The organism is Micromonospora parva (genome assembly GCF_000718515.1).
Taxonomy (GTDB): Bacteria; Actinomycetota; Actinomycetes; order Mycobacteriales; family Micromonosporaceae; genus Micromonospora; species Micromonospora parva.
This window is the reverse complement of the sequence record NZ_JNZS01000010.1, coordinates 166854-221172: the sequence shown is the minus strand read 5'-3', so window position 1 is coordinate 221172 and position 54319 is coordinate 166854. Positions and strand designations below refer to the sequence as shown.

Annotated in this window: 59 protein-coding genes (2 of these 59 only partly in view); 22 read left to right on the top strand and 37 right to left on the bottom strand. The window is 73.4% G+C overall.

All coding sequences use genetic code 11. From position 1 onward, the window contains the following. The 3 genes from IF22_RS0116145 to IF22_RS0116135 form a co-directional block, all read right to left on the bottom strand. Positions 1-261, bottom strand: the 5' end (the start) of a protein-coding gene (locus tag IF22_RS0116145; RefSeq protein WP_030332782.1) for a sugar porter family MFS transporter. 1185 nt of this gene lie to the left of the window's left edge; the window shows 261 of its 1446 coding nt (coding positions 1-261); it begins with the start codon at positions 259-261; the stop codon falls past the left edge of the window. A 179-nt stretch (positions 262-440) separates the two neighbouring features. Further along, positions 441-1277: an undecaprenyl-diphosphate phosphatase gene (locus tag IF22_RS0116140; protein WP_030332781.1), complete on the bottom strand. Its 837-nt coding sequence runs from the start codon at positions 1275-1277 to the stop codon at positions 441-443. After that, positions 1274-2326: an LLM class F420-dependent oxidoreductase gene (locus IF22_RS0116135; protein ID WP_030332780.1), complete on the bottom strand. Its 1053-nt coding sequence runs from the start codon at positions 2324-2326 to the stop codon at positions 1274-1276. The genes IF22_RS0116140 and IF22_RS0116135 overlap by 4 nt, the downstream gene beginning before the upstream one ends. A 186-nt stretch (positions 2327-2512) precedes the next feature. Between IF22_RS0116135 and IF22_RS0116130 the strand changes: the two genes are divergently transcribed. After that, positions 2513-3484, top strand: a complete 972-nt coding sequence (locus tag IF22_RS0116130; RefSeq protein ID WP_030332779.1) for an aldo/keto reductase — start codon at positions 2513-2515, stop codon at positions 3482-3484. 92 nt (positions 3485-3576) lie between these two features. Here IF22_RS0116130 and IF22_RS0116125 read toward each other — a convergent pair whose 3' ends face one another. The 3 genes from IF22_RS0116125 to IF22_RS0116115 are packed head-to-tail and all read right to left on the bottom strand — an operon-like array spanning position 3577 to position 5887. After that, the gene (locus tag IF22_RS0116125) at positions 3577-4482 is read right to left on the bottom strand and encodes a hypothetical protein (RefSeq protein WP_030332777.1); all 906 of its coding nucleotides are present in this window, start codon (positions 4480-4482) and stop codon (positions 3577-3579) included. A gap of 14 nt (positions 4483-4496) precedes the next feature. After that, positions 4497-5558, bottom strand: coding sequence for a WXG100 family type VII secretion target (locus IF22_RS0116120; protein ID WP_030332776.1), 1062 nt, complete (start codon positions 5556-5558; stop codon positions 4497-4499). Beyond that, on the bottom strand, positions 5555-5887 hold the full coding sequence (locus IF22_RS0116115) for a hypothetical protein (protein ID WP_167337304.1): 333 nt from the start codon (positions 5885-5887) through the stop codon (positions 5555-5557). The genes IF22_RS0116120 and IF22_RS0116115 overlap by 4 nt, the downstream gene beginning before the upstream one ends. Positions 5888-5980: 93 nt before the next feature. Here IF22_RS0116115 and IF22_RS35415 point away from each other — a divergent pair, with 93 nt between their 5' ends. The 3 genes from IF22_RS35415 to IF22_RS0116100 all read left to right on the top strand — a co-directional run bounded on the left by IF22_RS35415 (position 5981) and on the right by IF22_RS0116100 (position 7728). Further along, positions 5981-6400: a YbaB/EbfC family nucleoid-associated protein gene (locus IF22_RS35415; RefSeq protein WP_030332772.1), complete on the top strand. Its 420-nt coding sequence runs from the start codon at positions 5981-5983 to the stop codon at positions 6398-6400. Continuing rightward, on the top strand, positions 6397-7347 hold the full coding sequence (locus IF22_RS0116105) for an SseB family protein (protein ID WP_030332770.1): 951 nt from the start codon (positions 6397-6399) through the stop codon (positions 7345-7347). Before IF22_RS35415 ends, IF22_RS0116105 begins: the two co-directional genes overlap by 4 nt. A 189-nt stretch (positions 7348-7536) precedes the next feature. Further along, positions 7537-7728, top strand: a complete 192-nt coding sequence (locus IF22_RS0116100) for a DUF5703 family protein (RefSeq protein ID WP_030332768.1) — start codon at positions 7537-7539, stop codon at positions 7726-7728. A gap of 51 nt (positions 7729-7779) precedes the next feature. Here the strand turns inward: IF22_RS0116100 and IF22_RS0116095 are convergent, their stop codons facing one another. Continuing rightward, complete coding sequence (locus IF22_RS0116095; protein ID WP_030332766.1) at positions 7780-8442, bottom strand: hypothetical protein; 663 nt, start codon at positions 8440-8442, stop codon at positions 7780-7782. A gap of 58 nt (positions 8443-8500) precedes the next feature. After that, positions 8501-9829 (bottom strand): M20/M25/M40 family metallo-hydrolase, encoded by a 1329-nt coding sequence (locus IF22_RS0116090; RefSeq protein WP_030332765.1) that lies wholly within the window; start codon positions 9827-9829, stop codon positions 8501-8503. A 148-nt stretch (positions 9830-9977) separates the two neighbouring features. On the opposite strand from IF22_RS0116090, the gene IF22_RS0116085 reads away from it, so the two are divergent. The 3 genes from IF22_RS0116085 to IF22_RS0116075 all read left to right on the top strand — a co-directional run bounded on the left by IF22_RS0116085 (position 9978) and on the right by IF22_RS0116075 (position 11960). Then, complete coding sequence (locus IF22_RS0116085; RefSeq protein ID WP_030332763.1) at positions 9978-10589, top strand: hemerythrin domain-containing protein; 612 nt, start codon at positions 9978-9980, stop codon at positions 10587-10589. Positions 10590-10673: 84 nt separating this feature from the next. Further along, positions 10674-11654, top strand: a complete 981-nt coding sequence (locus IF22_RS0116080; protein ID WP_030332761.1) for a LysR family transcriptional regulator — start codon at positions 10674-10676, stop codon at positions 11652-11654. A 60-nt stretch (positions 11655-11714) separates the two neighbouring features. Further along, positions 11715-11960 (top strand): hypothetical protein, encoded by a 246-nt coding sequence (locus IF22_RS0116075; protein ID WP_030332759.1) that lies wholly within the window; start codon positions 11715-11717, stop codon positions 11958-11960. Between the two features lie 58 nt (positions 11961-12018). Here IF22_RS0116075 and IF22_RS0116070 read toward each other — a convergent pair whose 3' ends face one another. From IF22_RS0116070 to IF22_RS0116060, 3 genes are read right to left on the bottom strand one after another with little or no spacing between them, the layout of a single operon-like run. Further along, entirely contained in the window at positions 12019-12369 is a 351-nt protein-coding gene (locus IF22_RS0116070) for a DUF3140 domain-containing protein (protein ID WP_030332757.1), read from the bottom strand. Then, positions 12369-12584, bottom strand: coding sequence for a hypothetical protein (locus IF22_RS0116065; RefSeq protein ID WP_030332755.1), 216 nt, complete (start codon positions 12582-12584; stop codon positions 12369-12371). The genes IF22_RS0116070 and IF22_RS0116065 overlap by 1 nt, the downstream gene beginning before the upstream one ends. Further along, positions 12581-15139, bottom strand: a complete 2559-nt coding sequence (locus IF22_RS0116060; RefSeq protein ID WP_030332753.1) for an ATP-dependent Clp protease ATP-binding subunit — start codon at positions 15137-15139, stop codon at positions 12581-12583. The genes IF22_RS0116065 and IF22_RS0116060 overlap by 4 nt, the downstream gene beginning before the upstream one ends. Before the next feature lie 140 nt (positions 15140-15279). On the opposite strand from IF22_RS0116060, the gene IF22_RS0116055 reads away from it, so the two are divergent. From IF22_RS0116055 to IF22_RS0116035, 5 genes are all read left to right on the top strand, one after another. Further along, on the top strand, positions 15280-15672 hold the full coding sequence (locus tag IF22_RS0116055; RefSeq protein ID WP_030332751.1) for a PIN domain-containing protein: 393 nt from the start codon (positions 15280-15282) through the stop codon (positions 15670-15672). 152 nt (positions 15673-15824) lie between these two features. Next, positions 15825-16085 carry a hypothetical protein gene (locus IF22_RS0116050; protein WP_030332749.1) on the top strand — a complete coding sequence of 87 codons (261 nt, stop codon included), beginning with the start codon at positions 15825-15827 and terminating at the stop codon, positions 16083-16085. Positions 16086-16091: 6 nt separating this feature from the next. After that, positions 16092-17228, top strand: coding sequence for a hypothetical protein (locus IF22_RS0116045; RefSeq protein ID WP_030332747.1), 1137 nt, complete (start codon positions 16092-16094; stop codon positions 17226-17228). Beyond that, positions 17221-19899 carry an FtsK/SpoIIIE domain-containing protein gene (locus IF22_RS0116040; protein WP_030332745.1) on the top strand — a complete coding sequence of 893 codons (2679 nt, stop codon included), beginning with the start codon at positions 17221-17223 and terminating at the stop codon, positions 19897-19899. The genes IF22_RS0116045 and IF22_RS0116040 overlap by 8 nt, the downstream gene beginning before the upstream one ends. Then, positions 19896-20558, top strand: a complete 663-nt coding sequence (locus IF22_RS0116035; protein WP_030332743.1) for a hypothetical protein — start codon at positions 19896-19898, stop codon at positions 20556-20558. Before IF22_RS0116040 ends, IF22_RS0116035 begins: the two co-directional genes overlap by 4 nt. A gap of 169 nt (positions 20559-20727) precedes the next feature. Here the strand turns inward: IF22_RS0116035 and IF22_RS0116030 are convergent, their stop codons facing one another. Together IF22_RS0116030 and IF22_RS0116025 are read right to left on the bottom strand one after the other, a co-directional pair. Next, positions 20728-22014 (bottom strand): cupin domain-containing protein, encoded by a 1287-nt coding sequence (locus tag IF22_RS0116030; protein WP_030332741.1) that lies wholly within the window; start codon positions 22012-22014, stop codon positions 20728-20730. Positions 22015-22023: 9 nt separating this feature from the next. Then, complete coding sequence (locus IF22_RS0116025; protein ID WP_030332739.1) at positions 22024-22329, bottom strand: hypothetical protein; 306 nt, start codon at positions 22327-22329, stop codon at positions 22024-22026. A gap of 157 nt (positions 22330-22486) precedes the next feature. On the opposite strand from IF22_RS0116025, the gene IF22_RS0116020 reads away from it, so the two are divergent. Further along, a complete protein-coding gene (locus tag IF22_RS0116020) occupies positions 22487-23266 on the top strand; it encodes a DUF72 domain-containing protein (RefSeq protein WP_209444563.1) in 780 nt (259 codons plus the stop codon). Between the two features lie 42 nt (positions 23267-23308). On the opposite strand, the gene IF22_RS0116015 is transcribed toward IF22_RS0116020, so the two are convergent. The 10 genes from IF22_RS0116015 to IF22_RS0115970 form a co-directional block, all read right to left on the bottom strand. Next, a complete protein-coding gene (locus IF22_RS0116015) occupies positions 23309-23737 on the bottom strand; it encodes a DUF2267 domain-containing protein (RefSeq protein ID WP_030332735.1) in 429 nt (142 codons plus the stop codon). Further along, positions 23730-23915, bottom strand: a complete 186-nt coding sequence (locus tag IF22_RS0116010) for a hypothetical protein (RefSeq protein ID WP_030332733.1) — start codon at positions 23913-23915, stop codon at positions 23730-23732. Before IF22_RS0116010 ends, IF22_RS0116015 begins: the two co-directional genes overlap by 8 nt. Positions 23916-24026: 111 nt before the next feature. Then, positions 24027-24899, bottom strand: a complete 873-nt coding sequence (locus IF22_RS0116005; RefSeq protein ID WP_030332731.1) for a DUF72 domain-containing protein — start codon at positions 24897-24899, stop codon at positions 24027-24029. A 48-nt stretch (positions 24900-24947) separates the two neighbouring features. Beyond that, complete coding sequence (locus tag IF22_RS0116000) at positions 24948-25346, bottom strand: TraR/DksA family transcriptional regulator (protein WP_030332729.1); 399 nt, start codon at positions 25344-25346, stop codon at positions 24948-24950. A gap of 163 nt (positions 25347-25509) precedes the next feature. Then, positions 25510-26172, bottom strand: coding sequence for a nucleoside/nucleotide kinase family protein (locus tag IF22_RS0115995; RefSeq protein ID WP_030332727.1), 663 nt, complete (start codon positions 26170-26172; stop codon positions 25510-25512). 41 nt (positions 26173-26213) lie between these two features. Next, positions 26214-26819 carry a winged helix-turn-helix domain-containing protein gene (locus IF22_RS0115990; RefSeq protein WP_030332725.1) on the bottom strand — a complete coding sequence of 202 codons (606 nt, stop codon included), beginning with the start codon at positions 26817-26819 and terminating at the stop codon, positions 26214-26216. Positions 26820-27066: 247 nt separating this feature from the next. Next, a complete protein-coding gene (locus IF22_RS0115985) occupies positions 27067-27543 on the bottom strand; it encodes a winged helix-turn-helix domain-containing protein (protein ID WP_030332723.1) in 477 nt (158 codons plus the stop codon). A gap of 121 nt (positions 27544-27664) precedes the next feature. Beyond that, positions 27665-28153: a rhodanese-like domain-containing protein gene (locus IF22_RS0115980; RefSeq protein ID WP_030332722.1), complete on the bottom strand. Its 489-nt coding sequence runs from the start codon at positions 28151-28153 to the stop codon at positions 27665-27667. A 41-nt stretch (positions 28154-28194) separates the two neighbouring features. Beyond that, positions 28195-28650, bottom strand: a complete 456-nt coding sequence (locus IF22_RS0115975; RefSeq protein ID WP_030332720.1) for a cysteine dioxygenase — start codon at positions 28648-28650, stop codon at positions 28195-28197. Positions 28651-28762: 112 nt separating this feature from the next. Then, positions 28763-29140, bottom strand: a complete 378-nt coding sequence (locus IF22_RS0115970) for a signal peptidase I (protein ID WP_030332718.1) — start codon at positions 29138-29140, stop codon at positions 28763-28765. Positions 29141-29249: 109 nt separating this feature from the next. Here IF22_RS0115970 and IF22_RS0115965 point away from each other — a divergent pair, with 109 nt between their 5' ends. Beyond that, the gene (locus IF22_RS0115965; RefSeq protein ID WP_247676451.1) at positions 29250-29597 is read left to right on the top strand and encodes an ankyrin repeat domain-containing protein; all 348 of its coding nucleotides are present in this window, start codon (positions 29250-29252) and stop codon (positions 29595-29597) included. A gap of 31 nt (positions 29598-29628) precedes the next feature. Beyond that, positions 29629-30579: a DUF3500 domain-containing protein gene (locus IF22_RS0115960; protein ID WP_030332715.1), complete on the top strand. Its 951-nt coding sequence runs from the start codon at positions 29629-29631 to the stop codon at positions 30577-30579. A 130-nt stretch (positions 30580-30709) separates the two neighbouring features. Here the strand turns inward: IF22_RS0115960 and IF22_RS0115955 are convergent, their stop codons facing one another. The 8 genes from IF22_RS0115955 to IF22_RS0115915 form a co-directional block, all read right to left on the bottom strand. After that, positions 30710-31468: a class I SAM-dependent methyltransferase gene (locus tag IF22_RS0115955; RefSeq protein WP_030332713.1), complete on the bottom strand. Its 759-nt coding sequence runs from the start codon at positions 31466-31468 to the stop codon at positions 30710-30712. 69 nt (positions 31469-31537) lie between these two features. After that, positions 31538-31732, bottom strand: a complete 195-nt coding sequence (locus tag IF22_RS0115950; RefSeq protein WP_030332711.1) for a helix-hairpin-helix domain-containing protein — start codon at positions 31730-31732, stop codon at positions 31538-31540. A 115-nt stretch (positions 31733-31847) separates the two neighbouring features. Beyond that, positions 31848-32333 (bottom strand): DUF2231 domain-containing protein, encoded by a 486-nt coding sequence (locus IF22_RS0115945; protein ID WP_030332709.1) that lies wholly within the window; start codon positions 32331-32333, stop codon positions 31848-31850. 451 nt (positions 32334-32784) lie between these two features. Continuing rightward, complete coding sequence (locus IF22_RS0115940; protein WP_030332708.1) at positions 32785-33525, bottom strand: GAF and ANTAR domain-containing protein; 741 nt, start codon at positions 33523-33525, stop codon at positions 32785-32787. Between the two features lie 180 nt (positions 33526-33705). After that, positions 33706-35997 carry an accessory Sec system translocase SecA2 gene (gene secA2 / locus IF22_RS0115935; protein WP_030332707.1) on the bottom strand — a complete coding sequence of 764 codons (2292 nt, stop codon included), beginning with the start codon at positions 35995-35997 and terminating at the stop codon, positions 33706-33708. Positions 35998-36072: 75 nt separating this feature from the next. After that, entirely contained in the window at positions 36073-37878 is a 1806-nt protein-coding gene (locus tag IF22_RS0115925) for an ABC transporter ATP-binding protein (RefSeq protein ID WP_081883851.1), read from the bottom strand. Positions 37879-37933: 55 nt separating this feature from the next. After that, positions 37934-39022: a zinc-dependent alcohol dehydrogenase gene (locus IF22_RS0115920; protein WP_030332703.1), complete on the bottom strand. Its 1089-nt coding sequence runs from the start codon at positions 39020-39022 to the stop codon at positions 37934-37936. After that, entirely contained in the window at positions 39015-40025 is a 1011-nt protein-coding gene (locus IF22_RS0115915; RefSeq protein WP_030332702.1) for a Gfo/Idh/MocA family protein, read from the bottom strand. The genes IF22_RS0115920 and IF22_RS0115915 overlap by 8 nt, the downstream gene beginning before the upstream one ends. Before the next feature lie 227 nt (positions 40026-40252). On the opposite strand from IF22_RS0115915, the gene IF22_RS0115910 reads away from it, so the two are divergent. The 5 genes from IF22_RS0115910 (at position 40253) to ctaD (ending at position 45912) form a co-directional block, all read left to right on the top strand. Next, a complete protein-coding gene (locus IF22_RS0115910; protein WP_245233650.1) occupies positions 40253-41236 on the top strand; it encodes a glucosyl-3-phosphoglycerate synthase in 984 nt (327 codons plus the stop codon). A gap of 23 nt (positions 41237-41259) precedes the next feature. Then, positions 41260-42399, top strand: coding sequence for a glycosyltransferase (locus IF22_RS0115905; RefSeq protein WP_036411646.1), 1140 nt, complete (start codon positions 41260-41262; stop codon positions 42397-42399). 100 nt (positions 42400-42499) lie between these two features. Then, positions 42500-42958 (top strand): DUF4383 domain-containing protein, encoded by a 459-nt coding sequence (locus tag IF22_RS0115900; RefSeq protein ID WP_030332696.1) that lies wholly within the window; start codon positions 42500-42502, stop codon positions 42956-42958. 108 nt (positions 42959-43066) lie between these two features. Next, positions 43067-43795 carry an ATP-binding protein gene (locus tag IF22_RS0115895; RefSeq protein ID WP_030332694.1) on the top strand — a complete coding sequence of 243 codons (729 nt, stop codon included), beginning with the start codon at positions 43067-43069 and terminating at the stop codon, positions 43793-43795. Between the two features lie 125 nt (positions 43796-43920). Further along, positions 43921-45912: an aa3-type cytochrome oxidase subunit I gene (gene ctaD / locus IF22_RS0115890; protein WP_030332691.1), complete on the top strand. Its 1992-nt coding sequence runs from the start codon at positions 43921-43923 to the stop codon at positions 45910-45912. A 96-nt stretch (positions 45913-46008) separates the two neighbouring features. On the opposite strand, the gene IF22_RS0115885 is transcribed toward ctaD, so the two are convergent. Together IF22_RS0115885 and IF22_RS0115880 are read right to left on the bottom strand one after the other, a co-directional pair. Next, positions 46009-47151, bottom strand: a complete 1143-nt coding sequence (locus IF22_RS0115885; protein WP_030332689.1) for a SigB/SigF/SigG family RNA polymerase sigma factor — start codon at positions 47149-47151, stop codon at positions 46009-46011. A gap of 222 nt (positions 47152-47373) precedes the next feature. After that, positions 47374-48816: a hypothetical protein gene (locus IF22_RS0115880; protein WP_374224342.1), complete on the bottom strand. Its 1443-nt coding sequence runs from the start codon at positions 48814-48816 to the stop codon at positions 47374-47376. A 145-nt stretch (positions 48817-48961) separates the two neighbouring features. Here IF22_RS0115880 and IF22_RS0115875 point away from each other — a divergent pair, with 145 nt between their 5' ends. Beyond that, entirely contained in the window at positions 48962-49192 is a 231-nt protein-coding gene (locus tag IF22_RS0115875) for a CDGSH iron-sulfur domain-containing protein (RefSeq protein WP_030332684.1), read from the top strand. Between the two features lie 176 nt (positions 49193-49368). On the opposite strand, the gene IF22_RS0115870 is transcribed toward IF22_RS0115875, so the two are convergent. Genes IF22_RS0115870 through IF22_RS0115860 form a run of 3 tightly spaced genes read right to left on the bottom strand, consistent with a single transcriptional unit; the run spans position 49369 to position 53387 of the window. Continuing rightward, a complete protein-coding gene (locus IF22_RS0115870; RefSeq protein ID WP_051708529.1) occupies positions 49369-50466 on the bottom strand; it encodes an iron-containing redox enzyme family protein in 1098 nt (365 codons plus the stop codon). Between the two features lie 49 nt (positions 50467-50515). Then, entirely contained in the window at positions 50516-52270 is a 1755-nt protein-coding gene (locus IF22_RS0115865; RefSeq protein WP_030332681.1) for a thiamine pyrophosphate-binding protein, read from the bottom strand. Beyond that, the gene (locus IF22_RS0115860) at positions 52263-53387 is read right to left on the bottom strand and encodes a baeRF2 domain-containing protein (RefSeq protein WP_030332679.1); all 1125 of its coding nucleotides are present in this window, start codon (positions 53385-53387) and stop codon (positions 52263-52265) included. Before IF22_RS0115860 ends, IF22_RS0115865 begins: the two co-directional genes overlap by 8 nt. 142 nt (positions 53388-53529) lie before the next feature. Here IF22_RS0115860 and IF22_RS0115855 point away from each other — a divergent pair, with 142 nt between their 5' ends. After that, positions 53530-54078 carry a hypothetical protein gene (locus IF22_RS0115855; protein ID WP_030332677.1) on the top strand — a complete coding sequence of 183 codons (549 nt, stop codon included), beginning with the start codon at positions 53530-53532 and terminating at the stop codon, positions 54076-54078. A 34-nt stretch (positions 54079-54112) separates the two neighbouring features. Here IF22_RS0115855 and IF22_RS0115850 read toward each other — a convergent pair whose 3' ends face one another. Beyond that, a protein-coding gene (locus IF22_RS0115850; RefSeq protein ID WP_030332675.1) for a DUF3817 domain-containing protein crosses the window boundary here: on the bottom strand, positions 54113-54319 show its 3' portion. Its footprint extends 132 nt past the window's final position; 207 of the gene's 339 nt are visible here — the last part of the coding sequence; its start codon lies beyond the right edge, outside the window — the gene reads right to left on this strand; the stop codon is at positions 54113-54115.

Here is a 54319-nt window from a genome sequence, read left to right as displayed (position 1 = left end):
TGCTCCCCGGCGGCCGATCCGGTCCGCGAGGTGACCACCGAGCAGCGCACCCACCAGCGCACCGGGGGTCACCCAGCTCGCCGCCACCTCGACGGCGAAGGTGTTCGCGTCGAAGGTCTGGCGGATGTCGCGCAGCGCCCCGCTGATGACGCCCTGGTCGTAGCCGAAGAACGCGCCGGAGAGCGCCACGATCGCGAGGACCGCGACGAGGTTGCGCCGTGGCGGCCGGTCCCGCCCGCGCTGCGCGCCGCTGGCGGTCACCGTCGCCCCTCTCCCGCGCGTCTGGGCCGGGACGTCATCCCCGACAGGGAAAGACTAGGTGCGTTCTACGACCATTCACCCCAAATGCAATGAAGTACGACAGCATCCGGTGGACGCCGCACACGCACCGGCCTCCGACCCCACTGCGGGGATCGGAGGCCGGTGCGGGCGCGGGCGGATCAGGTGGCGCTGATCGTGCCCGTCATCAGCAGCGCGAGGACCAGGGTGCCCAGCGCGACCCGGTACAGCACGAAGACGTACAGGGTGTGGTGGGCGACGTAACGCAGCAACCAGGCGATGGCCGCGTACCCGATGCCGAACGCGATGACGGTGGCCACGATCATCTGCGCGACCGACGGGGTGGACGTGCCCGGCGCGGACGGCTCGAAGACGTCACCGAGACTGAACACGCCGGACATCACCACCGCCGGGATGGCGAGCAGGAACGAGTACCGGGCCGCCGCCTCCCGGGTCAGGTTGAGCAGCAGACCGGCGGTCAACGTCCCGCCGGAACGGGACACCCCGGGGATCAACGCCATGGCCTGGGCGAAACCCATCACGACGCCGTCCTTCATCCGGAAGTTCTCCAACGTCCGGGTCTGCCGCCCCCAGTACTCGGCGAACGCCAGCACGAACGCGAACACGATCAGGGTGGTCGCCACCAACCACAGGTTGCGTCCAGCCGTCTTGATCTGATCCTTGAAGAGGAACCCGAACAGCCCGATCGGGATCGAGCCGACGATCACGTACCAGCCCATCCGGTAGTCGAGGCTGGAGCGCACCGACCTGTCCCGGATGCCCACCAGCCAGGTCCGGGTGATCCGCCAGATGTCCTTCGCGAAGTAGATCAACACGGCCGCTTCGGTGCCGAGCTGGGTGACCGCTGTGAACGACGCGCCCGCGTCACGGTCGAAGAAGATCGCCGAGGTGATCCGCAGATGCCCCGACGAGCTGACCGGCAGGAACTCGGTCAGTCCCTGGACGATGCCCAGGACGATGGCTTCGACCCAGGTCACTCGCCGACTCCCGAGAGGTCCAGAGCCTCGGCGACGGTACGCAGGGTCTGCACACCGCTGTCCCGGTCGGCGACGAACAGGGTCACCGACAGCGTGGTGACGCCGGCGGCGGCGTACTCCCGCATCCGCTCGGCGATGCGCTCCTTCGGGCCGAGCAGCGAGGTGCGGTCGATGAACTCCATCGGCACCGCGGCGGCGGCGTCGCGCTGCCGCTTGGCCAGGTACAGGTCCTGCACCTCGCGGGCGGCGTCACCGTAGCCCATCCGGGTGGCGAGCTGGTTGTAGAAGTTCTGCTGGCGGCTGCCCATCCCGCCCACGTAGAGCGCGGCGTACCAGCGCACCAGCTCGGCGCAGGACGCCACGTCGTCGCCGATCACCACGGGCACCGACGGCACCACGTCGAACCCGGCCAGCTCCTTGCCGACCTTGGCCCGCCCGGCGCGCACCGAGGCGAGCTGCTCCTCGGCGAACTCCGGGGCGTAGAACACGGCCAGCCAGCCGTCGGCGATCTCGCCGGCCAGCTCCAGGTTCTTCGGGCCGACCGCGGCCAGGTAGATCGGTATGTGCTCGCGGGGTGGGTGGAAGCCCAGCCGCAGCGCCTTACCGGGGCCGTCCGGCAGCGGCAGCGTGTAGTGCTCGCCGTCGTACGCCACCTCCTTGCGGGCGATGGCCAGCTTGACGATGTCGACGAACTCGCGGGTCCGGGCGAGCGGCTTGGCGAACCGCACACCGTGCCAGCCCTCCGACACCTGCGGGCCGGAGACGCCCAGGCCGAGCCGGAACCGGCCGCCGGAGAGCGCGTCGATGGTCGCGGCGGTCATCGCGGTGGCCGCCGGCGTACGGGCGGGGATCTGCATCACCGCGGCGCCGACGTCGATCCGTTCGGTCTGACCGGCCATCCACGCCAGCATGCTGGGCGAGTCGGAGCCGTACGCCTCCGCAGCCCACACCACCGAATAGCCCAGCCGGTCCGCCTCCTGGGCCAGCGCCAGGTGGTCGGCCGGTGTGCTCCACGCCGTCTGATATCCGAGACTGAGCCCGAGTCGCACTGGTCCTCCCCCATCCGTGGCACAGGTCGCACCAGGTTACGCAATGCCGATAACGGCCTCGATCACCGGCTCGACACCTTTGATCCCCCCTCCGTCGGGGCAGCCCGGGGCGGCGGAACCGGCAGAACCGGCAGAGATACGGGAGCGAGGATATCCGTGGCGGCAGGTTCGAAATAAGGTTCACCCATGCAACAGCGACCGCTCGGCCGAAGCGGGCTGGCGGTTTCGCGGCTCGCGCTCGGCACCATGACCTGGGGCCGGGACACCGACGCCGACGATGCGGCCGCCCAGCTGAAGAGTTACCTGGACGCCGGCGGCAACCTGATCGACACCGCCGACGTGTACGGCGACGGCGACGCCGAGTCGGTGATCGGCTCGCTGCTGGGCTCCCTCGTCCCCCGCGACGAGCTGCTGATCGCCACCAAGGCCGGGTTGCGCCCCGGCAGTGGCCGACGCCGCGACGGCTCCCGGGGGCACCTGCTGCGGACGTTGGACGCGTCGCTGCGCCGGCTCGGCACCGACCACGTCGACCTGTTCCAGGTGCACGGGTACGACCCGGACACCCCGCTGGAGGAGACCCTGGCCGCCCTGGACCACGCGGTGGCCAGCGGCAAGGTCCGCTACGTGGGGGTGTCGAACTTCTCCGGCTGGCAGACCGCGCGGGCCGCCGCCTGGCAGACCGCCTGGCCGGGGCGGGCGCCCGTGGTCGCGTCCCAGGTCGAATACTCGCTGCTGGAGCGGGGCGTGGAGCGGGAGGTCCTGCCCGCGTGCGACGCGCTCGGGCTCGGCGTGCTGCCCTGGTCACCGCTGGGCCGGGGGGTACTCACCGGCAAGTACCGGCACGGCCGGCCGGCCGACTCCCGGGCCGCGTCGCCGCACTTCGAACCATTCGTCGCCACGTACCTGGAGCCGCGCTGCTCCAGCATCGTGGAGGCGGTGGCGACCGCGGCCGGTGGGCTGGGGGTGTCGCCGCTGGAGGTGGCGTTGGCGTGGATCCGGGACCGGCCCGGCGTGACAGCGCCGATCCTCGGCGCCCGGACGGTGGGGCAGCTGCTCGGCGCGCTCCAGGTGGAACGGATCACACTGCCCGAGGAGATCACCACCGCGCTGGACGACGTCTCCGCGGTGCCGGTCGGCTACCCCGAACGCGACGGCTGACCGGCGCCCGACGCGCCGGAGAATCCCGGCTTCGCCTGCCCCCGGGTCACTCCTGACCCGCCGGCCGGGTCACCGTTGATCAGCGCGCCGGGTCACGGCGTCGGGCGGTTGCCGGGGAGGTCCTGGATCGCGGTCAGGAAACGCGACTGGTCGTCGCGCAGCGCCGGCTGGGTGAGCCGGATCCACGAGCCGTCGTCGAAGAAGACGGTGGAGGCGAGCTGCACGAGGCCGCTCGCTCCCCGCTCGGAGTCGACCCGGATCACCCGGTCGCGGCGCACACTCCACAGCACCCGCGGCTGACGCCGGTCGGGCCGGTCGGCGTCCGGGCGGGGGCCCATCCGCAGCAGGTGCAGGTGGGTGTCGGTCACCGCCAGCGGCGTGCCGCTGTAGCGTTCCAGGAACAGCAGCAGGCTGCCGGCGAGGGTGGCGAGGTCGCCGCTGAAGACGTACCGGCGGCGGTAGGCGATTTCGGCGAGCTGCTCGGCCAGCGGACGGTACTGGCTCAGCCGGAACAACGCCCGGAACGCCTCCTGCTCCTCGGTGAGCGGGATCGGCTCCCGCTGCACGGGTTGCTGCGGCAGGTTCGGCTCCGGCGCTGCCGACTCCGACACACCGGCGGCGAGGGCGCCGGCGCTGCCGGGCAGCATCAGCACACCAGCGGCCAGCCGCACCGGCGTGAGCACCGCGTCGACCCAGACCACCGGGTTGACGATGTTGAGCAGCCCGAACAGCACCTTCGGGTCGAGCGCCTCGGCCAGCTCCGCGCCGACGTCGTCGGCGAGCTGCCGACCGGCCTGGTGGGTCTGCGACATGCGCACCGGCCCCAGCCCCACGTACCGCAGCTCCTGGCCGGTCAGCAGCGGCGCCACCAGGGCGCGCTCCGGCTCGTCGCTGGTGCGGAACTCGTCGCGCAGCTCGCGGGCCTTGTCCCGGGCGGCCCGCGCGCCGCCGAGCACCGCGTCGGTGAACCGACCCAGCCGCCCGCGCTCCCCTGACATCACCCGTCGCCTCCCTAGCGGCCCGCCGGCTGGTCTGCCGGCGGCTGCCCGAAGACATTCTGGTCGATCCAGTCCGCGCCGCTCTGCACCGCCTGGTCGATCTGGTCGCCGACCTGCTCGCTGCCGGGAACGGAGAGCCCGCTGGTCAACGCGACAGTTCCCCAGGTGACACCGTGGACGACCGAGTTCGGCACGTTCCACGGCAGGTTGGTCGCCCAGTCCCGGGCGATCACCCGGGCGCCGTCGGCGACCCCGTGCGCCCGCAACGCGGCGGCCCGGTCGAGGGCGCCCATGTCGAACGGGGAACCGGACTTGCCCAGCTTGTAGGTGCCCTTGGTGGGGTCGAGGAACTTGTGGTGCCACTTGTCGAGCTTGCCGGCGGCGCGGCGCTTGTCGGCGTACTTCTTGCCGGTGCGCAGCGCCTTCTGCATGTCGACCAGCTTGTCCAGGTGCGTCCGCAGCTTGCGCAGGTACAGCAGGACCCGCTGGAGCAGGCGGATGACCTTCTGCAGGTGCACCGCGAGCGGCCGGATGACCTTCAGCATCCGGGTGACCACGATCAGGCCCCTGGTGACGGCCACGCCCACCCCGGCCGCCCAGGACGCGCCCATGGTGACCGGCGCCATCAGCAACGCCGTCACCAGCGTCACCAGCAGGAAGTTGACGAACTCCACGCAGAGGTCCACGAGCACGTCGTGCACGGTCTGCAGGCCGTCGGCGACACTGCGCAGGTACTCCGCGGTCGCGGCGAACTGCTCGGCGACGTCGAGGAGCTGCTGCTCCACATCGGCCAACCGCTGGCCGTAAGCCACACCGGCGGGTGAGCGCCACCCGACCTGCGCGGACTCCCGGGTGCCGCGGTGGCCCTGCGCCAGGTCGCGCACCTGGGTGGCCAGCGCGTCCCACTCGGCGGCCTTCGCGCGCAACACGGCGGGCTCACCGTCGACCAGGTCGACGAGCTGGATCAGCGGCCACGCCAGGGTCCGGCAGACACTGTCGACGGCGTCCTGCACACCGGAGAGCGCGCTGTCGAGACCGTTCCACAGCTGAACGGCGCTGCCAGCCGGGCCGCTCATCCGGGCAGTCCCGCCTGGATGGCCTTGAACCCGGCGTCCAGGTCCCGTTCGTTGACCTCGTACGCCTCGACCGTGTCGGCCAGCGCCTTCGCGACCCGGCCGAACGCGGCGTTCGCGGCGGCGAACAGCTCCTTGCCGCCGGTGACCTGCTCGGTGTACTTGTCGCGGAGCATGTCGCTGGCGAACGGCAGATGACCGAACGCGTCCGACGGCACGTCGCCGGCCGAGACGATCTGCCCCTCCAGCGCGGCGAGCGAGCTGGCGACCTGCTTGGCGGCTGTCTCCAGTCGACGGACCGCCAGCACGTCCACATCGATATCCGGTGCCATGCCGTTCCTCCCCCCATGAGTCGAGCGCACCGACGATACGATCTCCCGGCCGCCGGGCACCACCCGGTCGCACGATCCACGGGGAGGAATCTCATGACGGACCCGACGTCGGCGTTCGACGCGCTCGCCGGGCGGATCGCCGACATCGAGCGCCGGTTCGCCGGCCTCCGCGACGATCTGGCCGAGCTGTCCGGCACCGCCGCCGACGAGAGTGGACTGGTCTCGGCGACAGTCGACGCCACCGGCGCGCTGACCGGCCTCACCCTCGCGCCCGCCGCCCTGCGCGCCGGCACGGAGGGCGTGGCCGAACTGGTGCTGGAGGCGTACCGGCGGGCTCGCGAGGTCGCTTCCGCGCACGTCGACGAGCACACCGAGGGGTTGGACGTCGCGCTCGGCGCGGGGCTCGGCGACCTGTTCGGCACGCCGGGAGACTTCTCGGCGCTGGGCCGGCTGGAGGAGACGGTGGCCCGGCTCGGACGGCTGGACGACCGCCTGCCGGGTGCACCGGCGTGACGTCGCCGTCGCCGACCTGGCCGGAGATCGCCGCCCGGCTGCGGGACACCGTGGCCCGCTGCGACCGGGACACCGACCTGGAGCTCACCGCGGGTCCGCGCGGGATCCGGCTGCTGGTGCGCCGCCAGGTGGTACGGGTGGTCTGCCCCGGCCCCGACCACGCCCGCCTGGCCGCGCTCGGCTGGCACCGCCCGAGCGGGGACGAGGGCTGGTGGTACGAGGCGCCGCGCACCCCGGAGCAGCTGGAACGGCTCAGTGTCTTCGTGACCCGTACCGCCGCCGAGGTGCTGACCAACGAGCCCGGCGCGCTCTCCTGCCGGGCGGTGCCGCCGGCCGCCCGGCCAGGCCCGGCCACGCGATCGACGCCCGACCGGCCCGCACCGGTCGGGTCCGCACCGGTCGGGTCCGCACCGGTCCCTGTGATCCATTCCGAGCCGACACCGGCCGGGGCGACACCAGCCGGGGCGGCGCCAGCCGGGCCGACGCCAGCCGGGCCGACGCCAGCCGGGCCGACGCCAGCTGCGGCCACACCCGCCGGGGCGACACCCGCCGAGGCGGCACCCGCCGGGGTGGCGGAGCCGGCGGTGGTGGCGGTGCTCGCGGCGGCGGCCGACCGGCGTGACCTGCCCGGCTATCTCGCCGTGCTGGCCGGCGCCACGGTGTGCGTCCCGCTGGCCGGGGAACCGACGCCGGATGCCGACTTCCCGTGGGCGGTCATCGGCGACGCGACCGGCGCGCCGCTGCTGCCGGTCTTCACCTCGCCCGGGGCGCTCGCCGCGTTCACCGGCGACGGGGTGCCGTTCATCGCGCTGCCGTGCGTCGAGTTGTTCGAGGACTGGCCGGACCCGTCCTGGGGGCTGGCGGTCGACCCGGGCAGCACCCGGGCGGTAGCCCTGGCCGCGCCAGCCCTCACCGCTCTCCTGAGCGCCAACCTCCCCACGAACTAACGCCCCGAGGCCCTCTTCGGCGATCTTGCGCTTGCTGTCGTGGCACAGCGGGCTTCTCGCCCATTCCGGCAACCGGAACCGCTCGATCGGCGGGAGAGGGGCACGGGGCGGCACGAACCGCCCCGGGGGCGTCGTTGGTCACTCGGGAGGGGGTGGCGAACGGCCGCTGGGCTGGGCAGCATGGATGGCATGGACTACGAGTACGCGCCGCTGCGGCTGCCGCCGAACGTCGACCGGTTGACCGCCGCGGCGCAGTTGGCGATCCAGGCGGAGTTCTCCGGATGGGAGTTGGCCCGGGTGCGGCTGTACCGCGACGGCACGCGCCAGGTGGTGCTGCGCCGTCGGCGGATCAACCAGCCGCAGCCGGGCCTGTCGTACTGACGACCGGGCGGTGCCGCCCAGGGCCGGGTTCGGCCCCGGGCGGCACCCTGCCTAGTGCTGGTGCCCGGCGTGGTCGTGGTCGTCGTCGAGCTCCAGGAACGGGTGCTCGTCGAGCCGACCGACCAGCCGGTCGTCGGCCGCCGGCTGGAACGGGCCGACAGCGTCGTCGTCGTCGAACGACTCCAGGTCGACCGGGGTGCCGACCTCGCTGACCATGACCACCCCGTCGAGCGGTTCCAACTCGGGGACGTCCAACGCGCCGAGCGAGCCGTCACCGCTCTGCAGCAGTTCCAGCACCGCCTCGCCGACGCCCTCCACCGGAGCCGGCTCGTCGTCCTCCGGGGTGCCCTCGCGACGGGCCGCCTCGGCCGCCCGCAGCAGCGCGGAGACGCTCGGCACCCGGTAGTCGCGACGCTGACGAACCGAGATCACCCGGGGGTGCGGGTCGCTGGCCTCGGCGCCCTCGCCGCCGCCGAAACGCTCGTCGGCCTCGTCCGGGTCGATCGAGTCGACATCCCACGGCGTCACCTCGCCGAAGGCGTCGAGCAGCCGCTCGTCGTACGCGAAGGAGGCGTTGTTCAACGCCACGTACGCCTGCCAGACGTCGTCGTCGTCGACGCGGCCCTGCGCGGCGCGTACGGCGGCCAGGTGGTGGCGGGCCGCTTCGATCACCCGCTCGAGAGCGGCGTCCAGCTCACCATGCTGGTCGGTCATGTGGGGCAGTCCCTTCACGATGGGGAGATTGCGCGCCGGCGGACAGGGCCGGACACGACTAGCAGGTGCGGAGGAACCGGTCGAGAACCCGCACGCCGAACTGTAGTCCGTCCACCGGAACGCGCTCGTCGATGCCGTGGAACAACGCCGAGAAGTTCAGGTCGGCGGGCAGCCGGAGCGGGGCGAACCCGAAGCAGCGGATGCCGAGCTGCGAGAACGCCTTGGCGTCGGTGCCCCCGGAGAGCATGTACGGAACCGGCCGCGCCCCCGGGTCCTCCGCCCGCAGGGCCGCAGACATGGCCTCGACCAGGTCACCGTCGAAGGTGGTCTCCAGCGCCGGTTGCCGCTGGACGTACTCGATCGCGATGTCCGGGCCGACCAGCTCGCGCAGCTGCCGCTCCAGCAGCTCGGACTGGCCGGGAAGGCTGCGGCAGTCGATGGTGGCGGTGGCCCGGCCGGGGATGACGTTGTCCTTGTAGCCGGCGCTCAACCGGGTCGGGTTGGCGGTGTTGCGGATGGTCGCGCCGATGATGTTGGCGATCGGGCCGAGCTTGGCGATGGCCGTCTCCGGGTCGTCCGGGTCCAACTCGATGCCGAGCAGGTCGGAGACCTCGGTCAGGAAGGCCCGTACGGTGTCGGTGACCACCACCGGGAAGCGGTGCCGGCCGATCCGGGCGACCGCCTCGGCGAGCGCGGTGACGGCGTTGTCGTCGTGCACCATCGAGCCGTGCCCGGGGCGACCCTTGGCGTGCAGCCGCAGCCAGTCGATGCCCTTCTCGGCGGTCTCGATGAGATAGAGCCGCTGGTTGTCGTTGACCGAGTAGGAGAAGCCCCCGACCTCACCGATCGCCTCGGTGCAGCCGTCGAAGAGGTCGCGGTGGTTCTCCACCAGGAAGCGCGCGCCGTAGTCGCTGCCGGCCTCCTCGTCGGCGGTGTACGCGAGCACGATGTCGCGCGGGGGCCGTACGCCGGTGCGCTGCCAGTGGCGGACCACGGCGAGCACCATCGCGTCGAAGTCCTTCATGTCGATCGCGCCCCGGCCCCACAGGTAGCCGTCGCGCAGCTCGCCGGAGAACGGGCCCACCGACCACTCGTCGGCGTCGGCGGGCACCACGTCCAGGTGGCCGTGCACCAGCAGCGCGCCCCGGCTCGGGTCGGTGCCCGGGATGCGGGCCACCACGTTCGCCCGGCCCGGCGCGGACTCGTGCAGGACGGACTCCACGCCCACCTCGGCGAGCTTCTCCGCCACGTACTCGGCCGCGCGGCGCTCGCCGACGCTGGTGTCGTTGTCACCGGTGTTGGTGGTGTCGATGCGCAGCAGGTCGCGGCAGAGGTCCACGACCTCTGCGGTGGGGTCGGGTCGGGCGGAGGCGGCGTCGCTCGTCATCGCCTCTTCATACCAGCCCGAGCCGGTGGACAGGCCGGCGCGGGTGGACGCATCGACGGGTCGGTTTCGCCGTGGCCGCGTTCGGGTACCGCCGCCGACGACCGTACGTCCCTGCCGGAGCTTCCGCCCGCCAGTCGAGGAGGGCACCATGTCCGCTGTTCCCCTGCCGCCGCTGCCGCCCACGCCCGCACCCGAGGAGGGCTACCGGCCCGCCGGTAGCAGCATCGCCGACATCGTGGACCGGGAGCACCGGCAACTGCTGGCGCTGCTGGACCAGCTGGCCGGCCCGGACAGCACGCCACAGGAGGGGCTGGCGGTGCTCACCGCCGCACTGTCGCGGCACCTGTCCGCCGAGGAGCAGTACCTGTTGCCGGCGGTCCGGGCGGCGCTGCCGACGGCCACCGAGCGGGTGGACGCGGAGATCAACGCCGATGCGGCGCTGCTCGGCGCCCTGAAGGGGCTCACCGACGAGTCGCTGACGGAGGTCGCCGAACGGGTTCGCCGGCACGTCGACGGGGTGGGCGGGTTGATCACCGAGCTGCGCGCGGTGGCCACCGAGGAGGAGCTGATCCGGCTCGGCAACCGGCTGGAGATCGCCGAGGAGGCCGCGCCGACCCGACCGCACCCGGGCACGCCGGCCACCCCACCGTGGAACCGGATCGTGGAGCCGGCGGTCGGGGTGGTGGACAAGGTCCTCGACGCGGTGACCGGACGCCCGACGTACCTGGCGGACCTGCCGGAGGCACCGCGCGAGCAGTGATCGGCGACCACCGGCAATGCATTCATTATCACCGATCCGCTCGGGCTATTCCGCCAGCAGACCCCGTAGTCCTACCGTCACCCTATGAACCTGGAGCTGCGTCACCTGCGGGTGGTCTGCGCGATCGCGGAGACGGGAAGTGTGACGAAGGCGGCGTCGGCGCTCGGCCTGGCCCAGCCAGCGCTCACCGCCCAGCTTCAACGCATCGAGCGGACGCTGGGCGGCCCGCTGTTCGACCGGGACCGGCGTGGGGCCCGGCCCACCGCGCTCGGTGAGTTGGTGCTGGCCCGCGCCCGGGTGCTGCTGCCGGCGATGAAGGGGTTGCAGGACGAGGCCGCCCGGCTGGCCGGGGCGGGCGACGCGCCGCCGTGCTACCGCTTCGGCGGGGTGAACAGCCCGATCCTGGGCCGGCTGGTGCACCGGTTGGCCGCCGAGCAGCCGCCGGCCCAGATCACCACGTACGCGTCCTGGTCGGTCGACGAGTTGGCGCAGCTGGTGGCCGGCGGTCGACTGGACTTCGCGCTGGCCGGCGTGTGTGGCGACGCCAGCCCGTCGGCCGGGTTCGGGTTGAGCTGGCAGGAGGTGGCCGTCGACCCGGTGCTGGTGCTGCTGCCGGAGACCCATCCCCTCGCGGCGCAGGACGAGGTACGCCTGGCGGACCTGCGCCACGAGCAGTGGGTCGCCGCGCCGGGCGACGGCTGCTTCGCCGACTGCTTCGCCGCCGCCTGCGCCCGCGCCGGCTTCACCCCCCGCAAGGTGTACGAGACCGACATCCGCGGCTGCGTCGACCTGGTGGAGGCCGGCGTGGCGGTGGCCCTGTGCCAGGCGACATTCCGCCCGGTGAGCGGCCTGGTCACCCGACAACTCGCCGGGACGCCGCTGCGGTGGCGGCTGCTGCTCGGCTGGCATCCGGACTCCCCCGCCGCCCAGGGCGCGGAGCTGGTGCTGGAGACGGCGAAGGCGGCGTACGTCGACTCGTTGGCGCCGCATCCGGCGTACCTGGCCTGGCTGCCGCGCAACCCGGGGTTCGGCGTGCGGCAACCCACCGGGGTCCGACCGGGCTGAGCTGCCGGTATTCCCGGCCGCTGGCGGTGCGAACCGCCGTGGGCCGGGTATCTGGCGGACATGACCGACCTCTACCCGCCCGCCGACGACCGCGAACTGCTGCGCCAGGCGGCTGCCGCGCACACCGCCGCCACCCGTGCGGTGGAGGCGTTCCTGCGCCGCCTGCCGACGGTGCCCGACCCGGCCGACGTGACCGAGTACGCGAACCTGCTCACCCGGGAGGACCAGACCCGCGGTGACCGGGACGCCGCCGCCGACGCGGCGGGCCTGACCATCGGCAGCCTGGAGTCCGACAAGGGTCAGTAGCACCACCGCGACGGTGCCGTCCCCGGCTCGGGACGGCACCGTCGTGGGTGAGCTTCGTTCAGCGTTCGACGAGCGGGTCGTGCCCCAGGTCGAGCAGGGAGTGCCGCCAGGTGTCGTCGGCGTTGCCGCGCGAGGGCTTGGCGTCCATCAGCTCGCGGATGCGCTCGACCGCCTCCCGCATCACCTCGATGTCCTCCGGGGTGAGGTCCACCTTGCGCTTGTTGAGCACCTTGAGGATCTCCCGGCCCGGTTGGGGCAGGTCGAGGTTCGGGTTCGGGCCGAACGAGTCCTCCCCCGAGCCCCGGGTCAGCAGCCAGGTCCGCAGCTGCTCCGACGGGACGTTGACCTCGGCGTGGAAGTCCTCCCAGAGCACTTCCACCTCGGGGTCGAGCCGCGCTTCGCGTACCATCAGGTCTCCTCTTCGGGTGGCGGCCCGGACGTCTCCGGGTCGTCCTGGTCGGTCTTCGGATGCAGGCCCTCCGCGGGCACCCGTGTCCGGCGGGGATTGGCGGTGGGCGGCGCCAGGATCGGGTCGGGATGCTCGTCGTCCTCGTCCCGGGGTTTCGCGGCCTCCGCGGGCTCGTGCGGGTCCTCGTGGTCGTCCCTTCGCGCCGGCCCGCTCATCGCGGGTGGGTGGTCGTGGCGGCGGTGTACCCCCGCTCGCCCGCTGTCACGTCGAAGGTGAGCGCGCCGTCGCGGACGTCCACGGTGACCTTCTGCCCGGGCGAGATCGCCGACTCCAGCAGCATCCGGGACAGGTGGTTGTCCACCTCCCGCTGGATCACCCGGCGCAGCGGGCGGGCGCCGAACTCCGGCTGGTAGCCGTGCTCGGCGAGCCAGTCGATGCCGGCGGTGGTGAACTCCACCTGGAGGTCCTGGGCGTGCATGCGGCGGCGGGTCTCCTCCAGCAGCAGCGCGGTGATGTCGCGCAGCTGCTCGGCCTCCAGCCGGCGGAAGATGATGACCTCGTCGATGCGGTTCAGGAACTCCGGGCGGAAGTTCTCCTGCAGCCGGCGCATGAGCCGCTCCCGCAGCTCGTTGCTCTCCTGCTCGCTGCCCACGTCCCCGGTGCCGAAGCCGACCGAGCGTTGGGCGCCGGTGATCAGCTCGGAGCCGAGGTTGCTCGTCATGATCAGTACGGTGTTCTTGAAGTTCACGGTGCGACCCTGGCTGTCGGTGAGCCGCCCGTCGTCGAGCACCTGGAGCAGGATGTTGAACACGTCCGGGTGGGCCTTCTCGATCTCGTCGAGCAGCACCACCGCGTACGGGCGGCGACGCACCGCCTCGGTGAGCTGGCCGGCCTCCTCGTAGCCGACGTATCCGGGCGGCGCGCCGACCAGCCGACTGACCGTGTGCCGTTCCTGGAACTCGCTCATGTCCACCCGGACCATCCGGTCCGCCTCGCCGAACAACGCCTCGGCCAGCGCCCGCGCCAACTCGGTCTTGCCGACACCGGTCGGGCCGAGGAACAGGAAACTGCCCATCGGCCGCTCCGGGTCGGCCAGCCCGGCCCGGGAGCGGCGGACGGCCTCGGCGACCGCGGTGACCGCGTCGTCCTGACCGACGACCTTCTGGTGCAGGTGACCCTCCAGGCGCAGCAGCCGGTCGCGTTCCTCCTCGGTGAGCTGGCTGACCGGGATGCCGGTGGCCCGGGAGACCACCTCGGCGATCTCCTGCGGGCCCACCTCGGGCACCTGCGAGGAGGACATCCCGTCCTCGCCGTTGGCCTGGCGGATCTGCTGTTCCAGCTCGGCGATCCGGTCACGCAGCGCGGAGGCCCGCTCGTACTGCTCGTCGGTGACCGCCTGTTCCTTGTCCCGGCGTACCTCGTCGAGCTCCTGTTCCAGCTCCCGCACGTCGGACGCGGGGGTACGGGTGCGCAACCGCACCCGGGCGCCGGCCTGGTCGATCAGGTCGATCGCCTTGTCCGGCAGGAACCGGTCGGTGACGTACCGGTCGGACAGCTCGGCGGCGGCGACCAGCGCCTCGTCGGTGAAGCGCACCTGGTGGTGGGCCTCGTACCGGTCGCGCAGCCCCCGCAGGATGGCGATGGTGTCGTCGACGCTGGGCTCGGGCACCAGCACCGGCTGGAAGCGTCGGGCCAGGGCGGCGTCCTTCTCGATGCTCTTGCGGTACTCGTCCAGCGTCGTCGCGCCGATCACCCGCAACTCACCGCGGGCGAGGGCGGGTTTGAGCATGTTGGACGCGTCCATCCCGCCCTCGCTGCCGGCGCCGCCGGCACCGACCAGGGTGTGGATCTCGTCCATGAAGATGATCAGCTCGTCCCGGTGCGCCCGGATCTCGTCGATCACCTTCTTCAGCCGCTCCTCGAAGTCGCCCCGGTAGCGGGTGCCGGCGACCAGGCCGGCCAGGTCGAGTTGGACGACCCGCTTGCCGAGCAGGGTCTGCGGTACGTCGCCGTCGCAGATCCGTTCGGCCAGCCCCTCGACGATGGCGGTCTTGCCGACGCCGGCCTCGCCGATCAGCACCGGGTTGTTCTTGGTACGCCGGGACAGGATCTCCACCGCCTGCTCGATCTCGTCGGCGCGCCCGATCACCGGGTCGATCTGGTCGTTGCGGGCCAGGTCGGTGAGGTCCTGCCCGTACTGGTCCAGGGTGGGGGTGCCGCGGTCCGGCTTCGGCCCGGCCATCGGCCCGCGCTCGGCGTTGGCGGCCTGCAACGACTCGGGTTGGATCCGGCCGGCGGCCAGCATCCGCCCGGCGGGTGACTCCGGGTTGAGCGGCAGCGCCATCAGGATGTGCTCCGGGCCGATGTAGTTGGCGCCCATCGCCCGGGACAGCTGGTGGGCGTCGAGCAGCGCCCGCTTGGCGGCCGGGGTCAACGACAGGTTGGGCGGCACCTCCCCGCGCGGCGCGCCGTCACCCTTTCCGCCGAGGGCGTTGAGCAGGGTGTCCGGGTCGGCCCCGGCCCGGCGTACCAGGTCGCGCAGCGGTTCGCGTTGCAGCGCCGCCCAGAGCAGGTGGTCGGTGTCCAGGTCGCTGCTGTGCCGTTGCGCGGCCCGCCGGGCGGCGTCGGCCAGCATCTCCCGGGCGTCGGCCGTCATCAGTCGGGTGATGTCGACCCGGTGCGGCGGTCGGCGCCCTCCCTCGCCCCGGCCGAAGTACCTGGCCAGGAATTCGTCCCACGGGTCGGAGCCGATGTCACCGGGTCCCATCATGTCTGTCCTCCGCGGTAGGGCTCGGCACGGTCGGCAGGGGCTACCCGGCGCGCGCCCCGACAAACGCCGCAGGTGACGGTGCACCGGCATTCCGGGAGTGGCGTCGGGCCACTGCCGCACGGTGGTGGCAGGCTGGCGGGATGGATGAGACCCCGCTGCTGATCGTGGATGGCGCCAACGTGGTCGGCTCCCGCCCGAACGGGTGGTGGCGTGACCGTGCCGGTGCCGCGGCCCGCTTGCGCGACTCGCTCGCCCCGGTGGCGACCGTCGGGTTACCGGCCCGGCTGCCCGCCCCGGTGGAGGTGGTCCTGGTGGTCGAGGGGGCCGCGCGGGACGTGCCGGGCACCGAGGGCGTACGGGTGGTCTCCGCGGCCGGCTCCGGCGACGACACGGTGGTCGAGCTGGTGGAGGCGGAGCCGCGGCGTCGTCGGCTGGTGGTCACCGCCGACCGGGAGTTGCGCGGGCGGGTGACGGCGCTGGGCGCGGAGGTGTACGGGCCGCGCTGGCTTCGCGAGAACCCGACCAGCAACTGAGAAATTCTCGCACTGGGACTCCCACAGATCGGACTCCCGGCACTTCCGAGGGCCTTCCGGACAGGCGGGCAGGAACACCGACAGGGCGGATGTTCTTTCCCGACCGCCGATAGGCTCTAATGGAGATCTCCCCGCCCCCAGGAGGTTTCGCCGTGGCGAGCGTCGCCGAGCTGAAGGCTGCCATCGATGTCGCCCTCCAACAGATCGGAGACGGACAGACAGCCGTGCAGGCGGCCGGCGAGAAACTGTCCGAGGCCCAGCAGACCCTGGCCGGGGCGCTGGAGGGCAGCGGGCACGAGACCGTCGAGGCGGCCCAGGCCTCGCTGACCCAGGCCAGCCAGGAGCTGGAGGAGTGTCTCGCCGCGACACTTGTCGCGGTGGAGCAGGCGCAGCTCTACGTCTCCACCCTGTAGGCCGTCATGTCCATCATCGAGGATGTCGGCGGGCAGGTCCGTGCCGCCACCGAGGAGTTCCCGCACGCCCTGCTCGGGCAGGCGCTGGAGAAGTTCGGCCTGGCCGCGGAGCGGCTGCGCTGGGTACGACAGGAGTCGGCCAACCCGATGGGGGTGCCCGAGCTGTCCGCCGCCACCGAGCACGCCGAGAGCGCCGGCTACGCGCTGCGGGTGGCGCAGGAGCAGCTGTCGGCCTACCTGACGGCGATCGGGCTCGGCGCGGACGGCGGCCCGGCCCCCCGACCCGAGCAACGCGCTCCCCGACACGACACGCCACCGGCCGCCGGGCCGACCGCCGTGGCACCGGAGCCGGCCGAGCAGGTGCGGATGCGCCGCTGGTGGTCGGTGCGGGTGGCCGAGCTGACCGGCGGGCGCGAGGGCACCGACGACGAACCCGACGAGCGGGTGGGCGACTCCCAGGAGTTGCTGCGCCGGGTGGCGGGTGGGGTCCGCTCCGGCGACCGGGACCGGCTCCGCACGGAGCTGCGCCGGGCCTCCGCCGACGTGGGGCTGGGCATGGCGGCGCTGGCGCCACCGCTGCTGCGCGAGCTGGCCGGTGAGCTGCTCGGTCACCCACCCCGCGCCAGCGACCTCGGTCGGCTGCGCGGCGAGTTGGACGGGCGCGTCCGTGACCTGCTGCCCGGGCTGCCGGCGCCGGTGCTGGAGACGCTGCTGACCCGGGTGTGCCGGATGCCGCCGCCGCGCTCCTCAGGGGAGCCACCGCACGCCGCCGACTCCGCGGTGACCGCCGGGGTGGCGACCGGGCTGCTGCTCGCCCGCCTCGGGCGGGACCTGCCGGTCGGCGGCGCGAGAGAAGCCGGCGGCGCGAGAGAACCGGCGGGCGCGGGTCCGCGAGGCGACGCGGGGCAGCCGGCGCGCACCGGGCAACCGGCGGGCGCGCAGCGACCGGGTGGGACCGGACGGCCAGCGGTCGGGGTTCCCCGCCCCGGCGGTGCGGTGCAGCGGCCGGGCACGCCCGCCGCGCAGCGCTCCGGTGGCCTGCCGCCGCGCCCGGACGGGCTGTCGCCGCGCCCCGGCGGGCCACCCCCGCGCTCGGGCAGCCCGTGGCGGGACGCGCCGACGCGTCGGGGCTCTGATGGCTGACCGGCGCGGTCAGCTGGCCAGCCGGGTCCGGGACATCCTCGCCGAGGCGCTCGGCGCCACCCGTACCCGGCTGTCCGCCGCCCAGGCCGAGCTGACCGCCGGCCGGGAACGACTGGCCCGGGTCCAGCGGGCGGCCGCCGCCGTACCGCAGCGGGTGGGCGCCCAACGCGACCGCCGCATCGCCGAGATCGACGCCCGCTACTCGGCCCGGATCGCGGAGCTGGCCCGGCGGGCCGCCGACGCGGCCCGGCAGGAGGCCCCCGGCTGCGCGGGGGCCGACTGGGCCGGGTGGGCGCCGACGCCCGCCCGCCGGGCCGAGCCGCCCGGCGCGCTGCGGGTCGGCACGGTCGGGATCGACGGCGTCGACCCGGTGCCCGCGCTGGTGCCGCTGCTCGACGCCGGGCACGTCCACCTCTCCGGAAACGACCGCGCCGGCTGCGACGCGGTGGTGGCCGCGTTGCTGCTGCGGGCCGTCGGCCGCGCCGACCCCGGGGCGGTACGACTGATCGGGTACGACCCGGACCAGCTCGGCGGTGGTCTGGCCGGGTTCGCCCCGTTGGGCACGGCGGGGCTGCTCACCTTCGTCGGCCCGGGCGGGTTGGGTCCGCTGCTGGACGACCTGGTGGAGCAGATCCGCCGGATCAACGAGACGGTCCTCGCCGGGGAGTACGCGTCGCTGCGCGAACTGGCGGCGGCGACCGGCCGACGACCCGAACCGTGGCGGGTGGCGGTGCTGCTCGGCGGGGAGGAGCTGAACCGGCACGAGCGCGGGCAACTGGACCGGGTGGTGCGTGCCGGCGCCGCCTGCGGCGTACACCTGGTGGTGCACGGTGCGCCGTTGCCGGAGGACCCGACGGTGACCCGGGTGGTGGCCGAAGCGTCCGGCGCGCGGATCGGCGGTTCGGCCGGGCTGCCGGTCCGGCTGGACCCTCCGCCACCGGCGACGCTGGTCACCGAGACCTGCCGGGACGTGGCCGCCCGGGTGAACGCGGGCCCGCCGCCGACCCCCTTCACCGACCTGCTGCCCCCGCCCGAGCTGATGTGGCGGGAGGACTCCGCCGACGGGTTGACCGCGCCGATCGGTGAGGGCCCGCACGGCCGGCCGGTGCGGGTGACGCTGGGCGACTATCCACCGCACGCGCTGATCGGTGGGCCGTCCGGCACCGGCAAGACCAACCTGATCTTCGCCTGGATCGGCGCCCTGGCGGCCCGCTACTCCCCCGCCGAGCTGGAGTTCTACCTGCTGGATTTCAAGGAGGGGGTCTCCTTCGCGCGGTTCGCGCAGGGCCGGCGCGACCCGAGCTGGTTGCCGCACATGCGCCTGGTCGGCATCAACGTCAACACCGACCGGGAGTTCGGGCTGGCGCTGCTGCGCTTCCTCGCCGAGGAGTTGCGCCGACGCGCCGACGCGGCCAAGAAGCACGAGGTGACCAAGCTGGCCGAGCTGCGCGCGGTCGACCCGACCGGGCACTGGCCCCGGATCGTCGCCGTCGTCGACGAGTTCCAGATGCTGCTGGCCGGCCGGGACGTGGTCGCCCGGGAGGCGGCCGACCTGTTGGAGGACCTGGCTCGCCGCGGCCGGTCCCAGGGCATCCACCTGGTGCTCGCCTCGCAGGACGTGCGGGGCATCGAGGCGCTGTGGGGCCGTCCGGCGCTGGTCGCCCAGTTCACGTTGCGGATCGCGCTGCCCAAGGCGTTGCGGATCCTGGCCGAGCGCAACGACGCCGCGCAGTCCCTGCCGCGTTGGCACGCGGTGGTCAACGCGGAGTCGGGCATGGTGGAGGGCAACGAGGTCGCCCGCATCCCGTCGGCCAGCGACTGGGAGACCTGGAGCGGGTTGCAGCACCGGCTGTGGCGGATGCGCGCCCCCGACGCGGCGCCCGCCCGGCTCTTCGACGGCGACGCGATCCCCCGGCTGACCGACGCCCCGGACTTCCGGGCGCTGGCCGCGCCGCCGGACGGCAGCGCGCCGCGTAACCCGGTGGCGCTGCTCGGCGAGATCATCGACGTGCAGTCCCGCTCGGCGGCGCTGCGGCTGCCGCGCGCCCCGGGCCGCAACCTCGCGGTGCTCGGCACCCGGGTCGACGAGGCGTGCGCGGTGCTGGACGCGGCGGCCCGGTCGCTGGCCCGCCAGCACCCGCCGGGCACCGCCCGGTTCTCCATCGCCTGCCTCGACGCGGACGCCGACCCGGTCGCCCGCGCCCTCTACGACGACCTGGCCGACGACGCCGCCTGGTACGACGAGGAGACCGTCGGCGAGCTGATGGCCGAGACGGCCGACGGGCTCAGCGGCGGCCCGGGGAGCCCGCACTACCTGCTGTTGTTCGCAGTCGACGCGGCAGCGGGCGCGCTGGCCGTCCGGGCGGGTCGGCGGACCGGTCTGGAGCAGCTGCGCCGGATCCTGCACGACGGGCCGGAGCGGCGCACGCACGTGCTGGCCTGGTGGCGGGGTGTCGCCCGGATGCGCGCCGACCTGGGTGGGCCGGCCGCCCGCACGGACCAGATCGGCGCGTGGGTGGCCCTGGACGCGCACGGCGGGGAGCTGGGTTCCTCGCTCTACCCGGGCACCGGCGGCCCGGACTGGTATCCCCGCCCGTGGCGGGGCCTCTTCTTCGACCGGGCGGTCCACCGCACCGGACAGGTGATCATCCCGTATGGACCGACGCGATGAACGAACCGGTGACCAGCGAGACGTACGCGGCGCAGCTGCGGCGGCTGGCCGACCTCACCGCGCGGGTGCGCGAACAGCGCGCCGAGGCGCACACCTGGCACGAGCGGCAGTGCGCCGCCGCCGAGCGGGCCGTCGCCGACGCGGCCGAGCAGCTCCGCAGCGCCGAGGAGGAGCTGGTCGCCGCCCGTGAGCTGCAGGAACGGGTCGACGCCGAGGTGGCCCACCTGTGGCAGCTGGTCCGTTCGCGCCTCGGCGCCCGTCGCCTCGGCGGCCCGCCCGCCCCGGCGAACGGCGTCGGGGCCACCGACCCGGTGCCGCTGCTCGCCAAGGCCCGCGACCTGCTGGACCGGGCCGGTCAGCCGGGCGAGCTGCCGGGCTCGGTCAACCCGCTGCTGGCGCTCTGCGGGGTGGCCGGCGGGGTGCTGGCGTACGCGCTGGGTGCCGGTGCCCGCGCGCTCGGTGTCGGCTACGGCGGCGACCTGGCGGTCGGTCTGCCGGTGCTGGCGCTGGTGGTGACGCTGCTCGGCCCGCTGGTGGGTCTGGTGCCGGCGCGGGTGCTGGCCGACCGCCGGCACGCGGTGCTCGGTCCCCGGCCGATCACCGTGGTCCTCGGTGCCGGTCTGCTGACCACCGTGCTGCTGCTGGTCCTTGGCCGCTGACCCCGCGTGCGGCGGTCCCGCCGGCGCGGGCCCTCGCGCCGTGCGCGCCCCGTCGTGATCGACTCGGCTTCCTGGAAACCGCGCTGTCCCTGCCTCCCGGACACCGCGACTTCCTGAAAAGCGAGTCGATCACGGCCGGGACCGCTCGATCACGGCCGGGACCGCTCGATCAGCCGGTCAGAGCCGGGACGAGCACTGCCTCGCGGAGCAGCCGTCGGGCCAGGGTGACCCGGTCGGCGTCGTCGGGTAGACCCGGCAGGTCACCGACCCGGGTGACGGTGCCGGTGAGCAGGGCGCGGGTGGCCGGCTCGCAGCTCGCCGGCAGGGTGATGGTGCGATCGAAAAGCCGCACCGCCACCGTCTCCGGATCGTGCGGCACCAACTGCCAGCGCAGGCCCGGCCGCAGTGTGAGCCGGGAGTCGGCGTCCAGGGTGGCCAGCGCGTCGGCCTGGGCGAGCGGCCGGATCGGCGCCGGGCGGGCGGCCGGCCAGGCGCGCTGGCGCAGCCGCGCGGCGACCGCGCCCGGGTCGACGCGCAGCAGCCAGTCCCGCAACGCCTCCACGGTCTCGGTCAGCTCCGGCTCGATGGCGTCCGGGTCGGCGACGTCGGTGCCGAACGGCAGGCTGGCTCGCAGTCGCTGGTCCTCGGCGGCCAGCGCCAACAACTCCTCGACCAGGGCGTAGCGGGTGAACGCGCGGATGCCCACGGTCAGGTGCAGCGAGCTGGCGTCCTGCGCCTGCGCGCTGTGCAGCCACCCCCGGGGCAGGTAGAGGGCGTCACCGGGGGCGAGCACCACGTCCAGCGCGGCCGGGCCCTGCGCGGTGGCACCGACCTCGTCGGCGCGGCCACCCCACTGCTGCTTCTCCAGCGGGTCGGGCAGCACCGGCGGGTGGATGCGCCAGTGCTTGCGGCCGTCGACCTGGAGCACGAACACGTCGTGGGTGTCGTAGTGGGTGGCGAAGCCCTGACTGCCGGCCGGGGTCAGGTAGGCGTTGATCTGCAACGGCTGGTTGAGCGCGAGGCCCAGATCGCGGGCGAAGTCGACGAGCGGTGGCCAGATCCGGTGCAGACCCTGCAACACCAGGGTGGCCCCGGAGGCGTACTGCTCCAGGACCCGCTCGTCGAGGACCTGGTCGCCGATCTCGGCGCCCGCGCCGCCGCCGCCGGTCCAGCGCGACGCCGCGACCAACTGGCCGTCCTTGGCCACGCGCAGGAACGGGGTACGCAGACCGCGCCGACTCAGCAGTTCGTCGGCGTCGGCGGGGCTGAGCAGGTCGGTGAAGCCGGACGGGTCGGGCAGGTCGGCGGCGCGCGAGAGCAGCGGGGTGTGCCCCCAGTGCGCGGCGGCGAACTTGGCCGGTTCGACCGAGACGCAGCGGGCCAACGCGGCGGTGGCCTCGGCGGACGGAACCGCCGGGCGGCCGTGGTGGCCGCCCGGCGGGTCGAGGTACGTCATGGCGTGCCGCTACCGGGCGCTGCCGTCAGCGCCACCGTCCTGCTGGCCCGGGGTGGCACCGCCGTCGGCGGGACCCTCCGCGCTGCCGTCGGCGCCACCGTCGTGCTGACCCGGGGTGGCACCACCGTCGGCGGGACCCTCCGCGCTGCCGTCAGCGCCACCGTCGTGCTGACCCGGGGTGGCACCACCGTCGGCGGGACCCTCCGCGCCACCGTCAGCACCACCGTCGTGCTGACCGGGGGTCGCGCCACCGTCGGCCGGGCCCTCCACGCCGCCGCCGCCAGTGGTCTGCATGTCGTCATCGTTGAGTGCCATCGGTACTCCCTCGGGTGTGCCGCCCCGCCGTGCGCCGGGGTCCGTCGTGCTGCGGGTGGTACCCCACGCGCGATCTTCTCTAACCCTCACCGTAGACGCCGAACCGGGGCGACACGGGCGGTTCGCGAGCGGCGGCGCAGAGTGCCAGGATGGGCTGGTGATCGTGGTGGGCACGTCCGGCTGGCAGTACCGGGACTGGCGCGGCCGTTTCTACCCGCGGGGTCTGCCCCAGCGGCTCTGGCTGGAGCACTTCGCGGCCGGGTTCGCCACTGTCGAGGTCAACAACGCCTTCTACCGGCTGCCCGAGCGGGACACCTTCGCCGCCTGGCGGGCGCGGACCCCGGCGGACTTCTGCGTGGCGGTGAAGATGAGCCGCTACCTCACCCACATCAAGCGACTGCGCGACCCGGCGGAGCCGGTGGCCCGGTTCCTCGGCCGGGCCACCGCGCTCGGTGACCGGCTCGGCCCGGTGCTGCTGCAACTCCCACCGAACCTGCGGGCGGACGTCGAGGCGCTGGACGCGACGCTGCGACTGTTCCCGGCGCAGGTGCGGGTCGCTGTCGAGCCCCGGCACCCCTCCTGGTGGACCGACGCGACCCGGGCGGTGCTGGAACGGCGTCGGGCCGCGCTGGTGTGGGCGGACCGGCTCGGACGGCCGGTCGCCCCCCGCTGGCGCACCACCGACTTCGGCTACCTGCGGCTGCACGAGGGGCGGGCGCGGCCCTGGCCCCGCTATGGTCGCGCCGCGCTGCGGTCCTGGGTGCGCCGGCTGACCGACGACTTCGGCCCGGACGAGCCGGCGTACGTCTATTTCAACAACGATCCGGGCGGCGCGGCGGTCGTGGACGCTGTCGCGTTCGCCGCGCTGGCCCGCCGGGCCGGGCACCCGGTGTCGCGGGTGCCCACCGCTGCCGAGGCAGCCGGCACCGACGACTGAGCCCGCCCGACGACGGTCGGGCGGGCCCACGCTGTCAGGCCGTCACGGCATCATCACCGCGAGATCCCTGGGCATGGTGTCCTTCACGTCCTGCCACTCACCCTGGGTGACGTGGCGGCGCAGCGTGTCCAGCACCACCTGCGTCACCCGCTCCGGGCCACCCTCCGCGTCGTACGGGAAGCCCTGCCGCACCTCGTACAGGAAGTCGTCGCGGTTGAGCTTGATCGGCACGTCCGACGGCACCCAGCCGTCGAAGTAGATGCCCCGGACCAGCACCGGCAACTGCTGGGCGAACTCCACGCTCTCGTTCACCGGCAGCCGGTCGCGCAGCAGGTGCAGCACCGTGCGCAGGGCCGCGTACGACTGGTTGCGTCGCTCCTTCGGCCAACCGTAGGCGTCCTCGATGTCCTTGAGAATGATGTTCGTCTTGTCCAGCGAGGACTCGAACGCAGAGATCATCGAGTCAGCCATTGGTCGACCCCCGTTCCGTGGTGTCCCACCGTCGGTCATCGGCGCGGCGCGGCGGCCCCGCCGGCCCACGGCGGGCCCGCACCGGGCTGCCCTGCGGTGCTCGCCGGGCGTTGTCGGCCGAGCCGACCACGTGCAGGACGGCACCACGCCGTCGATCCGTCACCAGTCGAACCGTCATCCCCGTCACCTCCGTGTCGTCTCCGGCGTCGACCGTCTGCGGACGGCCGTACCCACCGCGTCCACCCTCGCCGCGGGGCGGGTGATGCGGCACCACCCGGATCGGGTGAGGTCAGTCCACGTCGAGGAGACCGGCGAGGGTCTTCGCGTTGGTCTGCGCATAGTCGCGGTAGCAGTTGTTCATGAGCACGTGGGTCTGCCCGGCCTCGTCGGCCAGCTCGCGCAGCTTCGGCGCCCAGTCGGCCAACTCCCGCTTGGAGTAGTGGTAGCCGAACTTCTCGTGGATGTCCTTGCTGGTCCACTTGTCGCTGTGGCCGTGGAAACGCATCACCGCGAGGTCCGCGGTGGCGGCCAGCACCGGGGGGAGCGACGAGCGGTGGCCCTGCGGCATGTCCACGCACACGTACGGCAGGTGGTGCTCGCGCAGGAAGGCCAGGGTCTCGTCGGCGTTGTCGCCGTCGAACCAGGAGGCGTGCCGGAACTCGTACACCGGGCGCAGGGGCGCGCAGCGCTTCGCCACCTCCAGCAGGTACTGCTTGTTGGCCCGCTTGATGGTGAACCAGGGCGGGAACTGGAACAGCAGCGCACCCAGTTTGCCGGCCTCTACCAGCGGGTCCAACGCGGACAGGAAGCGCGTCCACACCTCCTCGTACGACTGCGCGGGCAGGTCGTCGGGGTAGACGTTCTTCTTGTCGGTCTCGGGGCGCAGGTCCTTGTAGAGCGCGCTGACCCGGGTGGGGTGCCCGGTGAGCAGGCTGAACGCCTTGATGTTGAAGGTGAAGCCGGGCGGGGTGCGCTCGGCCCACAGCCGCGCGGTCGCCTCGGCCGGCGGGGAGTAGTAGGTGGCGTCCACTTCGACGAGTGGGAACTGCCGGGCGTAGTACGCCAACCGCTTCTCCGGGGTGTCTGCGGTCTGCGGGTACCACCCCGAGTCCAGCAGTGTGCGGTCGGTCCAGGACGCGGTGCCCACCAGGATGTCACCCATTGGTGCAGTCCATCGCGTCGCGGACCGACCGGCAACCGCTGGCGTGGCTCAGGCCGCCCGCCGCTCGCGCGTCTGCTTGCACGTCACGCAGGTGGTGGCGGACGGGAAGATCTCCAACCGCTCCACCGGGATCGCCGCCGAACAGCCCTCGCACCAGCCGTAGGTGCCCTCCTCGAGCCGGCCGAGGGCGTGCTCGTACTGGGCGCGGCGGTCGAGGATGGTGCGCAACAGGGACTGGGCGGTGTCCCGCTCGGCCGTCTTGGTGCCGCTGTCGGCCTGGTCGTCGCCGGCGGTGTCGCCGACCTCCACCAGCCGCAGCACCTGGCTCTGGAGCACCGCCTGGTCGTACTCGCCGGTCAGCTCGTCGTAGCGCGCCTGGAGCGACTGCCGGATCTGGTCGATCTCCGTCTGGGACCGGGTCGTACCGACCGTGTCGTGGACGAGCATCGCTGCCTGCCTTTCTGGGCCTCTGCCTCAAGCTGAACCGGATGCCGGCGGCACGGGGCCTCGGTCACGGTCGCGTTCGGTGCGCGGGCGATCACCCGCGCTCTGTGAGCCGGGCGAGTACCCGCCCGATCAGCCGCGCAAACCGACAGATTCTCGGTTGTTGTCAGCCGTCCTGGTCGGGCTCCACGAGCGCCGGTCGGCGGGGGTCGTCGGCGCGTACCACCACGTCGGCGAAGCTCGCCGGGACGACCTCCTCGGCGTACCTGTCGAAGGCCGGCAGCGCCCACTCCTGGGCTGCTTCGGTACGCCGGCGCAGTGCCGCCGGGGACAGCTCCAGGTGGACGGTCACGTCGAAGGGCAGGCCGCCGCCGAGCAGCAGGGGGCCGCTGACCAGGACGACGCCGCCGGGTGCCAGGTCGACGTAGCGGGCGCGGCTGGCCCGGTCGGCGTCGGCGTCCCAGAGCGACGGGAGCAGTCGGCCGCTGCCGCCCGGACCGGCCGGGTCCAGCACCTCGCGGCGCAGCCCGGCCTCGTCGACCCAGGCCTCGTAGAAGGAGTCCGGGTTGGTGCGGCCCAACTCGAAGCGCAGCGACGCCGGGCGCAGGAAGTCGGTGGCGCGGACGTGCAGCACCGGGTGGCCCTGGGCGCGCAGCGGGTCGACGAGCGCCGCGGCCAGTTCGTCGGCGCCGGCGGCGGGAGCGCCGTCCACTGCCACCCGTAGCCGCGCGGGCCCGGCGGCGGCGCTCGCGACGCGGGTGGCCGCGTCGGCCAGCCGACCGGTCAGCTCGGTGACGAGCAGGTCGGGCGAGATGGGGCGGATGCGCACCGGACCATCCTGCCCCGCGCCGGGCGGCTCGGCGACGTCGGTCAGCCGGTGCGGTCGATGGTGACCCGGGCGTCGTCGGCCAGCCGGTAGCCGACGCCGTAGACGGTGGTGACCAGCGGAACGTCCACGCCGACCTTGCCGCGCAGCCGACGCACGTGCACGTCGACGGTACGCACGCCGGCGTGCTCGTAGCCCCAGACGGCGTTGAGCAGTTGCAGCCGGGTGAACACCCGACGCGGGTGCGCGACCAGGTGCAGCAGCAGGTCGAACTCCAGCCGGGTCAACGGCAGCGGCTCGTCGTCGCGCAGCACCGAGCGCGACGACGCGAGGATGTGCAGGGCGGGAATGGTCGGGCTCATCGGGCGGGCCGCCGACCGGGCGGCGGGCGCCTGGTCGGGGCGGCGTTCGGCCGGGACCGAACCGATGATCACGCCTTCGCCCCGTTCGAGCATCTCCCGAGCGGCCTCGAGCAGCCGCCGTGCCGCCGGGGTCAGCGACTCCTCACAGGCCAGCGGGATGGACAGCGTCACGGTGAGCACGGGCGCGGCGGTGTTCGCCGGGCGACGCTGCCCGCCGGGAGGTCGACCGGGCACCGCGGGCTGGGACGTATGCCATCCGGCGCGCGACGAGGCGGGGCTGACCGACATGGTCCTCCTTGGGCTGGTCCGGGTATCTCCCCACGGCCCGGGACGCCGCTTCATCGATGCTTCCCGGCGCCTGGGCGAGGGTCAAGAGGCGGCTGCGTTGCATGAATGTGACAATTGACGAACACATCGGAGCCAGATGCTCGCTCTGCGTACGAGGCCTGATGATTACAGCAGAGTCGCCGAGATGCCCCGATACGGGGGTCCCCGACCGGTTCACCAGGCCGGTCACGTGCCGCCGGACCAGCGCTCAGCCGCTGTGGTCCACGCTGATCGCCGCCGCGTCGGCCAGCCGGTAACCGACCCCGTAGACCGTGGTGATCACCTCCGAGCCGTCCAGCTTGGCGCGCAGCCGACGGACGTGCACGTCCACCGTCCGGGCCACCGCGTGCTCGTAGCCCCAGACGCTGGAGAGCAGTTGCAGGCGCGTGAAGACCCGGCGCGGCCGCTCGGCCAGGAACAGCAGCAGCTCGTACTCGATGCGCGTCAGCGCGATGACGTGGTCGCCCCGGCGGACCGTCCGCGACCCGGCCAGGATGCGGACATGGTCCTCGTCGGCGGACGGCTCGGCGGTGGCGGGAGATGGGACCGGGTGCGGCCCCGGCGTGGCGTCCCGCACGGCACGCAGTTGACCCTCCCCCGACTCGGCCAGCTCACCGAGCAGCTGCACCAGCCGGGCCAACCGCGGGCTCAGCGGCCCCGGGGCGAGGTCGAGGGTGATGGTCAGGGTCGGGCCGGTGCGCGGGCGGGCCGGGCGTACCCCAGGGTGGCGGCGGGTGGGGATGGCGACGACGGACATGGTGCCTCCTGAGTGGCGGTGGGCCGCCACGCCGGGTGTGGCGTGACGGTCAGCGGCGCGTCCGGCCGGCGTTGACCGGGGACGCGTGGGGTGCGCGGTGGTGCAGGGGGGTCGGGCCGAGGGCGGGCAGGCCGGCGATCCGCCAGGCCGCGAACCCACCGACCACGTCGGTGGCCCGGTGCAGGCCGACGTCCTGCAACGCGGCGGCGGCCAGCGACGAGGTGTAGCCCTCCTGGCAGAGGATCACCACCGGTACGTCGTAGTCGACGGCCTGCGGCAGCCGGGCTGGGCAGCGCGGGTCGAAGCGCCACTCCAGCACGTTGCGCTCGACGATGAGCGAGCCCGGCACCACGCCGTGCGCGGCCCGCTGGGCGGCCGGGCGGATGTCGACCAGCAGCGCACCGCTCCGGTACGCCAGGTGCGCCCGCTCCGGGTCCAGTCGACGCAGCCGGGCCCGGGCGGCGGCCAGGATCTCGTCGATGCCCCGGGAGCCCGGCGGCGGCACGGGGGCGGGACAGTGCTCGGCGGTCATCTGCATTCTCGGTTCCTTCCGGTGACAGGGGATCTCGGTGCGCCGACCTACCAGGACCGGCCGGCCTCGGCGATCTCGGCGACCCGCAGCCGACCGTCCCGCAGGTGGTAGCGGGTCATGCGCAGCAGTGCCGGTCGGTAGACGTGCACGCTGACCGCCGGGTCCGCGCCCCGGTTGGTCACCTGGTGCACGTGCCGGGGGCCGAAGCGCCGGCCGGCACCGGCGGGCAGCAGTCGGGGGCGGAGGCGGCCGGCGCTGACCGTCTCCTCGGTGAGCACGCCGGCGACCACCCGGAACGCTCCGGAGGAGCCGCCGTGGTCGTGCAGGTCGGTGCCCTGCCCGGGCAGCCAGCTCAGCGCCCACACCTCGTGCTCGTCGGTGACGGCGAGGCGGGCGTACCAGCGCTCGGCGGGGTCGAACCGCAGCGCCACCGGCCAGCCGGCCGGGTCGGCCCACCCGGCGGCAACGGTGAGCAGGTCGAGCTCCGGACGGTGGTGCGTCATGGCGGTTCCTCGCGGGTCGTTCGGCGGGGTGCCCTCGTACTCTAGACGGCAAAGCCTATAGGTTTAGTAGGTAATTCCGCCTGGTGGGACGCCGGTCAGCCCCACGGGTCGATCAGCGCAGCACGGGCGGGTCCACCCGGTAGCCCGGCAACGACGGCCACCGCACTGTCAACACCACCGACGCGCTCTCGGCGAACCAGGAATGGTCCACCCCACGAGCCCACACCACGTAGTCGCCCGGCGCGGCCAGCCGTACCGTCCGGTCCGGCAGCTCCACCCGGAAACACCCCTCGACGAGGACGAGCAGCGTGGTGCGCAGCTCGCCGGTCGCCCACCGCGACCGCGCCTGCCCGGGCGGATGCACACCCCACTTCACCTCGACGTCGGTGCTGTGCCGGATCTCCCCCGGCGGCGCGAAATGCCCGAGCAGCCAACCGGCGTTGGTGGCGCCGTCGACACCCGCGTTGCCCACGTACACCGTCTCACCCATCGGATCCCTCCCCCAGCGCGCCGGCCGAGCAACCTATCAGCAGCGGTGCGACTAACCTGGGGCGGTGACCGAGGACCTCGACGCCGAGACGCTGGCGTTCGCGCACCGGATGTTCGACCTGGCCCGGGCCGGCTCCACCGACGAACTGGCGGCACAACTCGACGCCGGCCTGCCGGTCAACCTCACCAACGACAAGGGCGACACGCTGCTCATCCTCGCCGCGTACCACTCCCACCCGGACACGGTGGCCGCCCTGCTCAGCCGCGGCGCCGACCACACCCGGGCCAACGACCGGGGTCAGACCGCGCTGGCCGCGGCGGTCTTCCGCAGCAGCACCGAAGCGGTCCGCGCGCTGCTCGCCGCCGGCGCCGACCCGGCACACGGCAACCCGTCGGCCCTCGAAACCGCGCGCTTCTTCGACCTGCCGGAGATGACCGAGCTGCTGCGCGTCGGCTGACACCGGCCCGGCCTGGCGGTATACAGGGGCGGTGGAAGATCCCTTGCCGGAGCAGATGCGGGCCGCCGGCACCGCGCTGCTGACCGCGCTCGACCCCGCCGCCCGCGAGCGCGCCGCGCACTCGTTCGACGACGAGGCGGCCCGCCGCTGGCTGGAATACCGGCCCCGACCCCGACCGGGCGTCTGCCTCGCCGACCTCGACGTCACCGCCCGCAAGGCCGCGCACCGGCTGCTGGCCACCGCGCTCAGCCCCTCGGCGTACGCGCAGGCCATGGCCATCATCTCCCTGGAGGAGGTGCTGGACCGGGCCGAGGGCTGGCAGCGCGGGCGGCACAGCGCCGACTACTGGGTGGCCGTGTTCGGCGACCCGGCGCGCGACGACCGCTGGGCGTGGCGACTCGAAGGCCACCACCTGTCGGTGAACATGACAGTGGTGGACGGTCAGGTCTCCCCCGCGCCGATCTTCTTCGGCGCCAACCCGGCCGCCGTCCGCTACGCCGGCCGGCCGGTCTCCCGCCCACTGGGCGTCGAGGAGGACCTGGCCCGCGCCCTGCTCGACGCGCTGGGCCCGGCCGAACGGGCCGCCGCCATCATCGCCGAAGAGGCGCCGGCGGACATCATCAGCGCCACCCGTGGGCGGGTCGACGGGCCGCTGGAGCCGCTCGGCGTACCGGCGCGGCGGCTCGGACCGACCGGCCGCGCGCTGCTCGACCAGGTGGTCGCCCTCTACCTCGACCGGCTGCCGCCCGAGCTGGCCATCCGGGAGGCGACCCGACTGGACGCCGGCGCGCTGCACTTCGCCTGGGCCGGCCCGACCCAACCCGGGCGGCGGCACTACTACCGGGTGCAGGGCGACGACCTGCTGATCGAGTACGACAACACCACAGCGGACGGCAACCACGCGCACACAGTGCTGCGCCGCCCCGCCAGCGACTTCGGCGCCGACGTCCTGGCCACCCACCACCACACCCACCCCCACTGACCCCCGCGCCCCCACCCGCGCCCCACTCCCACTCCCACTCCCGCCGATCTTGCAGTTTCGGTGGTCGGTCTGTCCGGGTGGGCGGCTTTTGCGGCGACCGAAAGTGCAAGATCGGCGCATGTCCAGGGGGTCAGGGGTGGGTGGCCTCGATGAGGAAACGGTGGGCGTGGGCGACGAAGGGGCCCTCGTCGACGATGCGGCGGTGCAGGTTGGCCAGGGGTGCGCGGTAGCGCTCGACAGTGAACCCGGGCACCGTCCAGATCACCTTGCGCAGGAACCAGACCACCGCGCCGATGTCGGCGAAGGTCGCCCGCAGGGTGGCCCGACGCAGGTCGACCACCCGCAGGCCAGCGGCTTCGGCAGCGGCGGCCGCCTGCTCGGGGTGGCGCTGCGCCGGCGGCGGCAACGGCCCGAGCATCGCCTCACTCAACTCCCGCATGGTGCCGGCCCCGATCTGCTGCGACAGGAACGTCCCGCCCGGCCGCAGCACCCGGGCCGTCTGCACCCAGTCGGTACGCACCGGATGCCGACTGACCACCAGGTCGAACGAGGCGTCGCGAAACGGCAGCGGCCCGTCCGGCGCGACCGCCACCACCGACGCACCGATCCGACGCAGGGTCCGTCGGGCGACCTCGACGTTCGGCGGCCACGCCTCGGTCGCCGTCAGCAGCCTCGGTCGACGCGGCACCTCGGCGAGCACCTCCCCGCCGCCGGTGTCCACGTCCAGTGCCGCATCGGCGGACGCCATCCGGTCGGCGACGAGCCGCGCGTACCCCCAGGGTGGACGTTCCTCGGTGGCCCGGCCGGCCAGCCAACCGAAGCCCCAACCATCGACGGGCGCCGCGGCGGCCTCCGCTATCAGGTCCTCGGCGTCACGCTCGACAGTCATGGCGGTCAGCCTCGCGGCCGGTCACCCGGGCGGCAACCCATTTGCCGCCGGCTGAGCGGCGGCGGTGCCTCAGCCGAGACCGAGCCTGTGCTCTTCGAGGGCGGACTGCAGGATGTCGAGCGCCTTCGGGCCCATGCCGTGCAGCCTGGCCAGATCCGCCCGGGGGACGCCCGCGAGCTGACGCAACGCGGTGTAGCCGGCGCCGTGCAGGGCCCGGGTGGCCGGCGCACCGATCTTCGGCAGCGTGTCCAGCGAGGAGGTCATCCGCGGATGGTAGACCGCAAACCGCCCGGATGCTCGACCCGGTGCGGGTGACTTGACGCCGTGCGGATGACCAGCGGCCCGGCTCACGCGCACGGCGTTCTTGCGGGCGGGTCGGTCAGGGGCGGGCGATCTCGCCGGTGGAGCCGGCGAGCGCGTCCAGGCCGCCAGCCTCGACACGGCCGCTGTCGAACTGACGCATCAGCCGGGCGCCCAGGTGCACGCCGACCCCGCCGACGGCCAACGCGACCAGCTCGGTGACCAGGATCGCGACCGACGCGCCGCGCTGCGGGGAATGTGACCGGACCAGGCAGGTGAGCAGGAACATGGCGGCCATGACCGCGTTCACCAGATTGAAGGCGACTGCGGTGCGGCGGGTACGGTCACCCGGAACGTCCCACAGGTCGACCATGCCGGCCACGGCGGTCAGCGCGGCAGCGACGAGCGCGGCGATGCCCGTCCAGTAGCCGACCTCGCCGAAGAACGCGGGCCCGCCGACGACGTCGGTGAGATCGAAGACGGTGGCACTGACGAACAGCCCGAGCGGGAACGTCACCAGCATCGGTTGGATCGGATGCCCCTGCACCCGCAGCCGGCTCTGCATCGGTCCTCCCCCGGGTCGGCGCAGCTCACCTGACCAGAGTGCTACCCGGGGTCGGTCGAGACGAAACGAAACGGTCCGACTCGTCGCTGACCGGACGAACGGACACCACCCGCCCTGATCCACTCGCGTTTCAGAAAACCGCGCCATCCGGGCGGCCGGGACACCCCGACATCAGGAGTGATCCACTCGGGTTTCAGAAAACCGGGCCGTCCCACCGACCCGGACACCCCGACTTCAAGAAACGCGAGTCGATCAAGCGGGGACCGCGCGGACGCGCGGACCCGAGGACCCGGGGACCGCGCGGAACGCCAGGACGCGGGGACCGCGCGGACACGGGGACGCCGGGAGGCGCGGACCGCGCGGAACGCCAGGACCGCGCGGAACGCCAGGACCGCGCGGAACGCGGGGACGCCGGAATGCGGGGACCGCGCGGGACGCCGGGCCGGGGTGGTCAGGTGTCGCGTGAGCGGGAGACTGTCCGGACCAGCCGTTCGGCCACCTCGCGCAGCGGTATGTCCAGTGACGACGCGGCGGTCCGCAGCACGTCGAGGGCCTCGGCCGGCGGGCAACCGCGCTGCGTCATGATCACGCCGACGGCCTGGCCGACCACTCCGTCCTGCAGGAGCGAGGCGTCCCGAACACCTGCGAGGGTGAGCTGCCGGCTGCGGTCGCGGACGGCGGCGAGCAGCAGTCCGGCGTGTTCGGCGAGCAGCATCGCGGTCAACTGGTGTTGCGGGGTCAACAGGTCCGGCGCGGCGGCGTACAGGTTGATCGCGCCGATCACCTGGTCGTCGATGTCGACCGGCGCGGAGATCACCCCGCGTACGCCGAGGTCGCGGGCGCGCGCCGTCCAGGCCGGCCAGCGGGGCTCACGGTCCAGGTCGGCGGCGAGGATCATCTCGCGGCGACGGATCGCGCTCATCGCCGGCGAGTCCGGACCGTGTCGCAGATCGTCGAGCCCGGCCAGCCCTTCGTCGGAGGCGGCCACCCCGGCCGGCTCGCCGGCCCGCAGCGCGGTGAACCCGCACCAGCGCACCCCGGCGACGGCGTCCCGGGTGACCCGGACCAGGGCCAGCAGAGCCTCATCAAAGTCGGTCAGGGCGATCAGCCCGGCGGTCAGCTCCCGTAACAGCGCGGCTGCTTCCAGGACGCCGAGTGTCTGCACCACCGGTTCCCGCGTGTCGAGGTTCACCGGTGTGCAGCCTCCGTGCCGTTTCGCGCCTGCCCGGCACGCATCGTCACCTGTGTCATCGTCTGCTCTCTCCCGACTCGACCGACCAGCCCTACTACCCTCGGAAACCCGGGTCGAAACGGCGTAAATCGGGGCCCCTGTCGCGCCGGAAGGCGCGACGGGGCCCCGACGTCCGGTAACTCAGCGCGAGGTGCCGCTGAGCCGCCGCCCGATCGACGCGATCAGGCGGTCGAGCTCGGACCCGAACGGGTTGTCGTGCACCAGGTACGTCCACGTGGCGGTGGGCCGGACCAGGGTGCCGTCGTCGGGCTGCCAATCCTCATCGAATTCGGTCTCGTTGAAGGTGGCGATGGTGCGGGCCTCGATCTCCGGGATCAGGTCGTTGAACGCGGGCACCGCAGCCCGGTGGAACTCGTCCAGCGGGTCGAGCCGGCCCAGGGCGCGCAGGTGCACGCCCTCACGGACCTCCGACAGCTCGGCCAGGTGCTCGGCCCAGAGCCGGTCCAGGTGGTAGAGCGCGATCGACCGCGCGGCACGGGCGAGCAGGTCCTCGTCCATCTCGCCGGCCTTCTCGGGCTCCTTCTCCAGCAGCATCACCGCTGCCACGTCGCTGGTCAGCAATCGCTCCCGGCGCGCGGCGAGGGCCTTGCGCTGCTGCTCGATCACCACGCTGTAGCGCCAGGTGTTGCGGTGGATCTCGTGGTTGACGCCCTCGGCGACCCGCTGGGCGTGCTCCACCGCGTAGTCGACCTGGTCGTCGGTCACCAGGCCGTCGGCGTTCATCCGCGGCGAGGCCGGCACCGAGTCGGCGGCGTGCCGGACCACGAGGTCGTCCTCCAGGCTGACGAAGAAGACCGAGCCACCGGGGTCGCCCTGCCGGCCGGCCCGGCCGCGCAGCTGGTCGTCCACCCGGCGGCTGTCGTGCCGGCCGCTGCCGATCACGTAGAGCCCGCCCAGCTCGGCGACCCGCTCCCTGTCGCTCTGGTCGCTGCCGCCGAGCCGGATGTCGACGCCCCGGCCGGCCATCTGGGTGGAGACGGTGACCGCGCCGTACGCGCCGGCCTCGGCGATGATCGCCGCCTCCTCGTCGTCGTTCTTGGCGTTCAGCACGACGCAGGGCACCCCGGCAGCGTTCAGCCCGGCGGCCAGCCCTTCGGACTCCTTGACGTCCAGGGTGCCGACCAGCACCGGCCGCCCCTTGGCGTGCGCGCGCTGGATCTCGTCGACGAGCGCCTCGTCCTTCTCGGCCCGGGTGGCGTAGATGCGGTCCGGCTCGTCCTCACGGATGCACGGGGTGTTCGGCGGGATCACCGCGACCTCGAGGTTGAAGAACTCCCGCAGCTGGTCGCCGACGTGCACGGCGGTGGCGGTCATCCCGCACACCTTCGGGTAGAGCGCGATGTACGCCTGCATGGCGATGGTGCCGAGCACCTCACCCTCGGCGGTGGCGTCCAGCCCCTCCTTGGCCTCGACAGCGGCCTGGAGGCCGTCCGGCCAGCGGCGGCGCTGGGCCACCCGGCCGCGCATCTCGTCGACCAGCTCGACGGTGCCGTCGCGGACGATGTAGTCCACGTCGCGGTGCAGCAGGGCGTGGGCGTGCAGCGCCACGTTGACAGCGGAGAGCTGCGCGACGTGCTCCTCGTCGTACAGGTCGATGCCGAGCTTGGCCTCGATGGCGGCCAGGCCGGCGGAGGTGAACGCCACGCTCCGCCCGTCCTCGGCGACCGTATAGTGCTTGCCCTTGCGCAGGCCACGGACCAGTGCGGCGGCGGCGTGCACCGGGTCCTGCTCGCCCGGCACCGCGCCGGCCAGGACCATCGGCACCCGGGCCTCGTCGATCATGATCGAGTCGGCCTCGTCGACGATGGCGGTGCTCAGCGCGGGCTGCACCCGGTCTTCCACGTCGGTGGCCAGCTGGTCGCGCAGGTAGTCGAAGCCCGCCTCGCTGACCGAGACGTAGGTGACGTCGCAGGCGTACGCGTCGCGCCGCTCCTGCGGGGTGGACGCCTCGTTGACCCAGCCGACGGTGAGGCCGAGCAGGGTGTAGACCGGCTCCATCCACTGGGCGTCGCGGCGGGCCAGGTAGTCGTTGATGGTGAGCACGTGCACCGGGCCGTTGCCGAGCCGGACGTGCCCGTACGCGGCGATCGTGGCGGTCAGTGTCTTGCCCTCACCGGTGGCCATTTCGGCGACCTTGCCGGAGAGCAGCGACATCGCGCCCAGCAGCTGCACGTCGTACGGCCGCTGGTCGAGGCCACGGCGGGCGGCCTCGCGGCCGACGGCGCAGATCTCCTCGTAGTCGGCGGCGGCACCCGCGGCCTGGGTCAGCTCGGCGTCGTCGAGCGCGGCGAGCTCAGCCTCGCGCGCCTCGATCGCCGGGAGCAGTTTCTCCAGCGGAGCAAGATCCACGGTCGAGCCGGGGCGCTGGAGGAACCGCCGGAACTTGCTCTTGAACCGTTGAGACACACCCATGAGCGGCAACGGTACGCGATTCGGGGCACCATGTGCGGCCCGGCCGCCCGGCAAGTCGGCGGCACCGGGGCGGAGTCAGCCGACCAGCAGCTGGTGGCTGGCGAGCTCCCGGTACAGCGGGTCGGTGGCGGTCAGTTCGGCGTGGGTGCCGACGGCCACCACCCGGCCACCGTCGAGGACGACGATCTGGTCGGCGTCGACCACCGTGGCGAGCCGGTGCGCCACGATCAACAGCGTCCGGCGGACGGCCACCGCGTCGATGGCGCGGCGCAGCGCGACCTCGTTGCGGGAGTCGAGGTTGCTGGTCGGCTCGTCCAGCAGCAGCACCGGCGGGCCGGCGAGCAGCGCGCGGGCGATGGCCAGTCGCTGCCGTTCACCCCCGGAGAGCAGGACGCCGCCCTCCCCCACCTGCACGCCGAGGCCCTGCGGGGTGCGCTGCGCCAGGTGTCCCAGGTTGACAGCGTCGAGGACCTCGCGCAGCCGGTCGTCGGCGGCGTCCGGAGTGGTGATCAGCAGGTTCTCCCGCAGCGTGCCGGCCAGCACGGGGGCCTCCTGCTCGACGTAACCGAGCCGGGCCCGCAGCGCGTCGCGGGGCAGGTCCCGCACGTCGGTGCCGTCGAGTCGGATCGCGCCGGCGCTGACCTCGTAGAACCGCTCGACCAGGGCCAGCAGTGTGGACTTCCCGGCGCCGGAGGGGCCGACCAGGGCGGTCCGGGTGCCGGCGGGCACCGCGAAGGTGACCTCGTGCAGCACCGTCTCGCCACCCGGGTAGCCGAAGCCCACCCGGTCGAACTCGATCATCGGGGTCGGGCGGCGCGGGGTCGCCGTCGCGGTGGCGGGCGCCGGCCGGTCGTCCGCGCCCTCGGCGGGCACGGCGAGGATCTCCTCGATCCGCTGCAGGGCGCCCAGGCCGGACTGCAACTGGGTGTACGCCCGCAGCACCTGGCCCAGCGGCAGGGCCAGCAGGAACAGGTACATGACGAACGCGACCAGGTCACCGACGGAGATCGCCCCGGCGGCGACCCGCGCCCCTCCGATGCCGAGCACCAGCAGGAAGGCGCCCTGCACGGTGACCGAGCCGATCGGGCCGACCAGCGCCTGCACCCGGGCCACCCGCAGCCCCGCCGTGTACGCCTCCCGGGCGCTGCCGGTGACGGTCTGCGTCTCCCGGGTCTCGGCGCGGCTGGCCCGGATGGTCCGCGCCGCCGAGATGGCCCGTTCCACCGCCGAGGTCATCTCACCGATCCGCTCCTGGGCGGTCCGGGCCAGCGCCCGGACCCGACGGGCGAAGGTGGCGGCGAAGGCCAGCCCCAGCGCCACCCCGAGCAGGGTGACGCCGAACAGCAGCGGGTCGAGCAGCACCATGGCCGTGCCGGCGCCGACCACCGTCACCGCCCCGGTGACCGTCTCGAAGAGACCGGAGGTGACGACGGCGCGCAGCAGTGTGGTGTCCGAGCCGACCCGGGAGAGCAGGTCGCCGGTGCGCCGGCGGTCGTACTCGGCGATGGGCAGCCGCAGCAGGTGACCGGCCAGCCGGCGCCGGGTGCCCAGCACCAGCCCTTCGGCGGTGCGTTGCAGCAGGTAGTCGCGCAGCCCGCCGATCGCCGCGCCGAGCACCACGAGGGCCACCAGCACCGCCACCAGCTCGGACACCCCCTGCTCGGCGCCGATCCGGTCGAGCACGGACCGGGTGAGCAGCGGCTGCGCCAACGACGCCGCCGAGCCGACCAGCGACAGGACGCCCACCACGACCAGGGTGCCGCGGTGCTCCCGCAGGTACGGCAGCAGCGCGCCCAGGCCGACCGGCCGGCCCGCGGCGGCCCCGCCGCCCGGCCGGTCTGTCGCGGTGCCGCCGGCCGGCCGGTGCGTCGAGGTGCTCATGCCGGGAACGGTAGTCCGCCGTGTCACCAGGGCGGGCGCGCTCCGGCCCGGCGGGTCAGGTGGCGAGCACCACCTGCAGTTCCTGGCGGCGACGGTCGGCCAGGTCGGTGAGGAGGGCGGGGGCCTCGTCGAACGGCACCACCGCCGAGACGAGGTGCTTGCGGATCGTGTCGCCGTACGCCCGGAGCAGGTCGATGGTCTCGGCGGAGAGCCGTTCGCGGTCCCAGGTGGGTGCGAGCCCGCGCGGCACCCGGCCGATCTGGGCGCAGCGCAACGACAACCCGTTGTGGTGGAACTCCTCACCGAGGCGGACCGCGTCCGCGCCGCCCTGGTAGAAGGCGAGGTCGATGACGGTGCCCTGGGGGCGCAGCAGGCGCAGGGCGAGGTGCAACGCCCACGCCTGCCCCCGGCACTGGAACACCACGTCGGCGCCCCGGTCGCCGGCGGTGTGCGCCCAGCGGGTCTTGAGCACGACCGCCGGGTCGTCCGCGTCCGGGTCGAGGGTTTCCAGGCCGAGCGCCTCGGCGACCTGCCGGCGGTGCGGGGTCGGGTCGAGCACCACCACCGACGCGGCCCCGTTGCGCCGGGCGAACAACGCCGTCAGCAACGCCACGACACCGGCGCCGATGACGGCGACCCGTCGGCCGCGTACCCCGTCGCCGAGCGCCCGGACGTCGGTGCCGTGCAGGTCGGCGGCGGCGTGCAGCAGCCCGTTGGCGCAGATCGGGCCCATGTGCGCGACGTACACGCCGAGCAGTGGGTCCAGGTCGTCGGGCAGCGCCACGAACCGTTCGGCGACCGGGTCGGCCAGCCACCCGGTGCGGTGCCCGTACGTCATGGCACCGACAGTGCCCACCGCGACGGCCGGTGTTTCGCTCTCCACCACCCGGCCGACCTGCATGTACCCCAGTCGCGTCACCGGGTAGGGAGTGCTGGCCGGGCCCGGCTGGAACAGCCCCAGGTCGGCGTTCCAGGTGACGTTCAGGTAGGGGTTCGTGCCCTTGACGTAGCTCAGCTCGGTGCCGGCGGAGACACCGCTGAACAGCGTCTCGACCCGGAACGTGCCGGGACGCAGCGGCGCGGCGTCCTGGTCGACCAGATCGACCTGGCCGGGACCGGTGACCACCACGACCTTGTCACGCATCGACGGTCACCCCGCTGGCGAGCACCGCCGGCGCGGTCGCGGTGGCGAGCCGCACGGTCGTGCCGGTACGGGCCGAGTCGGCCACCGCGAGGGCCAGACGTTGGGTCGCGAGGGCCTCGGCGTACGGGACGCGCACGTCGTCGCCGATGCCGCGGACGGCGTCGACGAAGGCGCGGTCCACCGCCACCCGGGCGGCTTCCGGGTCGGCGGGGAGGTGTCGTTCGCCGTCGGCGTCGCGGATCGACAGCCCGTCCTCGGTGATCGCGAGGGCCAACCCGTCGGCGAGGATCTCCAGGCCGGCGCGGTGCTTCCAGCCGAGGACGCAGGCGGCGCTGAGCGTGCCGACCGCACCGTCGGTGAAGCGCAGTGCGGCGGTGGTCACCGAGTCGATGTCGGCGCCGTCGACCGGCGGCGGTGTGCCGTTGCCGTACGCGGTGACCTCGGTGACCTCGCCGGCCAGCACGCGGATCAGGTCGAGCACGTGGGCGGCCTGCTCGACCACCGGGCCGCCGGAGCGGTCCCGCCGCGACCACCACGCCACCGGGGGCACCTTGTCCAGCCAGGTGCCGCTGACCATCCGCACCGGGCGGTCGGCGAGCAGGTCGCGGGCCTGGTCGAGCACGCTCAGGTAGCGCCAGTGGTGGCCGACGGCGGTGCGCAGTCCGCGCCGCGCGACCAGGTCGGCGATCCGCTCGGCGGTGTCCAGGTCGACAGCGACGGGCTTCTCCACGAACATCGGCACCCCGGCCTCGATGATCGCCTCCTCGGCGGGGCCGTGCGCGAACGGGGGCACGCAGACGTACACGGCGTCCAGGCCGGTGGCCAGCAGTTCGCCGACGTCGGCGCGGGCCCGTCCGCCGTGCTGGGCGGCCAGCGCGGACGCGGCCTCCGGTGCGACGTCGGTGACGCCGACCAGTTCGACGTCGTCGAACCCGGCCAGCACCCGTGCGTGGCGCTGTGCCACGCCGCCGGCTCCGACCAGACCCACCCGGCATTTCCGCATCCCGACACCCCTTCGAAGACTTTTCAGCTGCGCTGGGAGCAGTCCCCTGGGCTGTGCGCAATCAAACGTTCATCCCCCGGGAACGCACTGACGTCCCCTCTGTGATCAAGCTGTTGCCAGGAAAGCGGTTAGCGCGTGATGCGGAATGGGAACAACCAAATTCGGTTTTTCCACGCACGAATGGAGGGGTGCCCGTGCGGGATACGACATCGAGCGTGTCACCGGTGGTGGAGGCGTGGGCCACGTACCGGACGACGTCGGCTGCGGACTGGCCGACCCGTCGGCTGATGCGCGCCAAGGGTGGGACCCGGGTCAGCGTGGTGCTGCCGGCGCGCAACGAGGAGGCCACCGTCGGCGCGATCGTGTCGACGATCCGCGAACACCTGATGGATCGGGTCGCGCTGGTCGACGAGCTGATCGTGGTGGATTCCCGATCGACGGACCGGACCGCTCAGGTGGCCCGCGCCGCCGGCGCGGAGGTGGTCAGCCAGGATGCGATGACCCGCGGGTTGCCCCGGCTCACCGGCAAGGGCGACGCGCTCTGGGCCGGGCTGGCCGCCGCCGAGGGGGACGTGGTGGCGTTCATCGACGCCGACCTGCGGGAGTTCCGGCCGCACTTCGTCAGTGGGCTGCTCGGCCCGCTGCTGACCGACCCGTCGGTCGACTTCGTGAAGGGCTTCTACCACCGGCCCCTGGTGGGCACCGCCAGCGTGGAACAGGACGGTGGGGGCCGGGTGACCGAGTTGATGGCCCGTCCGCTGCTCAACCTCTTCTGGCCGGAGCTGGCCGGTTTCGTGCAGCCGCTGGCCGGCGAGTACGCGGGTCGCCGCGACGTGCTGGCCCAGGTGCCGTTCGTCTCCGGGTACGGGGTGGAGACGGCCATGATGATCGACCTGCTCGATCTGGTCGGCCTGGACGCGCTGGCGCAGGTCGATCTCGGTGAGCGCAAGCACCGGCACCAGGACACCGCCGCCCTGGGTCGGATGTCCGCGCAGATCATGTTGACCGCCTGGTCGCGGTTGCAACGGCGTGGGTGGGCCACCCCCGGGTTGGCGCCGGAGGCGTTGCTGACCCAGTTCCGTCGTGGCGGTTCGGACACCCTGCCGAACCTGGACCGCGAGATCGTGGTCAGCGACGTTTCCATCGAGGAACGCCCGCCGTTGGCCGAACTGCGTCACCGGGTTCCCCGTCGCCGGGTGGCCGCCGCGTGAGCGCGCAGAGCCTCACCGTGCTGATGAACGCCGGTCCGTGGCTGTCGGTGCCACCGCCCGGCTACGGCGGCATCGAGAACGTGATCGCCACCCTGGTGCCGGAGCTGCGGCGACTGGGCGTACGGGTGGTGCTCGCCTCGGTGGGCACCAGCACGCTGCCGGTCGACGAGCAGGTCTCGGTCTTCGCCGACGGGCAGTTCGCCGCGTTGCAACGGCCGTACAACCAGGTCTGTGGAATCGCCCAGGCGCACCTGGCCGGGGTGGTCCGTGAGCTGCACTCCCGCGACGACATCGACCTGGTGCACGATCATGTCGAGGCGGTCGGGCTGGCCACCCTCGCCGCGATGGGGCCGGCGGGGCCGCCGACCCTGCACACCCTGCACTGGGACCTGGCCAAGCACCCGGCGCTCTACGGCAGCCTGGACGGCGGCGACCGGGTCCGGGTCAACGGCGTCTCCGCGTCGCAGCTGGCTCGCGCCCCGCTGGCGCTGCGGGAGCACTCGGTGGGGCACGTGCACCTGTCCACCCCGCTGGCGGTCGACGCCGACCGGCGACCCCGGCCGGAGAAGGGCGAGCACCTGCTCATCCTGGGTCGGATCAACCCGGGCAAGGGGCAGGACGTGGGTGCCCGGCTCGCGCACCGGGTCGGTCTTCCGCTGGTGCTGGCCGGCCCGGTCGGGCCGTACCATCGGCCGGCCGATCTGGCCGCGGCGGGCGACGAGGCCCGGCAGAACCCGGACGTGCGGTTCTTCCTCGACGAGGTGGCCCCGCACGTCGACGGTGACCTGGTCCGCTGGGTCGGCACCGTGGCCGGCCAGGAGCGCGACGACCTGCTGGCCAGCGCCCGCGCGTCGCTGTTCCCGCTGCGGTGGGAGGAGCCGGGCGGCACGGCGGTCGTCGAGTCGCTCGCCCTGGGGACACCGGTGGTGGCGACGGCCCGGGGTTGCCTGCCGGAGCTGATCGAGCACGGTCGCACCGGGCTGCTCACCACCGACGAGGAGGAGTTGGGCGATCTTCTGCTCGCCGCCGAGTTGCTCGACCCGGACGAGTGCCGGCGGGTGGCCGCGCAGCGCTTCACGCCCGCGGTGATGGCGCAGCGCTACGTCGAGCTGTACGAGCGGGTCCGGCAGTCGGCGCGCGCGCCGCGGTTGCTGCCGGCCTGACCGACGGCGGCAACCACGGCGCGCGCGGCCAGCCGGTTTGTCGGTAGCGGCAGCGGGTAGCCGGCAGCGCTCATGCCCGCCGTGCGACGAGGAGCCGGGAATGGTCGGACCGATGGCGCACTCCCGGGCCCGGGCCAACCCGGCGGACGGTAAACCGCCGGTCCGGCGCGCGGCGGCGACGGTGGCGGTGCTGTTCCTGCTGCTCGGCGTGCTCGGCTTCGTGCCGGGGATCACCAGCGGCATGGACGCGCTGCGCTTCGCCGGCCACGCTTCGGGCGCGTACCTGTTCGGTGTCTTCCAGGTGTCGGTGCTGCACAACCTGGTGCACCTGGCGTTCGGGGTGGCGGGTCTGCTGCTGGCGCGGACGGTCACCGGCGCGCGGGCGTTCCTGATCGGCGGCGGCGCGGTGCTCCTGGTGCTCTGGCTCTACGGGCTGGTGGTGGACCAGGACACCGGGGCGAACGTGCTACCGGTCAACGACGCCGACGGCTGGCTGCACCTGGGCCTCGGCGTGGTCATGATCGCATCGGGTGCGCTGACCGGCCGGTCGCGTCGCTGACCGGGGTTGCGGCGGGTGACCTGTCTCGCCTCCGCCGTCGGTCCGGTTTGACCGGGAACGGCGTCGGGTAGTTGGCAGATCCCGACCCAGCAGCGAATTGAGGCGCCGATGTCGAGCGGGATCACCTGCGAGGTGCGCACCACGGCACCGGTGGCGGTCGTCCGGCTCACCGGCCCGCTGCACCTCGGCACGATGCGTTCGGTGCATCAGATGCTCAGCGACGCGCTCGTCGACCAGCCGGAGGCGCTGGTGGTCGACATGGCCGGGGTGACCGTCGAGGACCGACTGGCGCTGTCGGTGTTCGCCGCGACCGCCCGGCGGGCCGAGGAGTGGCCGGCCGTGCCGGTGCTGCTCTGCGCCCCGTCGCCGGTGGCGGCGCGGTGGCTGGCCGAGTCGAGCACCTGCCGGGTGCTCCCGGTGTCCGCGGACTGCGCGGAGGCGACCCGGTTGGCCGACGCGTCGTCCGCGCCGCGGATGCGGGCCCGGCTGGAGCCGGTGGCCGAGGCCTGCCGGCGGGCCCGGGAGTTGGTCACCGACGCGTGCACGCGGTGGAACCTGCCCGACGCGTCCGGCCCGGCCGCGTTGGTGCTCAGCGAGCTGGTCGGCAACGTGGTCCGGCACGCCGGCACGCCCATGCAGGTGACGGTGACCCTGCGCCGACCGTACCTGCACCTGGCGGTGGTGGACGGCAGCAGCGCCCAGGCGCGGGCGGGCGGCACGGACCTGCGCGCCGAGGGCGGACGCGGGCTGATGCTGGTCCGGGAGCTGGCCCAGCGGTGGGGCAGCGTGCCGGCCGGCCAGGGCAAGGCCGTCTGGGCGATGCTGCCGGCGACCTGACGGTTCGAGGCGCTTGCGCCCGGTACCAGCGTTCTGACCGAATTTACCGCTCTGGCCTGGTTACATGGTGCGAGGGTCGGGTAGGCACGCCCGTCCTTTCTGCCGTCACGACGGGGTGAGCAGCCATGCCCAAGCGGGTAACCACGGAACCCGGTCGCGATCGGGGCCCGGCGATCCTGGCACCGGCCCGGTTCGGGGGGTTCCCGGGAGCGGTACGGACACCGATCCCCGGCAACACCTTGATCAAGTTCCTGGCCACCACCGACCACAAGCAGATCGGCCTGTTGTACCTGCTGACCTCCTTCGGCTTCTACATACTGGCCGGCCTGGAGGCGATGATGATGCGGGCCGAGCTGGCCCGCCCGGGGATGCAGTTCCTCTCCCCCGAGCAGTACAACCAGCTCTTCACCTCACACGGCGCGGTGATGCTGCTGCTGTTCGCCACGCCCGCGGCCTTCGGGTTCGGCAACTACATCGTGCCGATCCAGATCGGCGCGCCGGACGTGTCGTTCCCCCGCCTCAACGCGCTGGCCTACTGGTTGTACCTGTTCGGCGGGCTGATGGTGATCGGCGGGCTGATCACACCGCAGGGCTCGGCCGACTTCGGCTGGACCGCCTACACCCCGCTGAGCAGCGTCGAGAACTCCCCCGGGGTGGGCGCGAACATGTGGGTGCTCGGCCTGGTCGTCTCCGGGCTCGGCACCATCCTCGGCGCGGTCAACCTGATCACCACGATCCTCACCCTGCGCGCGCCCGGCATGACCATGTTCCGGATGCCGCTGTTCACCTGGAACATGCTGTTCACCAGCCTGCTGGTGATCCTCGTCTTCCCGCTGCTGGCCGCCGCGTTGCTGGCGCTCTCCGCCGACCGGTTGCTCAACGCGCACGTGTACGACGCGGCCACCGGCGGCCCGATGCTCTGGCAGCACCTGTTCTGGTTCTTCGGCCATCCCGAGGTCTACATCATCGCGTTGCCGTTCTTCGGCATCATCACCGAGATCATTCCGGTGTTCTCCCGCAAGCCGCTGTTCGGCTACACCGGGATCGTGCTGGCCACCGTCGCCATCACCGTGCTGTCGATGACGGTGTGGGCGCACCACATGTTCGCCACCGGTCAGGTGCTGCTGCCGTTCTTCAGCATCCTGAGCTACCTGATCGCGGTGCCGACCGGCGTGAAGTTCTTCAACTGGATCGGCACCATGTGGAAGGGGCAACTCACCTTCGAGACGCCGATGCTGTTCGCCATCGGCTTCCTGGTCACCTTCCTGCTCGGCGGGCTCACCGGCGTCCTGCTGGCCAGCCCGCCGGTGGACTGGCACACCCACGACAGCTACTTCGTGGTGGCGCACTTCCACTACGTGGTGTTCGGCACCGTGGTCTTCGCCCTCTTCGGCGGCTACTACTTCTGGTGGCCGAAGATGACCGGGCGGCTGCTCGACGAGCGGCTCGGCAAGGCGCATTTCTGGACCATGTTCATCGGCTTCCACGGCACCTTCCTGGTGCACCACTGGCTGGGCAACGAGGGCATGCCCCGCCGGTACGCCGACTACCTGCCCACCGACGGGTTCACCACCCTGAACACGATCTCCACCGTCTTCGCGTTCATCCTCGGCCTGTCCACCCTCTTCTTCATCTACAACGCCTGGAAGTCCTGGCGGTACGGGGCGATGGTGACGGTGGACGACCCGTGGGGCTTCGGCAACTCCCTGGAGTGGGCCACCAGCTGCCCGCCGCCGCTGCGCAACTTCGACCGGATGCCCCGGATCCGCTCCGAGCGCCCCGCCTTCGACCTGAAGTACGGTCCGCTCGTCGCCGATCTCGGCCGCGACCTGCCGCAACGCACCACGAAACCGCCGCAGCAGTTCAGCGACGAACTGCGGTTGGAACACCACGTCCCGGAGTCGCCGGCCGCCGAGGGCGCGCACGGCGCCCGCGAAGCGGCCGACTACCAGCCGGCGCCGCGCTCCGGCGCGCGGCCGGTGGACGTGCCGGAGCCCGAGGGCGTCCGCCGGCCGAGCTTCGAGCAGAGCGACCCGCCGCAGGACGCCGAGGACGCGCCGAAGCCGCACGAGCGCTGGCGGCACCCGCACAGCGACGGCAACCCCGAAGAGCACTGACCACTGGTACGCGAGCAGCGGGGCCGACACCCAGCCGGGTGTCGGCCCCGCGCCTGTGCGGGTACCTGGTGCGTGCGGTGCGGGTACGTGGTGCGGTCAGTCCCGGGCCGGTGCCAGTCCGGCGGCGGTGAGCGAACGGCGTACCGCGGGCTGGACCCGGGTCAGCCGCAGCGGCACCCCGGTCCGCTCCGCGGCCTCCCGCCCGGCCATCAGCGCGGCGATCCCACCGGCGTCGAAGCCGCCCGCGCCGACCAGGTCGACGACCACCTCGCTGGGCTGACCGGTGACCGCCTCCAGCATGGCCCGACGCAACTGGTCCGCGCCGTCGCGGTCGATCTCGCCGCCCACCTCGACGACCACCGAGTCGCCGTTCTGCTTGACCGAGATCCGGGTCTTGCCCGGGTCGGGTTCGGCGGCGCCGTTCTGCCACGGCGGCGGCGCGTCGGCGAGCATCGCCTGGCGCAGCCAGGTGAGCGCCCGCGACAGCAGCCGGGACACGTGCATCTGCGAGATGCCGAACCGGGCGGCGATCTCCGCCTGGGTCTGGTTGCCGTAGAAGCGCATCGCGAGGATCCGCCGTTCCCGCCAGGGCAGTCGGTGCAGCAGGCCGCTCACCGTCACCCGGTCGTCGACCGACTCCAACGCGTTGTCCGACTCGCCGACCAGGTCGCCGAACTCGGCGGAGCTCTCCCCACCCACCGGGGCGTTGAGGGAGGCCGGGCTGTAGCCGGCCGCCGACTCCAGGGCGGCGAGGATCTCCTCCTCCGGGGTCTCCAGCCGGGCTGACAGCTCGGCCACCGACGGGGCCCGGGACAGCTCACTGGTGAGCGCGGCGGTGGCCTGCCCCACCTCCAGGATCAGGTCCCGCAGCCGGCGGGGCACGTGCACGCCCCAGGTCCGGTCCCGGAAGTGTCGTTTGATCTCGCCCACGATGGTGATCGCGGCGTACGCGGTGAACGAGCCCCGTTCCGGGTCATAGCGGTCGACGGCGTTGACCAGCCCCAGCCGGGCCACCTGCTCCAGGTCTTCCAGCGGCTCTCCGCGCCCCCGGTAGCGGCGGGCCAACCGCCCGGCGAACGGCAGCGCGAATCGCACCAGGTCGTCCCGAGCCTCCCCCCGCCGCTCCGGCGGCAGCCCGGCGATCCGGGCCGCGTACGCCATCGCCGCCGCGTCGAGATCCTCCAGACCTCGATCGGTGGGTGGTGGTGTGGTCGTGGTCGTGCTCGTCTGTCCGAACATCCGCGCCTCCCTCAGGAAGGTCCCCCGCCCGGATCGGGAAACCGGTCGTGCGCGTGGTCGAGCCACGCACCGGGCCGGAAAGTGGGTCAGTGACTGGGATGCCAGCGGGCGACACCGCCTCTACGCAGCGCAATTAGGCCGTCGCAGCCAGCGATGTTCCCGCTCCGTAGGTACTCAATCACGGGACCCCGGGTTCGCGAGGATGTTTCGGCGTCCTCCGTCTCAGGAGACCAACAACCCCTGGTGGCCGCCGCTGTCGCGGAGCACTGCCAACGCCTCGGCGACCCCCAGAGGGGGCGGCGCGGGCAGGTCGTACGGCTGGGCCCGCAGCACCTCGGTGGCCCGGCGGGTGGGCACCGAGGTGACCGGGTAGCCCCGGGCGGTGGTGCGGTCCAGCGCCCGACGCCGCCGGCCGAACCCGGCGACGGCCAGCCACTGCGGCAGCCCGGCCAGCGCGGGCGAGCGCACCCCGGGCGGCTCGGGCAGCACGTCCACCGAGCTGAACGCCTCGCTGCCGGCCAACCACCACTCGGCCTCGTCGACACTGCGGCGGGTGGCGTTCTCGCACCAGTACGGCACCAGCCCCGCCCGCACCACCTGCCACGGGTCGAGCAGCCGGCCGCATTCCACCACCAACCGGTCACCGGTCTTGCCGGCGCGCCGCAGCCACCGCCGGTACAGGTCGGCCACGCCCGCGCTCAGCGCCGCCGGCCGGGGCACCAGCACCCGGTGCAGCGGGTGCTGGTGCTGGGCGGTCCAGTCCCGCGCGGCCAGCTCGAAGCCCGGGTCGACGCCGTGCTCGGCGTCCGCCGACGGTACGGACACCTCCGGTGGCTCCCACCGGGTCGCGTCGCCGCCGACGGAGCGCAGCACCTGCCGCAGGGCGTGGCTGTCCGGGTGGAAGTCCACCGGGTCCAGCCCGCTGCCCGGGCAGCCGACCTGGAAGCTGTGCCCCGGGGCGCGCTCCAGCGCCGGCCAGGTGCGCGCGTCGCGGACGAGCAGCACCGGCGCACCCGGCATCAGCCGGTCGGCCAGAAACGTCGCGTACGCGGCCGGTAGGGCCCGCCACGCGGCGGTCAGCGACACGGTCGCCCCGGTCAGCGCGCCACGGCTGGCCGGGCAGTGCACCTGACGCAGGTGCAGGTCGGCGTTGCCGGCGAGCAACCGGGTGGCGAGTGCCGCGCCGTGCTCCGCGGCGTCCGCCGGGCGGTCCACCCCACCCTCGGACCAGTGCACGGTCATTTCGAATCCCGCGGGCAGCCACGGCACGCCGAGAGCCACCGCGAGGTGGGCCACCGCGCCGTGCGGGGAGCCGATCAGCACCCCGGGGTAGCGCCGCCGGGGGTACTGGTCGACGAACCAGCGGGCCACCCGGGCGGCGTCCACCTCGTCGGTCTGGGCCACTGTCAGCGCGACCCGGCCGGCGGCGCGGGTGGCGGCCGCGCGGCGTACCGGCTCGGGGGCGCCGGGGAAGCGCGACGTCGGCCCGGTGTGCCCGAGGTCGGCGCAGTCGACCCCGCGCAGCGCCCGCGCGGTGGCGGCGACCAGCACCCGGGCGCTACTACCCGCTGCCACGACCCGGTCGCCGGCGAGACCGGCGCCATCGGCCGTGAGCCCCTTGCGCACCTTGTGCACCGGCCCCACCTTGCCTCGTTCGCTCACCACGCGGCCCGGCTTCCCGTCCCGATGGGGTTCAAACGGGGCATCACCCACCCGGCGGCACATTCCGCTGGTCAGCGGGGTGCCCCGGTCATCACCGGCGTTCGGTCGCGCGGGTTTCGGCAGGGTCAGGGCGGGCACTTCCGGGGCCATGCACACCGACGACACCAGCGAGCCCGCCGCCGCCACGATCACCCCGTACGAGGACGGACCGCTGCTGGTCCGTGGCGACTTCGCGCTGGTCACCCCGGACGGCGAGCGCATCGACGCGCGGCGCGGCACGGTGGCGCTGTGCCGGTGCGGCAAGTCGGCGCTCAAGCCGTTCTGCGACGGCACCCACAAGGCGATCAACTTCCGGGCGGGCACCACCCGCGAGCGCTGACCCAGGTCGTCGCGTCACGCCGCGCAGGCGCACGGTCGGGCCACACCAGAGTCACGCCGCCTTTGCTCTGCACCCGCCCACGCGCCAGTTACGCAGCGTGCGTGATGCGCAGGCGGGTGCAGAGCAAAGGACGGATTCCGCGCGGCAGGCCCCACCCCGACAGCCGGCGGTGTGGATCAGACGAGCGCGGGCGGAGACGGCGGGGCCACCGCGGGCAACGCGACAAGCGACACCGTGGGCGGCAGGTCCGGCGGGGCTGGTGTCCGCAGCGAGCTACGGCCGTCGGCCCAGCTGTCCAGCAGGTGCGCGGCGAACAGCCGGTCCACCGCGAGCCCGGCCGCCGCGCCGAAGAGCACGTCGGAGGCGAGGGCCGGCTCCAGGCGGACCAGGCCACCGCACATGTCGTGCGCGGCGATCTGCTCGTGCACCGCGTCGGCCTCGACGTGCTCGTCGTAGAAGCGGGTGGCCACCTCGTCGAAGCCGAGCCGGCGCAGCCCGTTGCCGTAGCGGCGGTTGGGCAGCGAGGAGGTCATCTCGAACGCGGCCAGGTGCCCGAGCAGCGCACCGCGCAACCGTCGGTGCAGCCCGAACAGCGACATCAGGTTGTTGGTCGCCAACGTCACCGCCGGCACCACGTCGACGTGGGCGCCGTAACCGGTGTCCAGGCCCAGCCGGTCGAGGGTGCGCCGGAACAGCTCGGCGTGCATCCGGTCCAGCCGCCCGTTGCCGTACTCGTCGGTCTGGATCTCCACGAGCGCGGCCTTGGCCGGACCGCCGAGGCGGGGCAGCGCCCAACTGTGCGGGTCCGCCTCGCGCAGGTGGTACACGGAGCGGTGGGCGACGAACTCGCGGAACTGGGCGAGATCGGCGCGTCGTTGCAGCTGCGCGGCCAGCGCCGGTCCGTCGTCGGCCGCGACCAGCTCGGCCAGGCCGGCCGCCACCCCGGCGGCAGGCACCGACGGCGCCCCGACCAGCCGGCGCAGCGCCGCCTCGAAGACGCGTTCGCAGCGGGCCCGCAACGCCAGCAGTGTCGGCTGCCACTCCCACGACTCGTCCACCCCGAGCCAACCCCGGTAGTGCAGCTCGTAGCAGAGGAACAGCGTCAGCTGAAGGTCCTCGTCGACGATCGGGTCCGCCGGGTCGAGGCCGACGCCGAGATCGGTCGGCAGGTCGTGCGGCGGACGCCGCAGCGCTTCGATGACCGCCGTGGAGAGCGGACCCCGCGCCCTCGGCAGGGTCGCGGGACCGTAGCGGCGGTCGGCGGGTACGGACATCGGACCTCCAGCGTCGTCGGGCCGCTACTGATGCCCTGGTCCAGGGTCGCTAAACGAGATCATCCGCGGTCACCGTGACCTCCACCTGCTCGCGGACCTTCCGGGCCGCGGCGCCCTCGGCGTACAGGCCGCGTAGGTCGGCGAACGCCGGCTCCGGCGGCGCCAGCGACACCGCCGGGTCGACGACCGCCTCCAGTACGCAGGGGCGGTCCGCGGCGAGGGCCTCGTCCCAGGCCGCGCCGACCAGCTCCGGACGGTCCACCCGCACCCCGTGCAGCCCCAGCAGCCGGGCCCAGCCGGCGTACGGCACGTCGGGCCGGCGGTGGGTCGGGTCGGACGACGGCTGCCGCCCGCCACCCATCCCGTTCTGGTCCCGGTTGTTGAGCACCAGCACCACCAGCCGGGGGTCGCGCCACCGCTGCCAGAGGTGCGACACGGTGATCAGCTCGGCGAGCCCGTTGAGCTGCATCGCCCCGTCGCCGACCAGCGCGACCACCGGCTGGTCCGGGGCGGCGAGCTTGGCCGCCACCGCGTACGGCAGCGCGCAGCCCATCGACCCGAGGGTGCCGCACAGCTGCGCGTTGACCCCGGGTGGCAGGGTGAGGTGCCGGGCGTACCAGTAGAGGACCGAGCCGACGTCGACAGCCACCGCGCCGGTGCCGGGCAGCCGGGCGGACAACTCCTGCAGGACGAGCTGCGGGTTGACCGGGTCCGCGGCGGCGGCGGCCCGCTCGGCGGCAGCCTCCCGCCACCGGTCCACCGAACTCTCCACAGTGGCCCGCCACTGCTGCTCGGGCCGACCGCGCACCCGGCTCAGCAGCGCCCGTAGGGTCTCGGCGGCGTCACCGACCAACGGCACGTCGGCCGGGTACCGGGTGCCGATCCGGCGGCCGTCAATGTCGATCTGCACCGTGCGCGCCTGCTCCGGCATCGGGAAGTAGTCGGTCCACGGGTCGTTGGTGCCGACCATCAGCAGGGTGTCGCAGCCACCCATCAGCTCGGCCGCCGCCGGTGTGCCGACCTCGCCGAGCACCCCGGTGTGAAACGGCAGCCGCTCGTCGAGCACCGGCTTGCCCAGCAGTGAGGTGGCCACCCCGGCGCCGAGCCGGTCGGCCATCTCGATGATCTCGGCGGCGGCGTCCCGACCACCCTGGCCCACCAGGATCGCGGTCCGCTGGCCGCCGCTGAGCAGCTGCGCGGCGGCGTCCAGGTCCGCCTCGTGCGGCAGCACCCGGGCCAGCGGCTCACCGGGGGTCGCCGTGATCACCCCGGCGCTGTACGACTGGAGGTCGGGCACCAGCGCCTCCTGCAACTGCCGGGGCAGCACCACGCAGGTCGGGCTGCGGGTCGCCGCCGCCGTCCGGAACGCCTGGTCCAGCAGCGCCCCCACCTCCTCGGGGCGGCGACCGTACCGGACGAACTGGTTGCACACGTCAGCGAAGAGCCGACTCAGCCCGATCTCCTGGTGCGCCCCGCCGAGCGGCCCGGAGATGTCCTCACCGACGATGGCCACCACCGGCTTGCTGTCCAGCTTGGCGTCGTAGAGGCCGTTGAGCAGCTGGACGGCGCTGGGCCCCTGGGTGGCGAGGCAGACCCCGATGCCGCCGGTGAACTTGGCGTGCCCGGTGGCCATGAACGAGGCGGTCTCCTCGTGCCGGGCCGGGATGAACGCCGGCTCCCCGCCGGTGCGGTCCAGCGCGTCGACCAGCGGGGCGATCGCCTCCCCCGGGTACCCGAAGGCGCGGGGCACCCGCCAGGCCAGAAGCCGCTCGACCACCACGTCGGCCACCGAGCGGTCAACCATTGCCGCGCCCCGGTGTGCTGGGATCGACGTAGCGCAGTACCGCGCCCACGCCGTCGGTCAGGTCCGGTGCCTCGTCCGGGCCGAGCACGGTCAGTGCCGCGTCGGTGCCGACGAGCGCCCGGACCAGTGCCGCGTCGGCGCGTACCCGCTGCGGGTCGGCCACCGACATGGCGGCCAGCTGCCCCGGGTCGACGGCGATCTCGGTGGGTTCCGCCCCGATCCACAGCTCACCGTTGGCCGACGGGTCGTCCACGATGAGCATCATGTCCACCTGGTTGCGTTGCAGGGCCGAGACGACCGCGTCGAGGCCGCCGCCGACGTCCTCCTGCACGCCGAACTTGTCCAGCGCGGCGCTGATCCGCTGGTCGGCGATCTCCGCGATGGTCTGCACGGTGAGGTCGTCCAACATCGTCTGGTCGGCGCCGCCGGCCCGGGACCCGGCATCGGTGCGCACCACCAGGTCCTGCCAGCGCTCCGGCATCTGGGCGGCGATCATGCCGGTGGCCCGGACGTCGCCGGCCACCACCACCACGTCCGCGCCGACCCGGTCAGCCAGTTGCACCGTCGCCGCGGTGACGTCGCCGGCGTTCTGGTGCCACGCCTCCATGGCGGCCCGCTGGTAGCGCGACTGGGACCAGCCACCGGGCTTCGCCCGCCGCAGCGGGTACTCGTCCCGGCCGGCGACGTGCGCCCGCCGGGGCACCCCGCCGGCGCTGACCGCCATCGCGTCGGCGCCGACCCGGTCGGCGACCACCCGCACCCAGGCCACCTGCTCGCCGCGCTGGGCGAGCAGCGGCATCACGTGCGGCAGCGGGCCGACGTGGGCCAGGTCGCGCAGTGGTGGCGCGGACAGGTACTCGGAGAGCACCACCCGGCCGTGACTGGCGAAGACCGCCAGGCCGTAGTCCCCGACCATCGGGTCGTGACCTCGGACCACCCGGTCCAGCGCGGCGATGCTCGCCTCGTCCGCCCCCTGTTCCGCCAGGCGGCGTTCCAGGGCACGCCAGCGCAGATCCAGGGCGGGGTGGGCGTCCTCCGTGTCCGCGGAGGCGTCCAGATACACCGAGCACCACGGCCCGGGACGGTCGTAGAGCGGGCGCAGGAAGGACAGCTGCATGCTCGACCCCTTTCCAGCTCGGCCCCCCGCTTACCCGGGTCGTCGGGGATGTCACCTCGCGGCCGTGAGCCCGTGACCAGGTTTCATTCACGTCGTTCAACCGAAGACGTCGATACGATCTGTGAACACACGCGAACTCTCGGTGGTGGAAATGGACAGCGGACTCGATACCCGACGGATCGTGTACCCGACGGAACGGATCGTCACCGGGCGGCTGATCCGCCTGCTCGACGGCTACACCCGGGAGGTACGCATCGGTCAGCCGGTGCTGGTGGCGGTGCTCGCCGCGGCGGCCTTCGCCCGGCTGCCCGCCCTGCTGCTGCGCTCGCTCTTCTCCTTCGGCGGCGGCGGCACCCGACGCCGCTGGAAGGAGCTGAAGCAGGGCCCGGAATACCTGGTCACACCGGTGCGGCTGCGCAACGCCGCCGGTCAGCTCTGCGAGGTGGAGCTGCACGGTCACCTGCCGCAGAGCGCCCTGCACCCGGCGGATCAGGTGCAGCTCACGGTGCGCCCGCAACGCGACCCGGAGCTGCCGCCCCGGATCGAGCGGATCGTCAACCTCACCACCGGGCAGCTGCTGACCCCACGGACCGCGACGCTCTGGTCGCACCTCGGGCCACCGCTGCTGTTGCAGGCGTTGGTGGGCTCGCTGCTGCTCGCCGGCGTGGTGGCCTGCTCCGCGCTGACCTGATCGGTCCCGGCGGGCTCGTCCGCCGGCCGGTGGTTCAGCCGACGGGGGCGGGCTCGCGGACCGGCTGCCGGTCGACGCCGAGCATCGCCCGGCGGCGAGCCCAGCGCTCGAAGGCCAGGGTGGCGAACGGCGGCACCGCGCTCGCCAGGGCCACCGCCGTGGCCAGCAGGCTCCACCGGTGCAGCCGGGCCACGGCGAGCACCAGCACGACGTACGCGACGAACAGGCCGCCGTGGATCGG

Excerpts from the sequence above, each read along its gene's own strand:
- IF22_RS0115885 (WP_030332689.1), bottom strand. The coding sequence starts at position 47,151 with ATGTTCGGACAGACGAGCACGACCACGACCACACCACCACCCACCGAT.
- IF22_RS0116015 (WP_030332735.1), bottom strand. The coding sequence starts at position 23,737 with ATGGCTGACTCGATGATCTCTGCGTTCGAGTCCTCGCTGGACAAGACG.
- IF22_RS35415 (WP_030332772.1), top strand. The coding sequence starts at position 5,981 with ATGACGGACCCGACGTCGGCGTTCGACGCGCTCGCCGGGCGGATCGCC.
- IF22_RS0115925 (WP_081883851.1), bottom strand. The coding sequence starts at position 37,878 with ATGAGCACCTCGACGCACCGGCCGGCCGGCGGCACCGCGACAGACCGG.
- IF22_RS0116055 (WP_030332751.1), top strand. The coding sequence starts at position 15,280 with ATGGATGAGACCCCGCTGCTGATCGTGGATGGCGCCAACGTGGTCGGC.
- IF22_RS0116075 (WP_030332759.1), top strand. The coding sequence starts at position 11,715 with ATGACCGACCTCTACCCGCCCGCCGACGACCGCGAACTGCTGCGCCAG.
- IF22_RS0115870 (WP_051708529.1), bottom strand. The coding sequence starts at position 50,466 with ATGTCCGTACCCGCCGACCGCCGCTACGGTCCCGCGACCCTGCCGAGG.
- IF22_RS0116080 (WP_030332761.1), top strand. The coding sequence starts at position 10,674 with ATGAACCTGGAGCTGCGTCACCTGCGGGTGGTCTGCGCGATCGCGGAG.
- IF22_RS0116125 (WP_030332777.1), bottom strand. The coding sequence starts at position 4,482 with ATGTCAGGGGAGCGCGGGCGGCTGGGTCGGTTCACCGACGCGGTGCTC.
- IF22_RS0116065 (WP_030332755.1), bottom strand. The coding sequence starts at position 12,584 with ATGAGCGGGCCGGCGCGAAGGGACGACCACGAGGACCCGCACGAGCCC.
- IF22_RS0116120 (WP_030332776.1), bottom strand. The coding sequence starts at position 5,558 with ATGAGCGGCCCGGCTGGCAGCGCCGTTCAGCTGTGGAACGGTCTCGAC.
- secA2 (WP_030332707.1), bottom strand. The coding sequence starts at position 35,997 with ATGGGTGTGTCTCAACGGTTCAAGAGCAAGTTCCGGCGGTTCCTCCAG.
- IF22_RS0115980 (WP_030332722.1), bottom strand. The coding sequence starts at position 28,153 with ATGCAGATGACCGCCGAGCACTGTCCCGCCCCCGTGCCGCCGCCGGGC.
- IF22_RS0116085 (WP_030332763.1), top strand. The coding sequence starts at position 9,978 with ATGTCCGCTGTTCCCCTGCCGCCGCTGCCGCCCACGCCCGCACCCGAG.
- IF22_RS0115965 (WP_247676451.1), top strand. The coding sequence starts at position 29,250 with ATGTTCGACCTGGCCCGGGCCGGCTCCACCGACGAACTGGCGGCACAA.
- IF22_RS0116100 (WP_030332768.1), top strand. The coding sequence starts at position 7,537 with ATGGACTACGAGTACGCGCCGCTGCGGCTGCCGCCGAACGTCGACCGG.
- IF22_RS0116045 (WP_030332747.1), top strand. The coding sequence starts at position 16,092 with ATGTCCATCATCGAGGATGTCGGCGGGCAGGTCCGTGCCGCCACCGAG.
- IF22_RS0116115 (WP_167337304.1), bottom strand. The coding sequence starts at position 5,887 with ATGGCACCGGATATCGATGTGGACGTGCTGGCGGTCCGTCGACTGGAG.
- IF22_RS0116010 (WP_030332733.1), bottom strand. The coding sequence starts at position 23,915 with ATGACGGTTCGACTGGTGACGGATCGACGGCGTGGTGCCGTCCTGCAC.
- IF22_RS0115865 (WP_030332681.1), bottom strand. The coding sequence starts at position 52,270 with ATGGTTGACCGCTCGGTGGCCGACGTGGTGGTCGAGCGGCTTCTGGCC.
- IF22_RS0115905 (WP_036411646.1), top strand. The coding sequence starts at position 41,260 with ATGAACGCCGGTCCGTGGCTGTCGGTGCCACCGCCCGGCTACGGCGGC.
- IF22_RS0115950 (WP_030332711.1), bottom strand. The coding sequence starts at position 31,732 with ATGACCTCCTCGCTGGACACGCTGCCGAAGATCGGTGCGCCGGCCACC.
- IF22_RS0115955 (WP_030332713.1), bottom strand. The coding sequence starts at position 31,468 with ATGACTGTCGAGCGTGACGCCGAGGACCTGATAGCGGAGGCCGCCGCG.
- IF22_RS0116060 (WP_030332753.1), bottom strand. The coding sequence starts at position 15,139 with ATGATGGGACCCGGTGACATCGGCTCCGACCCGTGGGACGAATTCCTG.
- IF22_RS0116095 (WP_030332766.1), bottom strand. The coding sequence starts at position 8,442 with ATGACCGACCAGCATGGTGAGCTGGACGCCGCTCTCGAGCGGGTGATC.
- IF22_RS0115990 (WP_030332725.1), bottom strand. The coding sequence starts at position 26,819 with ATGTCGGTCAGCCCCGCCTCGTCGCGCGCCGGATGGCATACGTCCCAG.
- IF22_RS0116090 (WP_030332765.1), bottom strand. The coding sequence starts at position 9,829 with ATGACGAGCGACGCCGCCTCCGCCCGACCCGACCCCACCGCAGAGGTC.
- IF22_RS0115895 (WP_030332694.1), top strand. The coding sequence starts at position 43,067 with ATGTCGAGCGGGATCACCTGCGAGGTGCGCACCACGGCACCGGTGGCG.
- IF22_RS0115975 (WP_030332720.1), bottom strand. The coding sequence starts at position 28,650 with ATGACGCACCACCGTCCGGAGCTCGACCTGCTCACCGTTGCCGCCGGG.
- IF22_RS0115900 (WP_030332696.1), top strand. The coding sequence starts at position 42,500 with ATGGTCGGACCGATGGCGCACTCCCGGGCCCGGGCCAACCCGGCGGAC.
- IF22_RS0116005 (WP_030332731.1), bottom strand. The coding sequence starts at position 24,899 with ATGGGTGACATCCTGGTGGGCACCGCGTCCTGGACCGACCGCACACTG.
- IF22_RS0116025 (WP_030332739.1), bottom strand. The coding sequence starts at position 22,329 with ATGGCACTCAACGATGACGACATGCAGACCACTGGCGGCGGCGGCGTG.
- IF22_RS0115945 (WP_030332709.1), bottom strand. The coding sequence starts at position 32,333 with ATGCAGAGCCGGCTGCGGGTGCAGGGGCATCCGATCCAACCGATGCTG.
- IF22_RS0115860 (WP_030332679.1), bottom strand. The coding sequence starts at position 53,387 with ATGCAGCTGTCCTTCCTGCGCCCGCTCTACGACCGTCCCGGGCCGTGG.
- IF22_RS0115875 (WP_030332684.1), top strand. The coding sequence starts at position 48,962 with ATGCACACCGACGACACCAGCGAGCCCGCCGCCGCCACGATCACCCCG.
- IF22_RS0116070 (WP_030332757.1), bottom strand. The coding sequence starts at position 12,369 with ATGGTACGCGAAGCGCGGCTCGACCCCGAGGTGGAAGTGCTCTGGGAG.
- IF22_RS0115920 (WP_030332703.1), bottom strand. The coding sequence starts at position 39,022 with ATGCGTGACAAGGTCGTGGTGGTCACCGGTCCCGGCCAGGTCGATCTG.
- IF22_RS0116000 (WP_030332729.1), bottom strand. The coding sequence starts at position 25,346 with ATGCTCGTCCACGACACGGTCGGTACGACCCGGTCCCAGACGGAGATC.
- IF22_RS0116130 (WP_030332779.1), top strand. The coding sequence starts at position 2,513 with ATGCAACAGCGACCGCTCGGCCGAAGCGGGCTGGCGGTTTCGCGGCTC.
- IF22_RS0115915 (WP_030332702.1), bottom strand. The coding sequence starts at position 40,025 with ATGCGGAAATGCCGGGTGGGTCTGGTCGGAGCCGGCGGCGTGGCACAG.
- IF22_RS0115970 (WP_030332718.1), bottom strand. The coding sequence starts at position 29,140 with ATGGGTGAGACGGTGTACGTGGGCAACGCGGGTGTCGACGGCGCCACC.
- IF22_RS0116035 (WP_030332743.1), top strand. The coding sequence starts at position 19,896 with ATGAACGAACCGGTGACCAGCGAGACGTACGCGGCGCAGCTGCGGCGG.
- IF22_RS0116030 (WP_030332741.1), bottom strand. The coding sequence starts at position 22,014 with ATGACGTACCTCGACCCGCCGGGCGGCCACCACGGCCGCCCGGCGGTT.
- ctaD (WP_030332691.1), top strand. The coding sequence starts at position 43,921 with ATGCCCAAGCGGGTAACCACGGAACCCGGTCGCGATCGGGGCCCGGCG.
- IF22_RS0116040 (WP_030332745.1), top strand. The coding sequence starts at position 17,221 with ATGGCTGACCGGCGCGGTCAGCTGGCCAGCCGGGTCCGGGACATCCTC.